Origin of the sequence: Hespellia stercorisuis DSM 15480, from assembly GCF_900142165.1 — a bacterium.
Classification (GTDB): Bacteria; Bacillota; Clostridia; order Lachnospirales; family Lachnospiraceae; genus Hespellia; species Hespellia stercorisuis.
Genome location: NZ_FQZY01000011.1, coordinates 57,672 through 105,686 on the forward strand (window position 1 = coordinate 57,672; position 48,015 = coordinate 105,686).

The 48,015-nt window shown below is 46.8% G+C and carries 41 protein-coding genes, 3 pseudogenes and 1 riboswitch (1 of these 45 cut by a window edge); of the genes and pseudogenes, 29 read left to right on the top strand and 15 right to left on the bottom strand.

Going from position 1 to position 48,015, the window contains the following annotated elements; genetic code table 11:
- Nucleotides 1-536: the 3' portion of a carbohydrate ABC transporter permease gene (locus BUB85_RS04240; protein ID WP_073105706.1), read on the top strand. The gene continues 304 nt to the left of window position 1, outside the view; only the last 536 of its 840 coding nucleotides appear in the window; the start codon falls outside the window, past its left edge; its stop codon occupies nt 534-536.
- Nucleotides 537-682: 146 nt separating this feature from the next.
- Here the strand turns inward: BUB85_RS04240 and BUB85_RS04245 are convergent, their stop codons facing one another.
- Entirely contained in the window at nt 683-1,537 is an 855-nt protein-coding gene (locus BUB85_RS04245; RefSeq protein ID WP_073105709.1) for a MurR/RpiR family transcriptional regulator, read from the bottom strand.
- 335 nt (nt 1,538-1,872) lie between these two features.
- Here BUB85_RS04245 and BUB85_RS04250 point away from each other — a divergent pair, with 335 nt between their 5' ends.
- From BUB85_RS04250 to nagA, 9 genes are all read left to right on the top strand, one after another.
- Complete coding sequence (locus BUB85_RS04250) at nt 1,873-3,177, top strand: sugar ABC transporter substrate-binding protein (protein ID WP_073105714.1); 1,305 nt, start codon at nt 1,873-1,875, stop codon at nt 3,175-3,177.
- A 33-nt stretch (nt 3,178-3,210) separates the two neighbouring features.
- Entirely contained in the window at nt 3,211-4,158 is a 948-nt protein-coding gene (locus tag BUB85_RS04255; RefSeq protein WP_073105718.1) for a carbohydrate ABC transporter permease, read from the top strand.
- Nucleotides 4,158-5,033, top strand: coding sequence for a carbohydrate ABC transporter permease (locus BUB85_RS04260; protein WP_073105722.1), 876 nt, complete (start codon nt 4,158-4,160; stop codon nt 5,031-5,033). The genes BUB85_RS04255 and BUB85_RS04260 overlap by 1 nt, the downstream gene beginning before the upstream one ends.
- A gap of 24 nt (nt 5,034-5,057) precedes the next feature.
- Nucleotides 5,058-5,687 (top strand): SGNH/GDSL hydrolase family protein, encoded by a 630-nt coding sequence (locus tag BUB85_RS04265; protein WP_073105725.1) that lies wholly within the window; start codon nt 5,058-5,060, stop codon nt 5,685-5,687.
- Between the two features lies 1 nt (nt 5,688).
- A complete protein-coding gene (locus BUB85_RS04270; protein WP_073105728.1) occupies nt 5,689-6,375 on the top strand; it encodes an N-acetylmannosamine-6-phosphate 2-epimerase in 687 nt (228 codons plus the stop codon).
- A 195-nt stretch (nt 6,376-6,570) separates the two neighbouring features.
- Nucleotides 6,571-7,029 (top strand): YhcH/YjgK/YiaL family protein, encoded by a 459-nt coding sequence (locus BUB85_RS04280; protein WP_073105738.1) that lies wholly within the window; start codon nt 6,571-6,573, stop codon nt 7,027-7,029.
- 91 nt (nt 7,030-7,120) lie between these two features.
- Nucleotides 7,121-8,020, top strand: a complete 900-nt coding sequence (locus BUB85_RS04285) for an ROK family protein (protein ID WP_073105742.1) — start codon at nt 7,121-7,123, stop codon at nt 8,018-8,020.
- Nucleotides 8,021-8,070: 50 nt separating this feature from the next.
- The gene (gene nagB / locus BUB85_RS04290; protein ID WP_073105745.1) at nt 8,071-8,802 is read left to right on the top strand and encodes a glucosamine-6-phosphate deaminase; all 732 of its coding nucleotides are present in this window, start codon (nt 8,071-8,073) and stop codon (nt 8,800-8,802) included.
- A gap of 16 nt (nt 8,803-8,818) precedes the next feature.
- Nucleotides 8,819-10,012, top strand: coding sequence for an N-acetylglucosamine-6-phosphate deacetylase (gene nagA, locus BUB85_RS04295; protein WP_073105748.1), 1,194 nt, complete (start codon nt 8,819-8,821; stop codon nt 10,010-10,012).
- Nucleotides 10,013-10,358: 346 nt separating this feature from the next.
- Here nagA and recQ read toward each other — a convergent pair whose 3' ends face one another.
- The gene (gene recQ, locus BUB85_RS04300) at nt 10,359-12,179 is read right to left on the bottom strand and encodes a DNA helicase RecQ (protein ID WP_073105751.1); all 1,821 of its coding nucleotides are present in this window, start codon (nt 12,177-12,179) and stop codon (nt 10,359-10,361) included.
- Between the two features lie 319 nt (nt 12,180-12,498).
- Between recQ and BUB85_RS04305 the strand changes: the two genes are divergently transcribed.
- Nucleotides 12,499-13,203 (top strand): MgtC/SapB family protein, encoded by a 705-nt coding sequence (locus BUB85_RS04305; RefSeq protein ID WP_073105753.1) that lies wholly within the window; start codon nt 12,499-12,501, stop codon nt 13,201-13,203.
- A 162-nt stretch (nt 13,204-13,365) separates the two neighbouring features.
- Here the strand turns inward: BUB85_RS04305 and BUB85_RS04310 are convergent, their stop codons facing one another.
- Nucleotides 13,366-14,355 (bottom strand): aldo/keto reductase, encoded by a 990-nt coding sequence (locus tag BUB85_RS04310; RefSeq protein ID WP_073105755.1) that lies wholly within the window; start codon nt 14,353-14,355, stop codon nt 13,366-13,368.
- Nucleotides 14,356-14,539: 184 nt separating this feature from the next.
- Nucleotides 14,540-15,109, bottom strand: a complete 570-nt coding sequence (locus tag BUB85_RS04315) for a TetR/AcrR family transcriptional regulator C-terminal domain-containing protein (RefSeq protein ID WP_073105759.1) — start codon at nt 15,107-15,109, stop codon at nt 14,540-14,542.
- 166 nt (nt 15,110-15,275) lie between these two features.
- Here BUB85_RS04315 and BUB85_RS04320 point away from each other — a divergent pair, with 166 nt between their 5' ends.
- Genes BUB85_RS04320 through BUB85_RS04330 form a run of 3 tightly spaced genes read left to right on the top strand, consistent with a single transcriptional unit; the run spans nt 15,276 to nt 18,523 of the window.
- Nucleotides 15,276-16,604: an SPFH domain-containing protein gene (locus BUB85_RS04320; protein ID WP_073105762.1), complete on the top strand. Its 1,329-nt coding sequence runs from the start codon at nt 15,276-15,278 to the stop codon at nt 16,602-16,604.
- A 26-nt stretch (nt 16,605-16,630) separates the two neighbouring features.
- Nucleotides 16,631-17,707: a hypothetical protein gene (locus BUB85_RS04325; RefSeq protein WP_073105766.1), complete on the top strand. Its 1,077-nt coding sequence runs from the start codon at nt 16,631-16,633 to the stop codon at nt 17,705-17,707.
- Between the two features lie 12 nt (nt 17,708-17,719).
- The gene (locus BUB85_RS04330; protein WP_073105768.1) at nt 17,720-18,523 is read left to right on the top strand and encodes a TPM domain-containing protein; all 804 of its coding nucleotides are present in this window, start codon (nt 17,720-17,722) and stop codon (nt 18,521-18,523) included.
- 109 nt (nt 18,524-18,632) lie between these two features.
- On the opposite strand, the gene BUB85_RS04335 is transcribed toward BUB85_RS04330, so the two are convergent.
- Nucleotides 18,633-20,522, bottom strand: a complete 1,890-nt coding sequence (locus BUB85_RS04335) for a PfkB family carbohydrate kinase (RefSeq protein WP_073105772.1) — start codon at nt 20,520-20,522, stop codon at nt 18,633-18,635.
- Between the two features lie 404 nt (nt 20,523-20,926).
- Between BUB85_RS04335 and BUB85_RS04340 the strand changes: the two genes are divergently transcribed.
- Genes BUB85_RS04340 through BUB85_RS04360 form a run of 5 tightly spaced genes read left to right on the top strand, consistent with a single transcriptional unit; the run spans nt 20,927 to nt 26,049 of the window.
- The gene (locus tag BUB85_RS04340) at nt 20,927-21,988 is read left to right on the top strand and encodes a DSD1 family PLP-dependent enzyme (RefSeq protein ID WP_073105775.1); all 1,062 of its coding nucleotides are present in this window, start codon (nt 20,927-20,929) and stop codon (nt 21,986-21,988) included.
- A gap of 26 nt (nt 21,989-22,014) precedes the next feature.
- Complete coding sequence (locus tag BUB85_RS04345; RefSeq protein WP_073105778.1) at nt 22,015-23,085, top strand: glutamate cyclase domain-containing protein; 1,071 nt, start codon at nt 22,015-22,017, stop codon at nt 23,083-23,085.
- Nucleotides 23,086-23,107: 22 nt separating this feature from the next.
- Entirely contained in the window at nt 23,108-24,160 is a 1,053-nt protein-coding gene (locus tag BUB85_RS04350; RefSeq protein WP_073105781.1) for a TRAP transporter substrate-binding protein, read from the top strand.
- Between the two features lie 33 nt (nt 24,161-24,193).
- Complete coding sequence (locus BUB85_RS04355) at nt 24,194-24,745, top strand: TRAP transporter small permease (protein WP_073105783.1); 552 nt, start codon at nt 24,194-24,196, stop codon at nt 24,743-24,745.
- Complete coding sequence (locus tag BUB85_RS04360; RefSeq protein ID WP_073105786.1) at nt 24,742-26,049, top strand: TRAP transporter large permease; 1,308 nt, start codon at nt 24,742-24,744, stop codon at nt 26,047-26,049. The genes BUB85_RS04355 and BUB85_RS04360 overlap by 4 nt, the downstream gene beginning before the upstream one ends.
- Nucleotides 26,050-26,057: 8 nt before the next feature.
- On the opposite strand, the gene BUB85_RS04365 is transcribed toward BUB85_RS04360, so the two are convergent.
- Nucleotides 26,058-26,942, bottom strand: coding sequence for a LysR family transcriptional regulator (locus BUB85_RS04365; protein ID WP_073105789.1), 885 nt, complete (start codon nt 26,940-26,942; stop codon nt 26,058-26,060).
- Nucleotides 26,943-27,061: 119 nt separating this feature from the next.
- Here BUB85_RS04365 and BUB85_RS04370 point away from each other — a divergent pair, with 119 nt between their 5' ends.
- The 8 genes and pseudogenes from BUB85_RS04370 to BUB85_RS21965 form a co-directional block, all read left to right on the top strand.
- Nucleotides 27,062-27,958 carry a sugar phosphate isomerase/epimerase family protein gene (locus tag BUB85_RS04370; protein ID WP_073105792.1) on the top strand — a complete coding sequence of 299 codons (897 nt, stop codon included), beginning with the start codon at nt 27,062-27,064 and terminating at the stop codon, nt 27,956-27,958.
- Nucleotides 27,959-27,983: 25 nt separating this feature from the next.
- Nucleotides 27,984-28,949 (top strand): D-2-hydroxyacid dehydrogenase, encoded by a 966-nt coding sequence (locus tag BUB85_RS04375; RefSeq protein ID WP_073105794.1) that lies wholly within the window; start codon nt 27,984-27,986, stop codon nt 28,947-28,949.
- A gap of 445 nt (nt 28,950-29,394) precedes the next feature.
- On the top strand, nt 29,395-30,354 hold the full coding sequence (locus BUB85_RS04380) for a nucleoside hydrolase (protein ID WP_073105797.1): 960 nt from the start codon (nt 29,395-29,397) through the stop codon (nt 30,352-30,354).
- Nucleotides 30,355-30,427: 73 nt separating this feature from the next.
- The gene (locus BUB85_RS04385) at nt 30,428-31,036 is read left to right on the top strand and encodes an ECF transporter S component (protein WP_073105799.1); all 609 of its coding nucleotides are present in this window, start codon (nt 30,428-30,430) and stop codon (nt 31,034-31,036) included.
- 84 nt (nt 31,037-31,120) lie between these two features.
- Entirely contained in the window at nt 31,121-31,918 is a 798-nt protein-coding gene (locus BUB85_RS04390) for an energy-coupling factor transporter transmembrane component T family protein (protein ID WP_073105802.1), read from the top strand.
- 12 nt (nt 31,919-31,930) lie between these two features.
- Nucleotides 31,931-32,800, top strand: a complete 870-nt coding sequence (locus BUB85_RS04395) for an energy-coupling factor ABC transporter ATP-binding protein (protein WP_073105804.1) — start codon at nt 31,931-31,933, stop codon at nt 32,798-32,800.
- The gene (locus BUB85_RS04400) at nt 32,785-33,579 is read left to right on the top strand and encodes an energy-coupling factor ABC transporter ATP-binding protein (protein ID WP_073105808.1); all 795 of its coding nucleotides are present in this window, start codon (nt 32,785-32,787) and stop codon (nt 33,577-33,579) included. The genes BUB85_RS04395 and BUB85_RS04400 overlap by 16 nt, the downstream gene beginning before the upstream one ends.
- Before the next feature lie 237 nt (nt 33,580-33,816).
- A pseudogene (locus tag BUB85_RS21965) lies at nt 33,817-34,146 on the top strand (aminotransferase class I/II-fold pyridoxal phosphate-dependent enzyme); the annotation flags it as partial.
- Between the two features lie 11 nt (nt 34,147-34,157).
- Here BUB85_RS21965 and BUB85_RS04410 read toward each other — a convergent pair.
- Together BUB85_RS04410 and thiC are read right to left on the bottom strand one after the other, a co-directional pair.
- Nucleotides 34,158-34,691, bottom strand: a pseudogene (locus tag BUB85_RS04410) (ABC transporter ATP-binding protein); the annotation flags it as partial.
- A 408-nt stretch (nt 34,692-35,099) separates the two neighbouring features.
- The gene (gene thiC / locus BUB85_RS04415) at nt 35,100-36,404 is read right to left on the bottom strand and encodes a phosphomethylpyrimidine synthase ThiC (protein WP_073105815.1); all 1,305 of its coding nucleotides are present in this window, start codon (nt 36,402-36,404) and stop codon (nt 35,100-35,102) included.
- A gap of 150 nt (nt 36,405-36,554) precedes the next feature.
- Nucleotides 36,555-36,662, bottom strand: a riboswitch (TPP riboswitch).
- Between the two features lie 307 nt (nt 36,663-36,969).
- Between thiC and BUB85_RS04420 the strand changes: the two genes are divergently transcribed.
- Nucleotides 36,970-37,797, top strand: coding sequence for a hypothetical protein (locus BUB85_RS04420; protein ID WP_073105818.1), 828 nt, complete (start codon nt 36,970-36,972; stop codon nt 37,795-37,797).
- Nucleotides 37,798-37,861: 64 nt separating this feature from the next.
- On the opposite strand, the gene BUB85_RS04425 is transcribed toward BUB85_RS04420, so the two are convergent.
- The 7 genes from BUB85_RS04425 to BUB85_RS04455 form a co-directional block, all read right to left on the bottom strand.
- Entirely contained in the window at nt 37,862-38,065 is a 204-nt protein-coding gene (locus BUB85_RS04425; protein WP_073105820.1) for a (2Fe-2S)-binding protein, read from the bottom strand.
- Between the two features lie 139 nt (nt 38,066-38,204).
- Nucleotides 38,205-39,857, bottom strand: coding sequence for a Na/Pi cotransporter family protein (locus BUB85_RS21105; protein ID WP_073105823.1), 1,653 nt, complete (start codon nt 39,855-39,857; stop codon nt 38,205-38,207).
- Between the two features lie 60 nt (nt 39,858-39,917).
- Entirely contained in the window at nt 39,918-42,086 is a 2,169-nt protein-coding gene (locus BUB85_RS21110; RefSeq protein WP_073105825.1) for a protein translocase subunit SecDF, read from the bottom strand.
- A gap of 89 nt (nt 42,087-42,175) precedes the next feature.
- Complete coding sequence (locus BUB85_RS04440; protein ID WP_073105827.1) at nt 42,176-42,613, bottom strand: hypothetical protein; 438 nt, start codon at nt 42,611-42,613, stop codon at nt 42,176-42,178.
- Nucleotides 42,614-42,727: 114 nt separating this feature from the next.
- On the bottom strand, nt 42,728-44,017 hold the full coding sequence (locus tag BUB85_RS04445; protein WP_073105829.1) for an MATE family efflux transporter: 1,290 nt from the start codon (nt 44,015-44,017) through the stop codon (nt 42,728-42,730).
- 313 nt (nt 44,018-44,330) lie between these two features.
- Nucleotides 44,331-45,167: a PRD domain-containing protein gene (locus tag BUB85_RS04450; RefSeq protein ID WP_073105831.1), complete on the bottom strand. Its 837-nt coding sequence runs from the start codon at nt 45,165-45,167 to the stop codon at nt 44,331-44,333.
- A gap of 19 nt (nt 45,168-45,186) precedes the next feature.
- The gene (locus BUB85_RS04455) at nt 45,187-47,397 is read right to left on the bottom strand and encodes a PTS transporter subunit IIABC (RefSeq protein WP_073105833.1); all 2,211 of its coding nucleotides are present in this window, start codon (nt 47,395-47,397) and stop codon (nt 45,187-45,189) included.
- Nucleotides 47,398-47,797: 400 nt separating this feature from the next.
- On the opposite strand from BUB85_RS04455, the pseudogene BUB85_RS04460 reads away from it, so the two are divergent.
- Nucleotides 47,798-48,015: pseudogene (locus tag BUB85_RS04460) on the top strand (ISNCY family transposase); the annotation flags it as partial.

The window sequence follows — 48,015 nt, forward strand, 5'->3', positions numbered from 1 at the left end:
AGTTCAAGGGGAGAAACCTCATAAAAAATCTGCTGCTCATCACCATGGTGATTCCGGTGATGGCAACGATCATTCCACTGTACAGAATGTTCGCAGCAGGGGAAATGCTGGATAACATATTCTGGCTGAGTATCGTGTATGTAAGTTCTTATCTTCCGATGGCGGTCTGGCTGATATCCAACTATTTCGCGACGATTCCCAGAGAACTAGATGAGGCGGCCCGGATCGACGGATGCGGGGAGGCGAAAACGTTTTTTTATGTCATGCTGCCGTTGTCTTATCCGATTCTGATATCTGTTGTGCTGATCATGTTTTTGAATACCTGGAGCCAGTTTCAGATTCCGCTGATACTTGCATCGTCCATGGAAACAAAGCCGATGGCGATTATCGTCTCAGAATTTATGACGAAAGATTCGGTCCAGTATGGCCTGATTGCAGCGGCAGGAATGCTGGCACTGATTCCGCCGGCTGCTGCGACACTGTTTTTCCGCAAATATCTGGTCGCGGGAATGATGAAAGGATCTGTGAAGGGATAGAAGAGATATAGTGAGTATGAAAAACCGCGCAGTATTTTGCCAATGGCATTTTGCTGCGCGGTTTTTGTTGTGAAAATTACAAAAGGCAGGTTGTCTGCCGTGCTCTGTTGTGCGGTTGCTGTTTCGCTTTATCCTGCTTAAAAATATCACATCATTTTCTCGGTGATGACTTGTGAGGTGATTTTCTTGCGGTGCAGCGCATCTGCGCCGAGACGCTTGAACACTTCGGCGTAAAGAATGTCGATTAGAAAAAGCTGCGAGGTTTTCGCGGCGATGGATCCGCCTTCCATAGGTCCTTCGTTTGCACCGCATGGAAGGATGATGTCGCAGTACTGTGCGGCAGGCGTCTTCAGAAACATGGTGACAAACACGACAGAAGCCTTCCCGGTATGGCAGATGCGGGCAATCTCAATGCAGTCTTTTGTGATGCCGGAGTTGCAGAAGATGATGGCCAGATCGCCCTCGCCCAGCAGCGCGGCCTGGGTCAGCTGAATGTGACTGTCTGAATTATAAATGATATTTGGTAAAATCTTTAAAAACTTATTCTTTGCCTCGTTGGCACTGGTCCCGGAACCGCCGAACCCGAAGAGGTTTACACTCTTGGAGCTTAAAATCAGACCAGCGGCCTTTGAGATGGCTTTAAAGTTGAATGCAAGAAAAGCGTGATCCAGTGCGGCAGTGTAGGTGCGCAGAACGCTTTCGGCAATTCCTTTGCAGTCATCGGAATCCAGAATGTCAATCTCGTCCTTGGGGAATGAGGGGGTGTTGGCGGTACTGAGCGCAAGTGAAAGCTTGAAATCCTGGTATCCGTTCAGCGACAGGGTCCTGCAAAAACGGAAGACGCTTGTCTCACCGATGCCGCACAGCTTTGCCAGATCGCTGATCGTAGAAGCGAGAGCCTGCTGTGGTGAGGACAGTACGTAGTCTGCCACCTTTTTCTCAGCCTTCGTCATCTTAGAGTATCGTTTGGTTATTTCTGTCATCAGGTTTGTAGTTGCCATAAATCTCCTCCTCATATTATCTGACTTTATTTTAACATGAAAAAAAACTCTGTCAATCTTAAAAAATATAGATTCCAATAAAAAAGAAAAAATTTTTATTTTATTTCGGAACGCTGATTTGGCACTGAATAATTGCGAAATAGTACAAAAAATCAGAGAAAAGGCAAGGATATGACGAAATTAAGGTTGACATATGCAGCGGTAGAATGGTAATATAATTTCAGAAAAGGAAAATATATCCGACTACGATTGTTGGAAAATAAAAAAAGAACTGAAAATAAAAAAATATTCTTTCAATCAAATGAGCGGATACAAAAGAAAAAGGAGGAAGTTTTATGAAAAAGAAACTGGTAAGTATTCTTTTGTGCGTAACAATGGTTGCAGCGATGGCAGCAGGATGCGGAAGTAAGAAGGAAAGTGGTGGCAGCACAGCTTCGGGAGACAAGCCTTATTCCGGAGAAACATTGACCGTATTGTACATGTCGGGGGTGTATGCGGATGCAGCGAACAGCATCGTGGATCAGTTTGAGGAAGAGACTGGAGCTAAGGTGGAGGTCGTAGATTTCCCATATACTACATTGCATGAAAAAGCATTGCTTGACCTGACAAGTGGAACAGGATCTTATGATGTGATTGATGTGGCAAGTCAATGGGATGGTGAGTTTGCACCGTACATGACAGATCTGAAGGATTATATAGAAAAAGATAAGTATGACATGACAGAATATATTGACAAGGTTCTTGAGAACTGCGGAACATGGCAGGGCGTGACGACCGGTATTCCGAATGCGAGCACACCACAGTTATTTGCATATCGGACAGATCTTCTGCCAGACGGAATCCCGGACACATGGGAAGAGTACCGCGAAATGGCAAAAGAGCAGACGAATGCGGCAGAAGGAAAATATGGAATTTCTGTTTCTGCAACGACCGGACAGCTTGGCGGCGTATTTGACTATGTACTATGGTCAATGGGCGGCTCATGGGCAGACGAAGACTGGAATGTGACAATCGACTCTCAGGAGACAAGAGATGCGCTGGAGCATTTGAAGGAAATTCAGGATTACGCAGATCCATCGATTTTATCATGGGGAACAGAAGAGTCTATCCAGGCATTCCTGGACGGCAATGCTGCAGTATGCGAAACATGGCCTACACTCGGACTGGTACAGGCGGCAGATGATGAATCACAGTCAAAGGTGGCTGGAAAATGGGGACTGGATACCATCCCTCATGATAAAACAGGAACTACTCTGCTGAGTGCGTGGGATGTTTCTATTCCGTCAAGTTCAAAGAATCAGGATCTTGCATGGGAATGGTTAAAAATGTATACAAGTGCTGAAAACCAGAACAAATTCTACGAAGACAGTGGTATTTTATCTCCAAGAAAAGCATTCTGGGAGCAGGATGGAATCAAAGGTACCTATATGGACACTGTAAGAGAAGCACTCGATACCGCAAACCTGTGGTGGAGAATCCCGGCGTCTACAGAGGTTGACACGATGCTGAACACGGTTGTCAGTCAATACATGTCAGGTCAGAGCGACCTGGAGAAGGCAGTGAGTGACATGCAGAAAGGCATCGAGGATGCACTGAAAGCAGCTCCGCCGGAAGAGGGAACAAAAAACTATAACCTGTAAATATAAAACCGAGGGTATCTTGGACATCCCAAGATGCCCTCCTTTAAAGAAAGTGAGGTGGGCAATGTGGCCAAGGTGAAAAATGTACAGCCCAAAATCAGGAAGAGCAGAGGAGACGTATTTGCCTCGTGGATGTTTTTAGTCCCTACAATGATATTTCTTGGAATCACAGCACTTCTGCCGCTCCTGTATTCATTGTATCTCAGCTTTTTTGATCTGAAGCTGAATCTGCCGAATGCTGTGCCGCAATTTGTAGGACTGGGAAATTATATCAAGATGTTTACGGATGCATCATTGGGAATCAGCACCTGGAATACGTTCCTGTTCGCAGTGGTATCGGTAGCATTGGAAGTTGTAGTTGGATTAGTGCTCGCGATGGCGCTCTGTTCGGATAAAATGTGGGCGAGGATCGCGACATCGATTTTTCTGATTCCAATGATCATGGCACCCGTTGCAGTAGGTACACTTTGGAGAATGATGCTGGACTCAACAACGGGAATTATCAACTATTTTCTCAGCTTTGTGGGCGTGCCGAGCATTACCTGGCTGAGCAGCACACATACGGCAATGCTTGCGGTAATTCTGGTCAATGTGTGGCAGCTGGTACCGTGGGTGACCATTATCTGCGCAGCGGGTCTGAAAGCACTGCCGGCGGATTGTCTTGAGGCGGCCTGCGTGGACGGAGCGACGAACGGACAGATTTTCAGGAAGATCGTACTGCCGATGATGAGTCCGATTCTCACGGTTGTCATCATGCTTCGTTTCGTGGATGCGTTTAAAGTGTTTGATACCGTTTATGTTATGACGAATGGAGGACCGGGAACGGCAACGGAAATGCTGCCGAATTACATTTACAAACAGGGGTTACGGTTCTTTAACGCGGGATATTCGGCATCATTGGCAATTGTGTTTGTTGTGGTGATGACAGTCATAACTTTCGGATTTTTGAAATTAAGAGATAGATTGGAGGCGGAGGTGTAATGAAAAGAAAGAAAAAGAACAGGGTACCTTCGGTGGATAACATCATAGGAAATTTTGCCGGGCGCCCGGTGCGAGTTGTCTTACTGGCTGTGAGTCTGATCGCGATTGCGTTTCCGCTGTACTGGCTTTTTACCAGCTCGGTCAAGACCCCGGGAGAATGTCTGTCTAATCCACCGGTATTGTTTCCGAGTGTTTTCTCGTCCGAGAGTTTTAATGAAATTTTTAATAAAGATGGACTGGCCCTGAATTTCGTCAATACATTTGTCGTTGCGGCCTGCTCGACTGTGATTTCTGTATTTTTTGGAAGCATGGCGGCCTATGCGGTAGCTCGGGGTTCGATCGGGAAGAAGGCAAAAAAGTACTTTGGACTCTGGTTCATGATCCAGAAGATGTACCCTGCGATTGCAACGGCAATTCCGGTATATCTGGTAATGCGGACACTTCATCTGATCGATACAAGAACTGCGTTGATTATCATGAATACCAGCTTCAATCTTCCGCTGGTAATCTGGCTGATGATGGGATTCTTTGAACAGCTGCCGCATGAGCTGGAAGAATCTGCGATGCTGGACGGATGCGGGTTTACAAAACGTTTTCTCCTTATTATTCTGCCAATAACGAAGCCGGGAATTATTGCTTCTGGAATTCTCGCATTTGTGGGAGCCTGGAATGAATTTTTGTTTGCGGTCATCCTGAGCATTAACAAATCAAAAACACTGCCGGTAGTCATCGCCGGATTCATAACCGACAGAGGACTGGACTGGGGACCGATGGCGGCGACGGCAGTTCTGACGCTTCTTCCGGTGCTGATCATCGTGTGGGCTGCACAGAAGGACTTCGTACAGGGACTTGCGATGGGCGCGGTAAAAGGCTAAGAATACAGAATGGAGCAAAAAAAGATGGGAAAAAGAATCGTATGTTTCGGAGATTCCAATACATGGGGATATGATGCGGTTACAAATGGAAGGTTTCCGGATGATGTAAGATGGACTGGGATTCTGAAAAAACTGCTGGGTGAGAATTACACAATTATTGAGGAAGGGCTGTGCGGAAGGACTACCGTGCTTGAGGATCCTTTGAACGAGGGAATGAACGGATTGAAGTATCTGAATCCCTGTCTGATGTCTCACTCAGAAATTGATTATCTTGTAATCATGCTTGGAACGAATGATTGTAAGCAGCGGTATGCCCTGACCGCAAAAAACATTGCGGATGGATTGAAAAGATTGATTATAAAGGCGAAGGAAACACCGGCGTGGGCAAAAAAACCGCAGATACTCGTGGTAGCGCCTGCACCGATAGAACCGGAATGTGAGCAGTCCCCGGTCGCCGGTGAGATGGGAATCTGCAGCGAAAAATCAAGAGCACTGGCAAAAGAGATGAAGCTCTGCGCAAAAGAGCTGGGCTGCGATTTCTTTGACGCAGAACAGATTGGAACAATGAATCAAATCGACCACATGCATTTGGACAAAGAAAGTCATGCAAGGCTGGCTGAGGCACTTGCATCAATGATTAGAGAGAGGGTATGACATGAACAAAAAGATAGAAGAAATCAGGGGAAAGTTAGTTGTGTCCTGTCAGGCACTGCCGGAGGAACCACTTCATTCATCCTTCATCATGGGGAGAATGGCGAAGGCAGCTGCAATCGGGGGCGCAAAAGGAATCCGTGCCAATACGACCGAGGATATCCGGGAGATAAAAAGAACGGTGGATCTGCCGGTCATCGGAATCATAAAGAAGGTGTACGAGGACAGCGAAGTATATATTACACCGACAATGAAAGAGGTGGAGGAACTGATGGAGGTTCAGCCTGAGATCATTGCGATTGATGCGACGGGAAGAGAACGCCCGGGTGGACTGAAACTGGAGGATCTTTACCGTCAGATCCGGGAAAAATATCCGGAACAGCTGTTGATGGCGGATTGTGCTACCGTCGAGGAGGCATACCATGCGGATGAGCTCGGATTCGATTTTATCGGAACTACGCTGGTCGGCTATACAAAAGACAGTATGAACCTTCAGATTGAAGATGACGATTTTGCGATTATAAAACAAATAGTGGAGCATGTGAAGCACGATGTCATTGCGGAGGGGAATATCGATTCTCCGGAAAAAGTGAAGCGGGTGATAGAGCTTGGCGCGTACAGTGTTGTTGTGGGTTCGTCCATCACGCGTCCGCAGCTGATCACAAAAAAATTTGCAGCAGCTTTGGAATAGATGGAAAATGTGCCGGTCTGGCGGCGAAGGTATTCCGATCGATGGAAAAATATTTCATCGATCGGAATACAGTGCGTGTGAGACCAGGCACGTGAATATGCTTGCGAGTGCATTTCGGGGACCCGGGACGAGCAGGCCGGATACCAAAAGTGAGACGATAAAACGAATAATTTCCAGGAAGCAGGAGGCGAAGCGATGATTTATGGAAATACCGGTCAGTTAATGACGTATGAATTTCTTGACAGCCAGATTCAGGAGTGCTTTGAATATGCAAAGACCCATGATATTACAACGTTTGAGAAGGGATGCCATGCGATCGATGGAGAGCGTCTTTTTGTCAATGTAGTGGAGTATACGACAACCACGGCGGAGGAACGTTTCTGGGAGGCACATAAAAATTATCTGGACGTTCATGTGATGCTCCGCGGCGCAGAGCAGATCGACGTAAACTTTATTGAAAATATGGAACTGAAGGAGTTTGTGGAGAAGGATGATTTTCTGCCTATGGAGGGAGAAAAGAGTGGCTCTGTGATTCTGAAATCAGGGGACTTTCTGATCTGCTATCCGCCGGATGCACACCGTACTGCCGTGGCGGTACAGGCGCCGGAGGCGGTGAAAAAGGCAATTTTTAAAGTGCGGATAGATCGGAAGTAGATTTAGTTTAAAAAGGGAAAGCAAAGCTTTGCCTTTTTGAACTGTACACCTTATAATAAGAATAGAAAACCGAATGGTTAGAGGAAAAGGTATGAAAAAATACGTGAGTATTGATATCGGCGGGACGGCAATCAAGTACGGAATCATTGGGGAATCCGGCGAGATTCTGGTGAAGCAGGAGATGGCGACGGAGGCGCAGAAAGGAGGTCCGTCCATTCTGCAGAAGGCGCTGGATATCGTGGAAGGTTTTCAGAGAGAATATGAGTTAGAAGGAGTCTGCATCTCGACAGCGGGGATGGTGGATGTGGAAGAGGGTATGATTTTTTATGCGGGACCGCTGATGCCGGATTATACCGGGACGAAGTTTAAGAAGACGATTGAAGAAAAGACCGGTCTTCCATGTGAAGTGGAAAATGATGTGAACTGCGCAGGTCTTGCGGAGAGCGTATCCGGTGCGGCAAAGGGCAGCAGAGTGACCTTGTGCCTGACCATCGGAACAGGAATTGGCGGCTGTATACTAATTGATGGGGAAGTGTTCCATGGTTACAGTGGAAGTGCCTGCGAAGTGGGACATATGCTCATGGATGGTGACGAGTTCCAGGCTTTCGGAGCGACAAGCGTTCTGTGCACAAAGGTCGCGGAGATGAAGCGTCAGCCGGTACAGGACTGGGATGGAAGAAGGATATTTGCAGAGGCGCAGAACGGTGATGCAGCCTGCATACAGGCAATCGATGAGATGGCGGATACACTGGGAAAGGGAATCGCGAATACCTGCTACGTGGTCAATCCGCAGACGGTGGTACTCGGCGGCGGCATCATGGCGCAGGAGGCATATCTGAAACCCAGAATCCAGAGCGCCATCGAGAAATATCTGATGACAGATGTGGCGAAGCACACGGAACTGAAGATGGCAGAGCATAAGAACGATGCCGGAATGCTGGGAGCGTTTTATCATTTCCGGGGGAGACGGCAGATTCAAAACGCCAGATAGAAAAGAAACGTTACACGATGACACATTAAAAGCGTTAAAGGAGAAAGATGATGAGAATTTATAAGGCAAAGGATTACAAAGACATGAGCAGAAAAGCAGCAAATATCATTTCCGCGCAGGTGACGATGAAACCGGACTGCACGCTGGGTCTTGCAACCGGATCGACTCCAATCGGAACCTACGACCAGCTGGTAGAGTGGTATGAAAAGGGCGATATTGATTTTTCGGAAGTGACGACGGTGAATCTGGATGAATACAAGGGGCTGCCGAGAGAGAACGACCAGAGTTATTATTATTTCATGCATGAACATTTCTTTGACCGCGTGAATATCGATGTGAGCCACACGAATCTTCCGGATGGAACCAATCCGGATGAGGATGCGGAGTGTGCGCGTTATGAGGAACTGATTCATTCGCTTGGCGGTGTGGATCTGCAGCTTCTCGGGCTGGGGCACAACGGACATATCGGTTTTAATGAGCCGGGAGAGTTCTTCGAGAAAGAGACGCACTGCGTACAGCTTCAGGAGAGTACGATCGAGGCAAACAAACGGTTCTTCGCATCGGCGGATGAGGTGCCGAAAAAGGCATATACGATGGGAATCAAGACCATCATGCAGGCGAAGAAGATCCTTCTGCTCGTGAGTGGTGCCGACAAGGCGGAGATCGTAAAAACCGCATTTTTCGGACCGGTTACACCGGCAGTTCCTGCGTCTATTCTGCAGATGCACAGTGATGTGACGCTGGTAGTGGATGAGGCAGCTTACTCAAAGATTGCAGAGTAAGCAGAAAAGAGGCAGTATGATTATCAGAAATGTGCGGGTATTCCGGGAGAATCAGACGTTTGTTCCGGGAACCATTGTGATAAAGGACGGTTTGTTTCAGGCGATTACGCTGGAGGGGATGACAGGGCGTGCCGGAAGGGCTGTGGATCTGACAGATGAAACGGTGCTGGACGGTGAGGGCTGCTATGCAATCCCGGGAATGATCGATCTGCATTTTCATGGCTGCAAGGGCTATGATTTTTGTGATGGAACGCGGCAGGCGATAGAAGAGATCGCACGATACGAGGCCTCTATCGGGGTGACGGCCATCGCTCCGGCGACTATGACACTTCCGGTGGAAAAACTGGAGTCCATTCTGGCCTGCGGTGCGGCATTTGCAGCGGAGCAGAGAGGTGCTGGCAGTACAGATAGCATCAGGCGCGGAGCAGATCTGATCGGTGTAAATATGGAAGGCCCCTTCATCAGTGCGGTAAAAAAAGGGGCACAGGATGCCCGACACATCATTCCATGTGATGTGGATGTTTACCGGAGATTTCAACGGGCGGCGGATGGACTGGTAAAATTCATCGGGATCGCGCCGGAGGAGGGGGATGCAGTCTCCTTTATCCAGGCGGTGAAGGATGAGGTGTCCGTGGCACTGGCGCATACCAATGCGGATTATGACACGGCCAAAGCAGCTTTTGATGCGGGGGCGGATCATGCGGTCCATCTCTACAATGCGATGCCGCCGTTTACCCACCGCGCACCGGGGGTGGTTGGTGCGGTGGCGGACAGCAGGCATGTGATGTCAGAGTTGATCTGCGATGGCGTGCACATCCATCCGTCGGTGGTGCGGACTACATTTCACATGATGGGTGCGGAGCGGATGATCCTCATCAGCGACAGCATGCGGGCGACCGGAATGCCGGACGGGCAGTATACGCTGGGTGGTCTGGATGTCAACGTGACCGGGAACCGTGCGACACTGGTGTCCGATGGATCGCTGGCTGGCTCAGCGACGACACTTCCGGACTGTGTGCGTGTGGCGGTGAGGGAGATGCAGCTGCCACTGGAAACGGCGGTGGCGTGTGCCACGGCGAATCCGGCGAAGAGCCTTGGCGTGTACGATCAGTATGGCTCGATCAGCGCTGGAAAGAGAGCGGATGTCGTGCTGTGGGATTCGGAACTGAAGTTGAAAGCGGTTGTGAAGGACGGAGTGCTCTTGAAATAAGGGAGGCTTTGGAAAACAGAGAATGCCATGAGAAGCAGAGAAGGTTCTGGTTTCTGCTGAAGATATAGCCTCCGGCGGATTGCAGAGCGGCTCAGATGCATTATGTCAGCAGAGAGGACAGCCGCCCGCAGCAATTATGCTGGAGCATAATCGAATATGGAACGGACAGAAAAGATAATAAAACAGCTGCCTGCGGTATGGTCGTATGAACCTGACTGCAGGCAGCTGCTTTTTATGTGGAAGGAAATTCCTAGGGATTTCACGGCCGCCCTGCTGTTTACTGACAGAGGGCGGTAAGCGGTCATGAACAGAAACCAGTAATCACCGGGGAACAAAAAATCGGCGATCAGGCATTAATAGCAGTGAGAAAAGCGTCTCCGTACCGATCGTATTTTACTTCTCCGACGCCGGATACAAGGAGCATCTCCTCCCGGGTGGCTGGCTTCAGTGCGCACATCTGGTGCAGCGTTTTGTCGGAAAAAATCAGATAAGGCGCCACCTTGTTTTCTTTTGCCAGATTCATGCGCAGCTCACGCAGCTTCTCGAAAAGTTCGGGATCCACGTTGGCCGGAATGGTTCTGGCTTTTTTCTTTTTGGATGCTCTCTCTTTTTTCTCCGGGATGTATTCCTCGGCCAGCTTCATGGTCAGCGTTTCGTCTCCGTTCAGGATGGAATCAGAGAGTGCCGTCAGGCGGAGGACCGCATATTTGGAATTAGTCAGTTCCAGAAATCCGGTCAGGACCAGATGGTTGACGATCTGGCGGAGCCTCGGGATTGTGACCTCCGGGAGGCTGTTGTAGTAAGGATTTTCATCCATGTGGTACTGCTGGATCTTGGCAGACTTGCTGCCGTGTACGGTGTCCAGGATGACGGTGATTCCGTAGCGTTCGTGGCAGTCTCTCACGCAGCCCATGATTGCGGATGCCATGGGGGTGATGTCGATGGTGTCAAATTTGGTCTGGCAGTTGGAACAGTTGCCGCAGTAGTTGTCCGGATATTCACCGAAATAGTTCAGGATGTAAGTGCGCAGACATTCATTTGTAAAACAGTAGAACGTCATTTTCCGCAGACGCTCCCGGTCACGCTCCTGCACCAGTTCCAGTTCGGCGTCGGAGAGCTCGTCGTTGTCCCTGTTATTTTCGATAAAAAGCTGGTTGGTAATCACATCCTGCCCGCCATAGAGCAGGATACACCGCGCCGGTTCTCCGTCCCGTCCCGCACGGCCGGCTTCCTGATAATAGCTCTCGATATTCTTCGGCATGTTGTAGTGAATGACGAAGCGGACATTGGATTTATCGATTCCCATACCGAAAGCGTTGGTTGCAACCATGATGGGTTTCACGTCGTAGATGAAATCCTCCTGATTCTGCTGCCGCTCCCGGTCGGTCAGCCCGGCGTGGTAGCGGGTGGCAGGATACCCCTCCTGCTCCAGCCGGAGGCAGACCTCCTCCACATTTTTTCGTGTCAGACAGTAGATGATGCCGCTCTGTCCGGCACAGTCCTCCAGATGATGAAGAAGTGCGGTAAACCTGTCCCGGGGCTGTTCCACCCCGAAGTAGAGGTTTGGCCGGTCAAATCCGGTTGATACAACGGTCGGCTGTACAAGCTCCAGTATGGCGATGATATCCTCGCGCACCGTGGTGGTGGCGGTCGCAGTGAAGGCACTCACGACCGGGCGTTTGGGCAGCAGATTGACAAATTCCACAATTTTTAAGTAGCTCGGTCTGAAGTCCTGTCCCCACTGGGAGACGCAGTGAGCCTCATCTACACTGACCATCGCGATGTCAGCCTCCATGGCAAAATTCATGAACTCCTGTGTTACCAGCCGCTCCGGAGCAACGTAGATGATCTTGTACTGCCCGCTTCGGGCACATTGCAGTGCCTTGCAGTACTGGGCATAAGAGAGCGAACTGTTCAGGTAAGCGGCGTGGACCCCGGCCTGATTGAGGGCAGTCACCTGATCCTTCATCAGTGAGATCAGCGGTGAGATGACCAGTGTGATACCATCCATCATAAGAGCGGGAATCTGGTAACAAAGAGATTTGCCGGCTCCGGTCGGCATGATGCCGACGGTGTCCTTCCCGTCTAAGATGCTGTCGATTAAAGTTTCCTGGCCGTCGCGGAATGCGTCGTAGCCAAAATATTGTTTGAGTAATTTATATTTCAATTGATAGGAATCCTTTCTTGCGTGAATGAATTAATTTGTGTGAACGTTCACTTTATTTGTCTGTAAATGTATGTATTAGAAATAAATTCAACCGGTCCCTTGGGAACAAGGCCTTTTCTCGTTATAGTTTAGCACATTATGGGAAAACGGCGAAGTAAATTTGAAAATCTGCGAATAAAGGATAGAAGATTCTGGAATCAGAGACTATAATGAGTGTAACAGGACTGGGTCGAAAAAAGCAGACCCCCTAAAAATCGGACCCACAAAATCGGATAGAACGTGACGGCTGAATAAATAATGGGGCAGGAGAAGGGAGACAATGAGTATGATGGAGTGGATCAACACAGTATCAATCAGTTTTGTGGGCGCAGCGGTCATAAAACTGCTAATGGCATCGGTCTGTGGGGCACTGGTCGGAATCGAGCGTGAGATCAAGGGCAGACCGGCCGGGATGAAGACATTTTCCCTGGTCTGTGTGGGCGCAACGCTGGCGATGATCACCAACGAATACATTTATACATACATGTCAAATTCCACGGGGGATATGTCGCGGATGGCGGCGCAGGTAATCAGTGGAATCGGATTTCTTGGTGCCGGAACAATCATTGTAACTGGAAATTCCCGGATCAAGGGTCTTACAACCGCCGCCGCACTGTGGGTGACGGCTTCTATCGGAATTGCTATTGGAACCGGGTTTTATGCCGGAGCAATCATCGGAGTAATCGTGGTTGTCCTGTCCGCGCGGATTTATCAGTATGTGGATGACCGCATTCTGAACCGTGTGAACCTCATGGAACTGTTTGTGGAGGGGACGGACGAAAAAGTACTTCTGACTGTGCTGAATTATTTTGAAGATGAAAATGTAAAGGTGACCAGTCTTCAGCGGACGAAAGATCACAAATGGGTAAAAGATGACACGGCGGCAATCATCGAAATTATAATTCCAAAAGGGAAAACTCATGATGACGTGCTGGAGGAACTCAAAAAACTTCCGGATATGCGCACCGTGTTTGAACATCTGTAAGCATTCCCCGCTTCAAGTGCGTAGAGCACTAAGTGGTGGGTAAGGGGGATGCTTGTTTCAGCAGGGGATTAAAAGCCCCTGCTGAAAGGCAGCGTAGCTGCAGGATGTTCATGAGCAAGTAGCAGAGTGGATTGCGAATGTCCGCTTTACCGGTCATAGATTTTATCTGGCATTCTGCGCCATCACACCGACCAGAGCATGAGGAACGTATGCATTTTCCAGATAATCAATCTCATCGTCAGTCAGTTTCAGGTCTACAGCGTTGACGGCACCGTCAATGTGGTGGAACTTTGTGGCGCCGGCAACTGGTGCTGTAACCTTGGTCAGAAGCCATGCGAGGGAGACCTCAGTCATGGAAACGCCGCGTTTTTCAGCAATCTCTGCTACCCTCTGGATGATGATGCGATCCTGCTCTTCCGTCTTCTGGTATTTCAGCTTTGCGAAGGCATCCTCCGCCAGCCGTTTGGACTGTTCACCGGGATGCTTTGCGAGGCGACCGCCGGCGAGTGCACTGTATGGAGTCATGGCAATGTTTTCTTCCCGACAGTATGGTGCCATTTCCCGTTCTTCCTCGCGGAAGATCAGATTGTAGTGTCCCTGGATCGAAGAAAATCTGGCAAATCCGTTCTGTTCGGCAAGCGCATTTGCCTTGGCAAGCTGCCATGCGAAGCAGTTGGAAATTCCAATTGCACGTGCTTTTCCAGATTTTATAACCTGATTCAATCCGTCCATAATTTCAAAAAGCGGCGTATGATAATCCCACATATGGTAAATGTATAAATCCACATAATCCATGCCGAGATTGCTGAGACTTGCATCGATCATATGCGCGATATGCTGCTGACCGCTGACTTTGTTTTCAATCTCCTCGGCTGTGCGTGGGAGAAACTTGGTGGCGAGAACAATCTCGTCGCGTTTGGCAAAATCGCGCAGTGCCCGTCCGACAAACTGCTCGGAGGTACCGTTCTGGTAACCGATGGCCGTGTCATAAAAATTGATGCCCAGCGCCAGGCCGTGCCGGATGATTTCCCGGGAGTGTTCCTCATCGAGTGTCCAGGAGTGCTGCCCACTGTCCGCGCTGCCAAATCCCATACATCCCATGCAGATGCGCGAAACATTCAGATCACTGTTTCCAAGTTTAATGTATTCCATTTAAATACCGCCTTTCTTGAACCTGTTCTACTTGTTCGTTTTACTCATTCTGGTTTTTATCTCATTGCTGTTAAGCACAGTTTATCCAGTATAAAAGAAAAAAACAATTTATGAATAGCGTGTCGGTGTCAATAAATTGACTTTTGGGGCAAAATGTCAATGGAAATCTGAATCGCATGGCTTGTTACTGGTATGGGTTTCCTTTGATCTTCCCGTTTTCGAACAGCTTTTCCATGCCGACACTCCGAAGTCCGGTGATCAGATCAGCCATTTCCTCGCAGGATGCGGGCATGTCTGACAATATCCAGGAGAGTACCATACTGCTGGAGGCGTTGGCGTGATACTCCGTTGCAAAACGGAGTGTCTCCGGCATGGGTTCGTTTCCGTAGCGTTCCTGGTGCCATTTTAAATCAAAATCATGGCAGTGCTGAAAGATAAAATCTTTGAGACAGTTCTGCCCATCCATGAGACATGCCTGTTTCAGAAACCCCTGATATTTCTGCATCTGATAAAAGGAGTCCAGCAGGGAGTCGTGAAAATTCAGATCTGCATCGGAGCCGGAAAAACCGGGGATGATTTTGCGAAGATAAATGTACTGGATCAGATCATTTTTGTCCAGAAAGTGGTTGTAAAAGGTCTGCCGGCTGACTCCAGTGTGTTCCAGGAGCTGTTTGACGGTGACGCTTTCCAACGGAACGGTCTCTGACAGAGCGATAAGACCGTTCGCCAGAATTTCTTTGATATCAATTGCCATAATAAATATTCCCTCCTGTTCTGCTTCTCATTATAACAGTAAGAAAAGATTGTGACAAAAGAATTTACAAAAACTACCCACAGGTATAGTTTTGTTTCTTGCATGGATATGCTAAAATAAAAATAATGTAGTTTTTATCCAAGGGAAAAGAAAGCGAGGTACGATTATGGGATTATTGAAAGCCGGCGGTGGTGCTATAGGTGGAGTTTTAGCTGATCAATGGAAAGAATATTTTTACTGTGAAGCGATGGAGGCAGACGTGCTTGTATCAAAAGGGGAAAAGAGAATCTCCGGCAAGAGAAGCAGTAATACAAAGGCGGAGGATAACATTATCTCCAATGGGTCTGTGATTGCGGTGAATGAAGGACAGTGCATGATCATTGTGGAGCAGGGCAAGGTGGTCGAGGTGTGTGCGGAACCGGGTGAATTTACTTATGATACATCCACAGAACCGAGTATATTTGCAGGAAGTCTGGGCCAGAACATCAAAGCGGCTTTTTCTACAATGGGCAAACGTGTCGGCTTCGGAGGCGACACTGCAAAGGATCAGCGGATCTATTTCTTTAATACAAAGGAAATCGTCGGCAACAAATACGGAACACCGAATCCGGTACCGTTCAGAGTTGTGGACCGCAACATCGGACTCGACATTGACATCTCAATTCGATGCAACGGGGAGTATTCCTATAAGATTATGAATCCGATTCTTTTTTATACAAATGTCTGCGGTAATGTTGAGGAAGAGTATTACAGAGACGAGATTGACAGTATGCTGAAGACGGAGCTTCTGACGGCACTCCAGCCGGCATTTGCCAAGATTTCGGATATGGGAATCCGTTACAGTGCACTGCCGGGACACACGATGGAGCTGGCGGATGCACTGAATGAGGTGCTCTCGAAGAAATGGACCGAGCTCAGAGGTCTTGCGGTGGCATCCTTCGGGGTAAATTCGGTTACGGCATCCAAGGAAGATGAAGATATGATTAAGCAGCTGCAGAAGAGTGCAGTTATGCGTGATCCTACCATGGCGGCGGCAACACTTGTCGGTGCACAGAGCGATGCCATGAGAACGGCGGCAGGCAATGAAAATGGTGCGATGATGGGATTTATGGGTATGGGCATGGCACAGCAGGCCGGCGGTATGAATGCGCAGAACCTGTTTGCGATGGGCCAGCAGATGAATGGTCAGCAGATGCCAAACCAGCAGATGAACGGTCAGCAGATGCCAAACCAGCAGATGAACGGTCAGCAGATGCCAAACCAGCAGATGAATGTTCAGCAGGCAGCTGCCGCACCAGCAGCGGATGGCTGGACTTGCAGCTGTGGAGTGGTAAACAAGGGAAAATTCTGTATGGAGTGCGGGCAGCCGAAACCGGCAGGTGCTCCGCTGTACAAATGTGATAAATGCGGATGGGAACCGGCAGATCCGATGAATCCACCGAAGTTCTGCCCGGAATGTGGAGATCCATTTGACACCAACGATATCAAGCGGTAATCATGTTTTAGGGAGAGGAGATTTCTATGGATAGTGCGGTAAGTTATAAGTGTCCCTGCTGCGGAGGCACGCTGGTGTGGAACAGTAAAAAACAGCAGATGGCCTGCGAATATTGTGACAACACATTTACGGAGGAACAGTTAAAAGAAATTCTGGATCTGGAGAGCAGCGAGACGACTGAATCTGAGATGAACTGGAACGTAACGGATGAGACGGCCGTTGAAAATCAGATGGAGCACATGAAGGTTCACATCTGTCAGTCGTGTGGCGGAGAGATCGTCGGGGATGAAAATTCGGTGGCGACAGAATGTGTTTACTGTGGAAGTCCGTCGATTATGACGGAGAATGTTTCCGGAGTGAATCGTCCCAATTATATCATTCCGTTCAAACTGGACAAGAAAAAGGCGAAAGAAGCGCTGAAAGGATTTTATCAGGGGAAACGTCTGCTGCCGAATGCATTTTCAAGCCAGAATCATATCGAAAAGATCACGGGAGTTTATGTTCCATTCTGGTTGTTCGACTGTGATGCACAGGCAAGTGTTACATATGATGCCACAAAGGTGAAGCTGTGGAGTGATTCAAATTATGATTATACCAGAACCGATTACTATAAGGCAGTCCGAGAGGGCAAGATCGGTTTTGAGAAGATTCCGGTGGATGGCTCGAGCAAGATGGACGACAATTATATGGACGCCCTGGAGCCATATGACTATAAACAGATGACGGAATTTTCACCGAATTATCTCGCGGGATATTTTGCAGATAAGTATGATGTGGATGCAAAAGAGAGTATTCCGCGTGCGAACAAGCGCGTGAAGAACAGTGCGGAGAAAAAGTTTAAGGAAACGGTAAAGGGATATGATTCCGTGGTGGCGAAAAACAGTCGTGTAAATGTCCAAAACGGAGATGCAAATTATACGATGTTCCCGGTGTGGATGCTGAACACAAAGTACGAGGGGAAAACCTATACATTTGCAATGAACGGACAGAGTGGAAAGATGGTAGGAGAACTCCCAACAGACAAAGGCAAGTTCTGGAAGTATCTGATCGGAATTTCCGCGGCGGTATTTGCGGTGGCACAAATAGCAGTGTTTATTATTTAGGAGGTGTGGCGTATGAAAAGAAAAATCAGGGTTTTGGTGCTGATTCTGGCAATGGCACTGGGAATGATGATGGTGTGGAATGTCAGCGCTGCATCGGAGGAATATTACCAGGTGTTTGATGATGCGGATTTATTGTCTGACAGCGAGGAAGAATCATTGAATGCCGGAATCAATAACATTATCAGCAGTTATGATTTTGATGTTGTGATTGTGACGACCAACAGTCTGGACGGAAAGAGCGTGTCGGAGTATGCGGACGATTACTATGATGAGAATGGATTTGGTGTCGGGGATGAGGGGACCGGATTACTGTTTCTCATCAGCATGGAAGACAGAGATTACTATGTTTCCACTCACGGGGAGGCGATCGATGCATTTACGGATTATGGAATTGAGCGGATGAAGGAGGAAGTCGCGTCCAGTCTGTCGGATGGAGATTACGCCGGCGGGTGTGAGAAGTTTCTGAATGTGACCGAGGATTATATCACTGCATATAACGAGGGAACGCCGTATGATTCGGATCATCCGTATCAGGAAAGCAAGAATTATTTTCTGAGAGAACTGATTGCACTGGTGGCTGCAGTTGCGGTTGGACTTGTCAGTGTACTCATGATGAAGAGCAAGATGAACAATGCAAAACCACAGGAGTATGCGGGAAACTATGTGAAGAAGGATTCATTCAAACTGACGAAGGAAAAAGATTTGTTTATGTATTCCAGAGTCACTAAGGTAAAGAAAGAAAAAGAAGAAAAAGGAAGTTCAACGCACACGAGCAGTTCAGGCGAAACCCACGGCGGTGGCGGCGGAAAGTTCTAGCAGTGTATCGGGGACAGGTTAAAATGCAATTGGGGACGTAGCAAAGTGACACTTTGCTACGTCCCCAATTGCATTTTAACCTGTCCCTAATTGACCGCCCGATACATTACTATTTTAACAGTTCCGGTTCTTTCTGATACAGATAGGTCTCCAGTGTTGTCTTGCTCACCAGCGACGGAACCACACCTTCGCGGGTGATGGAAAATGCGGCGGCAATAGAACCGATCTGAATGGCGGAGTCCATGTCATAGCCCTGCATGAGGTAGGCGGCCAGAGCACTGATGAAGGCGTCACTTGCGCCGGTTGCATCCACAACAGAGAAGAGAACCGCGTCATAATATTGAGCACCGTTACGATCCAGGCGGTAGATCCCGTGGGAGCCGAGGGTGACAATGACACAGCTGATTCCCTTACCGAGCAGAAACTTACTCTTTTCCTCAATGGTCTGCCCTTCCGGGCAGATAGTGGAAAGCTCGTCAACATTTGGTACGATGATGTCGACATCGGCCAGTATATCGTCCGGGAGCTCGCCGCATGCGGAAGGCTTGAGTATGGTTTTGGCACCGTGAAGGCGTGCAAGCTTCAGGGCGGTGTGCACGGTATCCAGAGGAATCTCCGTTTGGACGAGACAATACTCTGTGTTGTAGAACACTCGCTCGTTTTTCACGATGTCCTCCGGGAGGAGATTCGCGTTCGCGCCCTCCAGAATCGTAATCATGGAATTTCCATCGTGTCCGGTAATAATGTATGCATGTCCGGTGCTGGAATTTCCAATCCGTGCAATCCCCTCCGTTGAGATATCATAATGATTCAGCGACGAGAAAATAAGATCCGAGTGCACATCGCTGCCAACGCTGCCGAGGACTGCGACCGGCATCCCGAGTTTGGCGACTCCGACAGCCTGATTGATTGCCTTTCCGCCTGGATAGGAGGATGAGACAGAGGTCTTGATCGTCTGTCGGACGGAAGGGAGCTGATCGACATTCAGGTAGGTGTCCACGTTGACACTTCCGACAACCAGAATCTGTCGTTTGGAACGTTCATACGGTCCGCTGATGGAATTTTCCGTGCTCAGTGTGGTGTCAAATTCAAAGGGCTCAGGCGGGCAGTCCTTCTGCTCGATTTTGTTAATAAAATTGCGGCAGAGACAGACACCATACCTGCGCTTGGGAATGGTAAATGTAGAGAGCTCCGGCAGGAAAATCTCATCCCGGATATCCGAGCGCATGGAGATGATGGAAACATCCTCCGGGATATGGTAACCGAGAGAAGTGAGTACACGGAAAAATTCGATGGCAAGGCTGAAATGGCTGCAGATAATTCCGGTAATTGTATGATTCTTGATCTTATAGAGCAGTGATTTCCCAACCTCCGTGAAAATATTGTTCTCATCGTAGTTTAACTGGTGATCAAAAAGACAATTTTTGTAACCTTTGATGATGGCAGCCGTGCGGCGCCCGTCCATGACGAGACACCCGATGCGTGCGTGCTGATTCTGGATAAGCTTCTCGCAGGCATTGTAGCTTAGACGGCTGTAATTTGGGCAAAAACTGCCTTCTATTTCGACATTTGCAATCTCAAATGGAATACCGGCTCTTTCTAACTGAGCTTTTTCCTTCAGACTTTCCTCGCCAAGTGTTTCCCAGATGACACCGTCAAAATGTTTTGTGCAGCACGCCGCAATATTTTTACGCTCAGTCTCTGGATCATTCTGGCTGTCGAACAAGTTGATGGAATAGCCATTCTTCTGGGCTTCTTCAAGGATTCCGCTAAGCGCCATGTCAATGGAGTTGACAGACTGCATCACAATACCGATGATCCAGGTCTTGGTGGTCGTTGACTGCATGGCTGCGGCATAGGGTGTGTAATGGTATTCTTTCGCAATCTTCAGAACACGCTCCCGCGTCTCGGCGCTGATGCTGCTGTCCTTATGGTTCATGATTTTTGAGACTGTTGAAACAGAAACATTTGCAATCTGTGCGATTTCTTTAATTGTCAATAATATCCCCCCCTCCGTTTGAATGGATTCTTGTTTCATTATATTCTATAATCCGGATTTGAGAAAGTGGTTTCGGAATATTCTTTCGGAAATGTATTTTGTAAATCGGCGTCGTTGCCTTGAGGATAATAAAGAAAATTGAGGGGAAATTAGAATATAGAACCTGAAATAATCACGCTTAACCATAAAAAGGAAAATATTAACAGTTATATAGGTCTGTTGTGATTAAAAGTGCATAAAAATATGGGCATATACATAAATATATTGACATTTCATAAAACATGGTGTATATAAATATATATACACTTAAATATCTATAAAATAGATAATGAAAAGATAAACACTATCAGAACGGTAAAAGATTCAGATAGTATTTATAAAAAAATTACAGGAGGAAAAAGATTATGTTAGTAAGCCAAGTGGAGACTCCAGCGTTGATTGTTGATCTTGACAGTTTGGAGGAAAATTTATGTCTGTTTAAGGAGCAGGCCGAAAAAACGGGAATTGCAATGCGCCCACATTTCAAATCAAATAAGTGTCCGGCAATTGTGCATAAGCAGATTGAATATGGTGCAAAGGGCATTACCTGTTCAAAGGTGGAAGAAGCAGAGGATTTGATTGATTGTGGTATCAAGGATGTTCTGATAGCAAATCAGATTGTTGATAAGGGAAAGATTGCAAGTGTTGCTACGTTGGCGGGGCGATGCCATCTCGGAGTTTGTGTTGACAATGCCAAGAATATTGATGATTTAGAAGCAGCCGCAGCCGTACAAGACAATATAATTTACTGTCTTGTAGAATTTGAAATTGGAATGAACCGTTGTGGTGTAACTACGAAGGAAGAACTTTATGATCTTGCGGCGAAGATAACAGCGTATCCGCATCTGAGATTTGAAGGTATTCAGGCATACGCAGGGCACTTATCTCATGAGGAAGATTTTGAGAAGAGACAGTCTGCCTCTGACGAGGTTGAAAAAAAGCTTACAGAAGCTAAAGAATATGTTGAATCTAAAGGGATCAAGGTAAAAGAAGTAAGCGGATCTAGTACAGGGACAGTTTTTTTCAGACCTAAAGGAAGTGTTTATACAGAACTCCAGGCAGGGAGTTATGTATTTATGGATGTGGCATATGGAAAACTAAAACTTCCGTTTAAGCATTCGTTATTTGTTTTGAGCACAGTAATTAGTACTGAGAATAATAAAATAATTGTAGATGCGGGAAGAAAATCTGCTGCATCAGATCAGGCGTTGCCAATATTCTTAGAGTATCCGGATATTCCAGCAAAAGTAAGTGAAGAGCATACTGCGATTCCGAAAGAAAATCGAGATGTTTTAGTTGGAGATAGGCTTCATTTGATCCCCGGTCATTGCTGCACAACGGTGAATATTCATGACAGCTTATATCTCGTACGAAAAGGAGAAATAGTGGATCGAGTAGCGATTTCTTCAAGAGGAAAAAGTCGTTAATTAAATAAGTGAGGAGGATATTAAATATGCTTTCATTCGAAGAACAACGTATTTTGAATCTAGGACAGGCATTGGACGCGTTGATGACGGCAGATATACATTCAAGAGGAATTATTAAACCGATTTATGACAATATGTTTGAAAGGGTGGGAGAGCCCTTATCAACAAATGCAGCAAAGAAACTTCTTAACGCAATGCTTCGACCGAATCCTATAGTTTTGATTGGGACAGGTTTTTTAGTAAAACCAACGTTTCGTCCGGAAACGGATGGACCGATTTCTTCGGCACTTTTGGCGCGTGCAATATCGTTGTTGGGAGGGATTCCAATTATTGTTTCAGAACAAAATAGTATGGATGTCTTAAAGGCTGCTTGTACAGAAGCAGAATTGATAGTTACGAATACGATTGAGGATGCAATAGAACGCCCTCATTCGGTTGCCCTTGTGATAATGCCTCCGGCAAAACAGGAAGAAGAGACAAGGAAAGTGATTGAGCAGCTATTGTCATTATCTCCAGTTGGTATGGTTTCAATTGAGCATCCGGGAAAGGCTGATGATGGAAAATATTATAGTCTACTAGGGTATGAACTGAAAGATTGGCCGGGTGCCATTGATGATTTAATGGAGAGGGTCTCTGAACAGGGAGGATGTACCATTGGGATCGGTGATGGCGGCAATGAGGCAGGTATGGGATATTGCAAGCCCGAATTAGATGAGATTGTTCCATACGGAGCCGTTATTGGTACGACTGGCAGCTGTGATGCGCCAATTATTGCTTCTATTTCAGAATATGGTGCCTATGCATTAATTGCAGCGTTGGAATTTGTTTCCGGGAAGAAGGTTCTGCAGAGTCCAGATCTTGAAGAACGTGTCTTGCGTGCCGCAATCAGAGCTGGATCCGTATGCGGGTGTTCGGGAAGACCAACAGCGGCAATTGACATGATCGATGTGGAGTATATTCGTTCTTATGTAAATATGCTCCAATGCGTGGTGACATCGACAGTGAAATTCAGCCCGACACGTCCTTTTTTTATTGACTTCTGCCGTGGTGCAGAAGTAGGTGAACCAGGAACTTATAGCGGAGGACATGGAAAATAAAGTATCAGGAGGAGAAAGAAGTATGAAAAAAAATAAGAAAATTGTAGCGGCAACTTTAATGGTATGTATGGTTTTGTCACTTGTTGCCTGTGCTGGTAAAACGGAAAAACAATCGAAAAATTCCTCGGATAATGGTGCAGCGAATGAAACGTATAATTGGGACTTTTTTCTGAGTCTTCCTCAAACTTATGTTAGAAATGAAGGTTTGTTAGAGTTCGTGGATAATATTAAAGATCAGACAGAAAATCATGTAAACATTTCTGTCTATTCGGCAGGTGAACTTCCGTATACAGGAACGGAAGCAATTGATATATGCTCTACAGGAACTGTTCAGATGTCTGATGCGAATACAGCGAATATTGCGGGCACATCAAAGACGGGGGCTATTTGTACTTATCCATTTTTGTGTTCTGATTGGGAGTCATTCCATACAATGATGGATACGATTACGCCTTATTTTACAAAGGAAATGGAAGAACAGGGGATTCATGTTCTATTCTTTATGCCAGATTCTCTTCAGTACATGTTTGGAAAGGGAAGTCCGTTGACAAGTTGGTCAGAAATGAAAGGACGCAGTATGCGCGGACAAAATTCATATATGCAGCAGTTTGCAAGCCTGGTTGATGCGAATTCTGTTGCTATTACCAGCAATGAAATCGCAACTGCAATTTCAAAGGGGGTCATTGACAGTTTTGTCACCTCATCCATGACAACAGAATCCAGTGCTTACTATGAATTTATTGACTGGGCAAACAAAACACCATTTAGTGCGAATGGTTCTTTTATTATGGTGAATCAGTCGGCTTGGGACAGTATTCCGGAAGAGTATCAGAAGATAATAGAGGATGAAGGCAGCAAGCTTACCGAAAAATATTGGAATACGTTTATACCAGAAGAAGATAAAAAAGCTCTTGATATCATTGAAGAGAATAATACTAAAGTTACAGATATAGACGAGAATCTTTCGGCAGAGGGAAGGAAAATCGTTGAAGGGTACTATACAAAATGGGCAGATGAGGCTGGTGGGCAGGCACCTGAGACCTTGAAAGCAGTCTATGAAGCACTTGGTTATTAGAGGGATAGGATTGGCTGAAAGGAATGAATAAAAATGAACATTTTGAAAAAAATCTGGTATTATTACCAGAAAATAATGGATTGTCTGACTAGATATGTGGCATTGTTAAGCGGAATCATTTTATTTGCAATGATGGTTCTTGTTACTGTGTATATTGTATTAAGAAAAACCATGGGGCCAGGAAACTTAGATGCAGTCGAAATTAGTGGCTACATGATGGTGTTCATTGTTTTTGGATCCCTTGCAAAAACTTTTAGAGAAGGCGGATTGCTCAGAGTTGAATTACTATATGATAAATATCCGATAAGGATAAAAAAGATTATGGATGTGATTCTTGGAATCGTTGCTCTTATATACTGTTCGATACTGACAAAGTACAGCTGGCAGTTGATGATGAAGTCATATGTAAATGGCACGCGTTCAGTTAGCACATACAGGGTGTTACTTTATATTCCACAGGCGATATTGGTATTTGGCGGGATTCTTTTATTTCTAACGCTTATTGAATATGAAATTGATAAAATAATTAAATTGTTTTCAAAGAAGACTTCCACAGAAAATGGGAAAGGAGAAGAAAAAGAATGAATATAGACTGGCAGATATTATTTATCTTAATGTTAATAATCTTATTCGCACTCCTTTTTGCAGGAGAATGGATTGCATTTACCCTTATGTTAGTTGGCACAATAGGAATACTGATCATAGGTAAGTCTTATGTTTTGAATTCAATTGGACAGATGGCATGGAATACGGTGTGCAGCTTTGATATGACGGCGATTCCATTATTCATACTTATGGGAGAACTTATGGTGCATGGCGGGCTTAGCAAAGGATTTTATCGGAGTGCGGCGATGTGGCTCAGGAGATTACCGGGAGGGCTTTTACAGACGAATATTGTATCCTGTGCGATTTTTGCAGCAATTAGTGGTTCGAGTCCTGCAACAGCAGCCGCAATTGGCTCAGTTTCTTATCCAGAATTGGAAGAGAAAGGGTATGACCGTCAGATGATAGTAGGATCGTTGGCAGGTGGCGGTGCACTCGGAGTACTGATTCCTCCCAGTATCAACATGCTGATTTATGCATCTATCGCTGAGTGCTCCGTTACAAAATTATTTGTAGCGGGCATTGTGCCAGGGGGGCTATGCGCACTGTGCTTTATGTGCTATATAGGTATTCGCAGTGTATTACATCCAGAATTGGCACCAAGAGAGACTGAGAGATATACATTTAAGGAAAAAATAAAGGAATCAGGAGGTTTGTTCTCTTTTATCTTTTTGATTTTTATCGTATTGGGAAGTATATATACAGGGTGGGCAACAACAACTGAAGCAGCAGCACTCGGAGCATTTGTGGCATTTCTTATGACGGTAGTTACCCGTAATTTGACATTGGATGCTTTAAAGGAGTCGTTATTGGCATCTGTGCGCCTAAGTTCTATGATTTTAGCAATTATTTTTGGAGCAAAAGTATTATCCTATTTTATTGCACTTTCAGGAATTAGCAAGGGGGTCACGAACTGGATTGTATCACTGAATCCTTCTATTGTTCTATTGTTTGCCTGTATTATTGTAATGTATTTGGTTTTGGGATGTATCTTGGAAGGGACATCCATGATATATCTTACGATTCCGGTATTACTTCCGATTTTAGTTGCTCTGAACATTGATTTGATCTGGTTTGGAGTTATCCTTACTCTTTTAACAGAAATAGGAATGATTACACCGCCAGTTGGTATTAACTTATATGTTATTCACAGTATAGCTGATAAGAATTGCTCTTTTAGCGATGTAATCAAAGGTGCGCTGCCGTATTGCGCGATGTATTTGTTTGTTACAATTGCGATTATAGCGATTCCGGCATTAGCGCTCTGGTTACCTGGAACCATGTGAAAAATATGTTAGTTTGATAGCTTTGACAGCACGTCTTTAACATAAAGAAGAAAATAATCTATCTTCTTTTGCAACAGAGAACTATTTTGTTTATTTGTAATTACACAGCAGGCACGTGGTGGTGGTGCAGAACAAAGACTGGCAACATATAAGCCAAAGTCTTTTTGGAAAACCCGGGCATTAGAAGCAGGCAGAATACACCAAAAATCACCAAGAGGAAAGAAACTTGAAAGAAGCGAGTTGCTGTTAAGATAAATTCTTTCCTGCCCGGGGGTCCACCATTCATTATGCCATTGCTCAAGTTGAGGAGTCCAGGAATGCACAATCTCTAATTTGGGCTCGAGGTCGAGCGGAGATATTTGTACTTTGTCTTTCAGGCGATCCATGTTATGAAGAATCATGTAATCTTCATTTAAAAGAAGCTCTGAGGATATATCAGGATGAAAAGAATTGGTGTTGACAAAACCGATATCAATATCCTTGGTGTATAGCAAGTCATAAAGTTCCCATGAATGGTGAGTCAAAATACGTAGGGAATAATTAGGGTTTTCTTTTAAAAAACCAGAAAAAACTTGTGGAAAGAGATAAGTGTTAATACTTTCTACACCACCGATGCATAACTGCTCGGTATAAATATTCTGCTTAAGCATTTGAATCTCACGCTCTAAGTCAACCCAGCGAATTGCGTAATCGAGAAAATGTTCGCCTTGTGGTGAAAGCTGAATACCTGCCTGACCACGATTGCGTTCCAGAAGTGGAAAACCGAGTTCATTTTCCAAAAGTTGTAAGCGATGACTTATGGTTGATTGAGAAACACCGAGATTTTGGGCAGCTGGACTTAACCCATTTGCCCGTACTATATTTATAAAGGTTTTTGCTAAAGTGATATCCATGGCTGCTCCTTTTCAGAAAATAATATAAATATATTATAGCAAAAAGATTAAAGTTTATCAATGAAAATGCCTGAGAGAAAGCAATCAGGGAAGGTATATAAAAAGAGGAGAGATATCTTATGAAAGATTCAATACATAAATATTTTCAAATAGGAACTATAAGGTGGATGAGTCATCCGCAAAAAGACGTAGTGGAGTCTGTTCACGAAATTGCATGTGATGATTTTTTCGATGCGATAGAAATATGCCAATTCACAGATGATGAGGTACGAGAAAAGGTAAGGAAGATGCTAAATCAAAGTCATATGCAGGTATGTTATGGTGCGCAGCCGAGACTTTTAGGACCAAAGCTGAATCCGAATGCAATAGATGAAAATGAACGACAAAAAGCAGAGAAAACATTAAAAGAGGCAATTGATGAGGCGAATTACCTGGGAGCAGAAAATGTTGCTTTTCTTGCGGGAAAGTGGGAGGAGAAGACAAAAGAAGAGGCATATAATCAATTACTTAAGACCACTAAAAACATATGCTCTTATGCGGGCAAAAAAGGGATGGGGGTTAATTTAGAAGTTTTTGATTATGATATGGACAAAGCTGTACTGATTGGACCGGCACCGTTGGCGGCACGTTTTGCAGCGGACATGCGCAGCTACTGCAATAACTTTGGACTTCTGGTGGATTTGAGCCATTTTCCAACCACCTATGAGACAAGTCGTTTCGTTATCCAGACGCTTCGGCCCTACATTCGTCATTTTCATATTGGGAATGCTGTAGTTGAACCAGGCGTGGAAGCATATGGAGATCAACATCCACGATTTGGGTTTCCTCATAGTGCAAATGATGTTCCGGAGTTGTTGGACTTCTTTCATGTATTGAAGAATGAAGGATTTTTTTGTTCAGAGAAACCATATGTATTGTCATTTGAAGTGAAGCCGTGGGCTGATGAAGATGCGGATATTGTTCTTGCGAATACAAAGAGAGTAATTAACAGAGCATGGGCTTTATTGGAAGATTAACATCTTTTAAGGAGGAATTTGAATAATGAATATAGTTATTTTGGATGGGTATACAGAAAATCCGGGGGATTTAAGTTGGGAGAAAATTGAAGAATTAGGAAATCTGACGGTGTATGATCGTACGCCGTCGGATGATGAGGAAGAGATTATCCGCCGTATTGGTATGGCAGAAATCGTAGTTACAAATAAAACACCTATTTCAAAAAAAATAATGGATTCATGTACGAATATAAAGCAGATTACAGTGCTGGCAACAGGATATAATGTAGTAGATTATATTTATGCAAAAGAAAAAGGAATCCCGGTTACTAATGTTCCGATTTATGGAACTGCGTCTGTCAGTCAATTTGTCATGGCGCTGTTACTTGAAATTTGTCATCATGTGTCACATCATAGTAGGGCAGTGCATGAGGGGCGTTGGTCATCTAATCCGGATTGGTGTTTTTGGGATTATCCGTTAATCGAATTAAGTGGTAAGACTATGGGGATTATTGGATTTGGACGAATTGGGAAGGCAACTGGAAAAATTGCAAAAGCTATGGGCATGAAGATAATTGCCTATGATAATCACCCAAACAGAACAGGTGAGGAGATCGCAAAGTATGTTGACCTTGATACTTTGCTGGCTGAATCCGATGTGGTTGCGCTTCATTGTCCGCTGTTTCCGGAGACGGAAGGTATTATTAATAAAAAAACTATTGCAAAAATGAAAGACGGTGTCATTATTTTAAACAATAGCAGGGGGCAGCTGATTGTTGAACAAGATCTGGCTGATGCATTAAATTCGGGGAAAATCTATGCGGCAGGTATAGATGTTGTGTCCACAGAGCCAATTCGCGAAACTAATCCGCTGCTTAATGCCCCGAATTGTATTATTACTCCACATATCAGTTGGGCACCAAGAGAGAGCCGGCAACGTATCATCGACTGCACTGTTGATAATATCAAAGCCTGTATAGCAGGAGAACCGATCAATGTAGTTAATAAGTAGAATGATACTTTTCTCTGTTTCTATGTAATAGTGAGAAAAATCTTTTTTGACTTTATCAGGAGGTGACGAATCATTTAGGAAATTGGTTTACAGTAAATTGATTTTAGTATGAGTCAGAAAGGTTTGAGATTGTGTAGCTGTTAAACAAAGTGCACAGTTTTAAGCCTTTATTTTTGGTGAATATATCAGGATATAATTGTTGACGTCATAAACAAAGAGTGCTAAAATTCAAATCAAGAAAAAGGTTTCCGAAAATGCTTTCCCCCCAGAGAGATGAGGAAATGGATTTCTTAACATGGCAGAAAAAGAGGACAGGATCTATTTTAGACACGCACGAACATAGCGGTAGCCGATGATATATTCGATCTCTTTTCTGCCTTTTTAAAAGACGGAAATCTGGAACGGTACAAGTGGGTAGAGGAGAAAAAATAAAGGAGAGAATGAGATGGAAAAAACACCAGTAATAATTGACTGCGATCCGGGACATGACGATGCCATGGCGATTCTGTGGACGCTCGCCAGTCCGGAGCTGGAACTGAAAGCAGTCACGACAGTCGCGGGAAATACCTCGCTGGAAAAAGTAACCGACAACGCGGTCAAAGTCCTGACGAAGGCAAAAGTGTACGACATTCCTGTAGCCAAGGGGGCACCGGAGCCACTGGTCAGAAACTTGATCGTGGAGAACGGCGGAACCATTTTCCATGGCGAGAGCGGACTGGGGGGACCAGAGCTCCCGGAAAATGGATTTGATCTCCAGCCCATGCATGCGGTGGATCTGATGACCCGCATCCTGGAGGAGAGCGACCGCCCGGTGACGATCATTGCAATTGGACCCCTGACGAATCTGGCATTACTGTTTCGACTTCGCCCGGATCTGAAGGAAAAGATTGCGGTCATTTCCATGATGGGCGGCGGGGCAGCCAGAGGAAACTGGACTCCGGCGGCGGAATATAACATATACGCGGATGTGGAGGCGGCCTATGTGGTGTTCCATTCCGGTGTAAAGATTATCATGTCCGGACTGGATGTGACACAGAAGGCTTATATCACCAAGGCGGAAAATGAGATCCTGCGAGCAAAAAACCGTGAGATTGCTGTGTTTGTGGCCGAGCTGATTGACTTCTTTGGAGTGGGGCATTACGAGATTGAAAAGTTTCCGGGCTGCACGCTTCATGATCCGACAGCGGTGGCTGTGCTGACGCACCCGGAGTGGTTTCATATGGTGGAGTGTAATGTGGAGATTGAGATGGACGGGCAGTTCACGAAGGGCATGACGGTCGTGGACGACAAGAACTATCAGGAGAATATTCTCGGAGAAAATGTGAAAAAGAATGCGAAGGTTGTCTTTGATGTGGATCGTGAAAAGTACGTGGAAGATTTCATCGAAGCCATGGGGCGGTTATAGAAGACGACGGGAGCAGGGGCACAGATTCACCGGATTATTATAACCTTAAGGAAAGTGACAAAGGAGGAGAAAAATGAATGTAAAAAAATTAGGGAAACTGACACTGTTTCTGATTCCAATAGGAGTGGGTATCAACTTTGTAGGTTATCAATTGTTCTATGTAATTTTGAAGACACCATTTGCGTGTGATGCAATCGGTACAGTTCTGGTGGGGGCCCTCTGCGGACCACTCGCAGGAGGAATCACGGGTCTGGTCACGAACATGATCAATGCGATCACGAATCCGACCTCCATGTTTTTCGCAGTACTCAGCATACTGTTCGGTGTGGCCGCTGGATTTCTTGCCAAGGCCGGATGGTTCAGCAAGTTGTGGAAGGTTGTCGTCGGATCGTTGGTTTTCGCTGTCATCGGTGGAATCGGAAGTATGCTGATCTGCTGGCCGTTGTACGGATTTGATTTTTACGGATCCACCTCGCAGCTTCTGATTGCGATTCCGCTGTACGAGGCAACACACATCTCCAAGTTCCTGTGTGCAACGATCGCCAGCTTTACCATGGATATTCCGGATAAGATCATCGTGTGTATCGCAGTGTTTGCAATCCTGAAAGCGCTGCCGGTACGGTATCTTGTGAAACTGCCGAACGGAAATGCATTTATCAAGGATAAGGATCTGGACGATTAATAAAATAAACAGCGGCAATGCAGCACACGCCCATGCAGCATTGCCGCTTTCTCTCCATATAAGAGGCAGAGAGAAAGGAGAACTATGGATAACGAAAAATTTATAGACAGTTTCAGAGGCTATCAGACGACAGGAAATTGGCTGATGGATCTGAATCCGCTGACCAAGCTGAACATCGCGCTGGCGACCGGATTTATATCCATGCTGGTCAGGGACTGGAAATTCGGAATTGTTGTCTGCGTCATCTATTTTCTGATTGCAGCTTATGTAAAAAAATTAAAAGGATTTACCAAATCATTTATGGCAGCGTTCGTGGTGCTCGGGCTGTTCACCGTGTTTGTCCGGCTGATTTCCAACCGCGGGGAGGGCAATGTAGTCTTCTCGATTTTGGGGTGGAACTGGACAGATGTGGCCCTGCAGAAGGGATTTGACATGGCATTCTTCATCGTGGGATTTGCCGGTCCAATCATTTTATTTTTCCTGACGACACCGATGAAAGACCTGACCTATGCATGTGAGAAGAAGGGGGTATCGGCGACGGTTTCTTATGTCATTCTGGTATCCTTCAAGACCATCACAGAACTGGGAAAAAGTGCAAGCACGATTCTCGACAGTCAGAAGTCCAGAGGAATCGAGACTGATGGAAATGTGTTTGTGCGGATCAAGGCGCTTCTGCCGATCATAAGTCCGCTGGCACTGAGTGCCATCTCCTATACGGAGGAAAAGACCATCGCCATGGATGCACGCGCATTTTCAGTGACGACGCCACACACCCATCTGCGGGAGCTGAAGCCCTCGGCAGGATATGAGAAATGGCTGGGGCTGTTTTTTGATCTGCTGCTGGTCGGAACGGTTGTCATCAAAATCATGGGAATCATATAAGGAGGAGAACCTATGTCTGAATATATTGAGTTGAAAAATGTTACATACAATTATCCTCTGACCAAAAGGCCATCGCTGGACAGCGTGAACTGCCATTTTGAGGAGGGGAAAGTCTATGGGATCATCGGTGAGAACGCGAGCGGGAAGACTACGCTGTGCAACCTGGTGCGTGGACTGATTCCATTTTTCTATAATGGAGAGCTGGAGGGAGAAGTCCTGATTGACGGAAAGGATGTGCGGGAGTGGGATGAGGCGGAGCTGTCTGTGAAGATCGGCTACGTGTTTCAGAACCCATTTACACAGATCAGTGGAGTGAAGGACACCGTGTTTGAGGAGGTCGGAATCGGCATTGAGAATCTGGGCATGCCAAAAGAGGAAATGATTCAGAAGATCATCGAGGTCTGCAGGCTGCTGAAAATCGAAGAGCTGATCCAGAAAAATCCGCTGGAGCTTTCCGGCGGGCAGTGCCAGAGAGTGTCGTTTGCATCGATCATCGCGATGGATTCCAAAATCATTGTCATTGATGAACCTACATCGCAGTTGGATCCGGAAGGAACCAAGGACGTATTCGAGATCATCCAGTTGCTGAAGGAGGCTCATAAGACAATCATTCTGGTGGAGCATAAGGTGGATCTGATTGCAAAGTACTGTGATGAGGTTGTTGTAATGAGCAAAGGGACGGTCGTAATGCAGGGATCGACGCATGAGGTTTTATCCAGCGACCGGCTGTTTGAATATGGCGCTCCGATTCCGCAGGCAGCTATTCTCGGGCACCGCATGACGGAAGCGGGGAAGAGACTGGACCGGATTCCGATTACCAATGAAGAAGCGGTGGAACTGATTCGGAAGAGAGGAGGAAATGAAGTATGGCAATCGAATTAAAGGATGTTTCTTTTTCTTATCCAAACGGGTATCTTGCGAATGAACACCTGAACCTGACCATCAATCAGGGGGAGAAGGTGGGCATCATCGGTCAGAACGGTGCGGGAAAGACTACCGCGGTGAAGCTGATGAACCGTCTGAATAAACCGACGGAGGGAGATGTCATTATTGACGGCATTAACACGAAGGACAAGACGACGGCACAGATTGCAAAGTACGTGGGCTATGTGTTTCAGAACCCGGATGACCAGATCTTCAACCAGACGGTGAAGGACGAGGTACGCTACATGCTCAAAAAATCCAGGATGGACCCAAAGCTGATCAAGGAGAAGAGTGATCGTGCTCTGGAGCTGACCGGGCTGATCGACAGCAAGCGGAAAAATCCGTTTGATCTGCCGCTGCCGACCAGAAAGTTCTTAACTATTGCCGCGGTCATCGCGACGGATCCGAAATATATCATACTGGACGAGCCGACGGCGGGCCTTGACATCAGGGGAATTGAAGTGCTGGAAAAGTTGATGGATACTCTGACAGCCGAGGGGATGGGGGTCATCACGATCACGCATGATATGGAATTTGTGGCGCGTAATTTTGACCGGATCGTGGTTATGGCGCACAAAAATATTATCATGGATTCCACAGCGCAGGAGGTGTTTGCGCGCAACGATATCATCGAGGACGCGCGGATCAAGAAGCCGGAGATTGCATTGATCGCGGAGGTGCTTGGAATCAGGGAGGAGATTTTGTTTGTGGATGAACTGGTGGATCTGCTGCCGTAGTGGAAGGCTTACGCTGCTGCGGTGTCGGAAGAGATTATGTAGGAAAGAGTGAATAAGATGAAATATGATTTCGATAAAGTAATTGACAGGAGACATAGTCCTTACAGCTATAGTATGAAGTGGGGGACGAGCAAGCTGGTATCAGAGATGGTGGAAATGCAGAGCATCCCGGATGATTCTATCGCAGTCTACACGGCGGATATGGATTTCCGGTGTGCCGACCCCATTATAAAGGCCATGCATGCGGTGGCGGACCATGGAATATTCGGTTATTCCATCCAGGATGAAGCGCCGCGATATTATGAGGCAATCTGTGGCTGGTTCGCGAGAAGAAGGAACTGGAAGATCAAAAAGGAAGAAATTGTCTATATTAACGGAACGGTCGAGGCCATGCGGCAGGTGATCTGCGCGGTGACGAACCCAGGGGACGGCGTAATTATCCAGAAGCCTGTTTACGGCCCTTTTTCCGGGGCGATTGAATATACGAAGAGAACACTTGTGAACAATTCGCTGGTGGAGAAGGCGGACGGGTATTACGAGATGGACTTTGAGGATCTGGAACAGAAATGTAAGGATCCGCGTAACAAGCTGATGTTTTTATGCAGCCCGCACAATCCCGTCGGCTCATCGCAGAGCAGAATATCCGGGTTTTTGATCAGTGCCCGGCCGATCGCCGTCCGCTGCTGCTGTCCGCCCGACAACTGGTTGGGCAGCTTGTGCTGGTGCTCGTAAAGCCCGAGCGTCTGCAGCATATCTTTGATATCCAGCGGCTTCTCACTCAGATATGCCCCCACCTCGATATTCTCCCGGATGGTCAGATTGGGGATCAGATTATACATCTGGAAAATGTACCCCAGGTGTCTGCGCCGGTACAGCGTCAGCTTCTTCTCCTTCATCTCTCCCGTCTTCTCTCCGTCTATGGAGATGTATCCCGCATCCGGACTGTCGATTCCACCAATGATGTTGAGCAGCGTGGACTTTCCGGAGCCGGACGGGCCAAGGAGTACACAGAATTCCCCACGCTCGATGTCCAGATTTATCCCCTTTAGTACCTCAATCCGGTTCTCCGATTCCCCAAACGATTTTCTTATATTATTGATTTCCAAAAACATAGTGTGCCCCCATCTCATTCTGTATTAGCGTTTTCTATCTATTGTTAGTAGTCACTATCGTTAGTTTTAACTAACAATATAGCACTTTTCAGATTTTTGTCAATAGAATCCCCGCAAGTGAACGCCTACAAGATAGATACCATTGTAAAACTCCTTTAGAAGTAAGGGCCGAAGCGCGGTCACCTCAGTGACCATATTCCATTTGTGCGTAGTGCGCATCCCCCGGAGGGTTTTTATGTAATAGAGGAAAGTTCAGAGAACTTTCCTCTATTACATAAAAAAACGACCACACCAATTTGTATGATCGTTCCTCTACACTTTGTTTTAGATATTTGACCTGTCTGCTTGACAGAGGATCCGTTTGCAGTGGGATCCGTTTATAGTGGGTCCATTTACAGGGGATCCGGCTTACAGAATATCAATATATTCCCCTGCTAGCGCCTTATTCATACTCCGCACCGCACAGAATTTTCCGCACATAGAACAGGTATCATCATGCTCTGGCTTGCGGTCATCCCGGATTGCTTTTGCAGTCTCCGGATCGATGGCGCACTCCCATTGCGCCTCCCAGTCCAGCTTCTGGCGGGCATCCGCCATCTTGTCATCCATCTCTCTGGCCCCGCGGACGCCCTTGGCGATGTCTGCCGCATGGGCTGCGATCTTGGACGCGATGATTCCCTGCTTTACATCCTCCACATTTGGCAGGGCAAGGTGCTCTGCCGGAGTCACATAGCAAAGAAATGCCGCTCCCGCCGACGCTGCCACTGCTCCACCGATGGCTGATGTAATGTGGTCATATCCCGGTGCGATATCGGTCACCAGCGGGCCCAATACATAGAACGGCGCCCCCTGACAGATCGTCTGCTGAATCTTCATGTTGGCCGCAATCTGGTCCAGCGGCATGTGCCCCGGTCCTTCCACCATCACCTGTACATCCTTTGCCCACGCACGTTTCGTCAATTCGCCCAGGCGCACCAGTTCCTCGATCTGACACACATCGGATGCATCCGCAAGACATCCCGGTCTGCACGCATCTCCCAGAGAGATTGTCACATCATACTCCCGACAGATTTCCAGAATCTCGTCATAATATTCATAAAACGGATTCTCCTCGCCTGTCATACACATCCACGCAAACACGAGTGAGCCGCCTCTGGATACAATGTTCATCTTCCGCTTATGGTTTTTGATCTGGTCAATAGTCTTTCTGGTGATTCCACAGTGCAGCGTCACAAAGTCGACACCATCCTCCGCATGGAGCCTTACCACATCAATAAAATCCTTCGCCGTCAAAGTTGCCAGATCTTTCTGATAATGAATCACTGAATCATAGACCGGCACGGTCCCGATCATTGCCGGACACTCCGATGTCAGTTTTTTTCGAAACGGAATCGTATTGCCGTGAGAGGACAGATCCATGATCGCATGGGCACCCATTTTCACGGCCTCCATCACCTTTTCCATCTCAACATCGTAATTCTTGCAGTCTCTTGAAACTCCCAGATTCACGTTGATCTTCGTCTGCAGCATAGAGCCCACGCCCTGCGGGTCAATGCACTTGTGGTTTTTGTTGGCGCAGATTGCCACCTTGCCTGCTGCCACGAGCGGCATCAGCTCCTCGATTGTCATCCGCTCCTTTGCCGCCACCGACTCCAGTTCCTTTGTCACGATTCCTTTTCTTGCTGCTTCCATCTGTGTTGCGTACTGTTCCATCTTTCATCCTCCTTGTGAAATCTGCGGGAAGAGAGTCCAACTTGTTTTGGATAATGCGCATCCCCCGGAGGGGTTTTTATGTAATAGGAAAGTTCAGAGAACTTTCCTATTACATAAAAAAACGATGAGTCCGCAAAAGAGTCTCATCGCCAAAATCATCAACTATCTCCCTACGTTAGCATTACCTAAATCAGGTTAAAGGTCTAAGCAGTATCAGCTTACTCTCAGCCCACTACTGTGAGCTCCCTGTTATTATTGTCTGCAGTTTTAGAAAAACTGCATTTACTTTTTTATTATAACAGAGCCTGGAATAATTGCAACTGTCGTGTACGATTTGTTTTGTTTTTTGTATCCTATTCGTCGTTGTGTTTCATGCATCTGTATGCTAAAATAAAAACAAGCATTAATTTTCTATTTTCTTAAACGTGAAAACGTTCTATTTAATTTGCCAATCGGCAATTCTTGGAAATTTTCGATGCTTATTACCAATTCACAGGCAGAGAGGATTTTCCAGGGTAAAAAGAACCGGAATTTCTCCTGCACAATTAATTTCAGGAGGAATTTTATGACAGAAAAAAGAACAGAAGATGAAACCCAGAAAAGAAACAGCGGAATTGCAAGTGTGCAGGGATATTCTGCAGAGAGTACAGGCGATATCTCCATACCGCAGAGAACATACAATCCAAACCTTCCACTACGAGATTTATTCTATGTAGCCAAAGTCTATCAAGGGATGACAAAAGATAACAACCTTTACGGCCGCCTTATCGTAGAGATTCCTGCGCCAAAATTTATTGTCTTTTACAATGGTGTTGAAAAGCAGCCGGAACGGCAGGAACTGAGACTGTCCGATTCCTTTCAGAAAACGGGCAACGAGGTCTGTCTGGAGCTGAAGGTTCTGATGCTTAATATCAATCCCGGATACAATGAAGATCTCATGGAAAGTTGCAGAACGCTGCGGGAATACATGCTGTATGTAGAAAAAGTCCGGAAATATGAAAAATCTATGGAACTAAAAAGTGCAGTAGAACGGGCAGTCAATGAGAGTGTCAAAGAGGGCATATTGGCAGAGTTTCTGACGAAATACAGAGCGGAGGCGACGAGTGTGAGTATATTTGAATATGATGAAGAAAAGCATATGCAGCAGGAACGGGAGCAATGGGAGCAGATCGGGGAGCAGAAGGGCGAAAAGGGCGGCGCCGCCAAAAAAGTTATTGCTCTGATCATAAAGAAAAAAGCAAAGGGCTACGATACGTCCACCATTGCAGACCATCTGGAAGAACCGGAAGAATCTGTAAAAGCTGTCTGCGAAATGATCGATGAAAATCCTTCCATCAGTGTGGAGGACATTTGGAAACAGCTCCGCCCGGGAGCGGAGGGACATCTTTTATAAGGTTATATGGCGGTCTATCGTGGGATAGGCCGCCATACTTCTGCTGTGCTTTTATATGCACTCATTATTTATTTCTGTAGTCTTCCATAATTTGCATGATTACCGGTGCACAGCACTTCCCGGTGGGACTTAATTCTTTGCAGTTTCCTTTTGTACAGGCACCTGTCATTTCCCGAATGTCTGCCAAAGTAGCTGCCCCTTTATCCATTGCTTCTTCGATCTGTCTTCTTGTTACATTCGAGCAGTAACATACCATTTGATCATCCATAAGTTTTCTCCTTTGATCCGATTTATTGTTGAAAATATTATAACACCATCCTGTGATTTTTTCCACAGTGCCAGACCGGCAGCCAGATTCGGTGCCTTTTAGTAAAAGAGAAAACTATCCGCAATATCGAAACTGCTTCTTACTCCTTCTGCTGCAGTATATGAATCTTTGCCAGCTCCTGCGAGATATTCAGCGCATGATCGCCGATCCGCTCAAAATCTGTCAGCATCTCTGAGTACAGAATGCATCCTTCCTCCGAGCAGGTGCCGCGGCGCATCCGCTCCAGCATGTGGTTGCGGTAGCGCTCGGTCATATCATCGATGCGCTGTTCCATCGCCGAGATCCTGGTCAGGTCATCCAGCCGCTCTGTACCGCAGATGAGCAGTTCACTCAGCATGGCTTCACTGACTCTCTGTATCTCCTTCTGCTCCTGTTTTTCCTCTTTGGAAAACTTCACGGCCTTCTCATCCAGCATCCTTGCATATCCACAAATATTCATGGCGTGGTCGCCGATCCGCTCAATATTTCCCGTGATCTTAAAAAATCCACTCAGCGTCCGGCTCTCCCGGATTTCCAGCTCCTTGGCAAGTGCCCGTGAAATGTAGTTCGAGATTTCTTTATTCAAATAATCGATCAGATCTTCCCGCTGCTCTACCGCCTCAATCATGGCAACGTCTTTTTTCCGGAACGCCTCGAAGCCCTCCCGTACATTTTCTCTTGCAAGCTCCATCATCCGGCCGCTTTCCTGCCGGATCTGCTCCGTGTATATGGCGAGGGACCCAATCTGTCTGCCCACTGCCTCCATATTCAGATACTGCAGCTTCTGCTCCTGCACCGGCTGGACCGCCGCCTCTTCCCTGTCCGGCAGCAAATGTTCTGCCAAGTCTGCCAGATAATTGCCAAAGGGCAGCAGCATCGCTGTCGTCACAATGTTGAACAGCGTGTGCATGTTCGCGATCTGTGCCGGCGGATTGCCCGGGGTCAGCTGTGCGACAAATTCGGTGAGTGGCAGCACCATGGTCGCCACTGTAAAGATGACCGTTCCTATGATGTTAAAGCTCAGATGGATGATCGTGGTCCGCTTCGCGCTCCGGCTCGTTCCAATGGACGCCAACAGCGCAGTGATACACGTTCCGATATTTTGTCCGAACAGCACGTACACCGCACTGGAAAATGGAATGATCCCACTTCGCGCAAGCGCCTGCAGGATTCCCACCGATGCAGAGGATGACTGGATTACTGCAGTAAAGGCCGCTCCGGCCAGAATCCCGAGAAGCGGATTGCTAAAGCTCGTCATCATGTGAATAAATGTCTGGGATTCCCGCAGCGGCATCATGGCCGTGCTCATCATGTCCATTCCGATAAACAAAATTCCCAGTCCCGCCAGAATGCTGCCGATGTGATGGTACTTTGGCTTTTTCATAAATGCCACCATTACTACACCCACAAATGCGATGAGCGGGGCGATTGCCCCCACATCCAGCGCGATCAGCTGTCCCGTGATCGTCGTTCCGATGTTCGCTCCCATAATGATCCACACCGCCTGCCGCAGCGTCATCATCCCTGAGTTTACGAATCCAACCACCATAACCGTCGTCGCCGAAGACGACTGAATGACTGCCGTGATCCCGGCTCCCACCGCCACGCCCAGAAAACGGTTCGCGGTCAGCTTCTCCAGAATCTGCTTCATACGGTTTCCAGCTGCAGCCTCCATCCCTGCACTCATCATCTGCATGCCATACAAAAACAGCGCCAGTCCCCCCAGCAGCCCGAATATATCTGTAATGTTCATAAACCTTCTCCATTTCTATTTTTTCCTGATTTGTAGTTGTTTGAAAGACGAACCGTGATATTACCGCTTTCCATCTTTCCTGCGCTCCCACATTGCCCACAGAATACTCGCTATGCAGACCGAAGAATAGCAGCCACTGATCAGCCCAAAGAACATAGGCAGCGAAAAATCTCTGATGGAATCAATCTGAAAAATAATCGATGCCGCAAGGATTGTCAGCACGCAGATTCCGGTCGTGACGGAAGTGTTCACCGACCGCGCCAGTACCTGCGTGACGCTGATATCCGTGAGCTCTGCCACATCGATCCCCATCGTCTCTCTCCGGTTCTCGCGGATTCGGTCATACACCACAATGGTGTCATTGATGGAGTATCCGATAATGGTGAGCACAACCGCCACAAACGCATCATTCAACGGAATTTTAAACAATACAAACACAAAGAACACCACCAGAACGTCATGGAGCAATGCAATGAGCGCCGTCACCCCTGCCGGAAGACCTGAGAGCGCGGAGAACCGGATCCATACGTAGAGCACGATAAACAGGAAGGAAAGCGCGATTGCAATTCCCGCATTTTTTAACGCCTTGGCACCGATATATGGTTCCACCGCATACGTCTTTGACAGTTGAATGGAATCGTCCCCTGCCAGTTTCTCCAGTGATACCGTGATCTTCTTCTGCATATCCGGCGTGATGCCACCATGTCCGGCCAGCGTGATTTCCAGGCTTTCGGAATTGTTCACATGACTCTTTGTCTCCTGCACGGTAACCTCCCGGCCTGTGATGTCTGCCACACGGCTCTCTACATCCTTGTTATTCACCGCCGAATCTACAGTGTAGTTCATCACCACACCACCTGTAAACTGCGTATCCAGACTGACGCCATTCATTCCAATTCCCACGATTCCCAATACAAAGATGGTTCCGGAAACAATCAGGCATATCCCTTTCTTCTGATAGAAGTTCCGCTTACAAAGCACTTTTTTTGCCCGGAACCATTTTTTGTCGTTCCACCGATGCAGCATTGTCAGGGACAGCTGCAGCATTCTCGAGACGGTGACTCCGATTACCACATTTACGATCATTCCGATCAGCAGCGTGTATCCGAAACTCAGCATGGAACCCGAGCCGAATATCATCAGGATCACCGCCACGATCGCGGTGGTCACATTGCCGTCCAACACAGAAGTAAATCCTGACTTATATCCATTTTTCACCGCCAGATGCACGGAACGCCCACGCTGCAGTTCCTCGGATATCCGCTCCGAAATGATGATATTTGCATCCACCGCCATGCCCAGCGAGAGAATAATTCCTGCGATTCCGGGCAGAGTCAGCGTGTACTGCGGCACAGAGATTGCAAGAAGCTGGAGCGTCATCTGCAGAACCAGTGTAAGGCATGCAACCACTCCCGGGAGCTTATAGTAGGCCACCATAAACAAGCACACCAGAACAAATGCCAGCAATCCCGCCCAGATCATGATATGTAATGCATTGTTTCCAAGGATTGGGCTGATTGTGGAGAAGCTGGTCGTCTCCAGGGAAAACGGCAGCGCACCGGAATTGATTTTGTCTGACAGTGCCTTCGCCTCATCATATCCGCTCATCCCGTTGATGACCGCCTGCCCGCCTGATATTCTGCTCTCCACCACCGGATTGGAAATCTGCTGGTCATCCATATAGATACCGAGCTTCTGCCCGATCATGTCTCCAGTCACCTTTTCAAACTTTTTTGCGCCCTCCTTATCAAAAGTCAGGCTGACAACATACTCTTTCTTAACACCCGAAGTTTGCTTTTCCGGTGATGCGCTTTTCACATCGGATCCCTCAATCATGACGTTGCCGTCCGCGTCCCGGAAAGAAAGCTGTGCCATCTCCCCCAGCTCCGCGATGGCATCCTCCGGGTTAAAATTCTTTTCATCAGACTTCCAGGGAAAACGGACAATAATATAGCCGCCCTCCTTATCCACCGTCACCTCCCGGTCTGTAATATTCAGCGCATCCAGACGCATCTCAATGACCTCACGGGCCGTATCCAATTCCTTTTCCGTGGCACTCCGGTCCAGATCCTGAGGCTCAAAAACAGCCTCCACACCACCCCGGATGTCAATTCCATAACGCATGTCACGCACGCCCTTCACATCGTCCCCGATACCAAAAGCTGCAACACAAATAAAAGCTGCAATCACACAAAGAATTACAGCAAGCATATTCTTGCCAGGTTTCATATTATACCTCTTTTCACTTTTTTATTCTGCCGTATGTTCCCGCTAAAGTGTACATTCTCTGTCCCCTTACAGGCACTCACGACTGCTGTTTACTTCGTTAAAATGAAAAGATATTTTTTTCTTCCGTCCTTGCTCTGTATATAATTCAGAATAAGCTGCTGCATCAGGGTCTGACAGCGCATGCCAATTTCCATCACAGCAAAAATCAAACTTGGGATAACTGCTATTTTGAATAAAACAGCATAGATAAGACTTGTAATACTTCTGGTTTCCGCCCGCAGCGGCGCACGAAATACAGCTCCCCCCTGAGAAGCCGCACTGATAAGACGCGCTGCAGTCTGGATATCCTCCACGAACCCCTGACTGACTGTCTTTAATGTGTCCGAAGATGCCTGCGCAGCAGAAATCGGACCATCCTTGGAGTCCATGGCGTGAGCGCTCTCCAGTGAGGTATTGCAAAAAGAAAAGCAAATAGCCATGCAAATAAGAAGACTGATAATAAAATGGTACTTTTTGTTGATTTTCATGACATTCACCTGCCTTCTATTTCTAAATATAATTTGGGGCGTATTTTACCTTTTACACTATTCACAACTATAGCTCACACCATTTATGATGTCAATGCTTTTTATGGTGACTTTTCACCGCGACTTTCTCACTGCCAGCACCGCAACAACCGCCGTCACCATCTCCGCAGCCGGGAATGCAAGCCACACCCCGTTCAGCCCCAGCGTCGCAGACAGCACCAGCGCACACAGAATGATTGCCACAACACCCCGCATAATAGAAGTTGTAAATGCCCAGCGCACAGATTCCACCGCGCTCAGGTACCCTGTCACCACAATATTGAAGCCGGCAAATAAAAATCCCATAAAGTAAAGCTTCAATCCATTCACCGCATAAGATGCCATCACTTCGTCCCGCTCGCTGTTGAAGACCGCGACAATCGACTCTGCCCCCACACGGGACAGAACAACCATAATCACTGCCAGGACCAGTGCCGTTAAGACACCCATTCGCAGCACTCTGCGCACCGCGCCCCGCTCCCCTTTTCCGTAAAGGTCACTGAATAACGGCTGCGCCCCCTGAGCCACACCATTGAACACGGATATTGCAACCAGCGAGGTATTCGCAATGACGCCATATGCCGCCACGCCGATATTCCCGGCAAGTCTGAGAATCAGCATATTGAATACAATGGTCGTCACTCCTGAAGAAATCTCTCCGATAAACGCAGAGATTCCGAGCTGGCAGGACTGCAGCAGCAGCTTTGGCGACGGCACAGTCCACCGGAACCGGATGGTATTCTTTTTGGAAAGAAAATGAATGCTGCAGATGGCAATTCCAATGATTGGTGAGACCGCAGTCGCCAGAGCTGCCCCGGCCATCCCCATTCCCAGTGGAAACATCAGAACGTAGTCCATCACAATGTTGAACAGGCTGCTGCCAAGCGTCGCCGCCATCGCCACAGTGGGATTTCCGTCATTTCGCACGAATGCATTGCAGATGTGATTCCACATAAAAAACGGTGTAAACAACATGAAAATCCTGGTGTAGGAGGTTCCCACTGCAACAATCTGCGCATCTCCACCCATCAGCGCAACAATCTGTCCCGGGAACAAGCCGCCCAGAACCACAAACACCATTCCCAAAGCCAGTGCACACAATACGGCATTGGAAAAATAGCGGTCCGCATGCGCATCATCCCTGGCACGCAGAATCTTGAAACGGATGGCCGAGCCCACTCCAATCATTGCCCCGACAGCAAAAATCAGACTGTAAATCGGCAGAACCAGATTCAGTGCTGTAATTCCCATGGCCCCCTCTGCCAGAGAGATAAAAAAAGTATCCGCCAGAATATAGAGGGACATCCCTATCATCCCCATGATGTTCTGTGATACGTATTTTGCAAATTGTTTTCTGATTGACATGTCTTCTATTCCTTTTCTCCAATTCTTATTTTATCGCCGTTGACTCACCAAGTCGTCATTAATCACCTGTCATTTTTTCGGCATGATCGCTTTTTTAACCTGTGGCTTTTCACGGACACTTTTAATCCATAGCATTCATTCTACTACACAGAGATAAAAAAAGACAGTCATAGTTTTGTTAACAAGAAGCAAAAAGAGTATAAAAAGTGCTCCCGCCGCAGCACTGCTGCCGACAGGAGCATTCTCACACTTGAAGCAAGGGACTTTTCATACTTTTTACATTCAGAACGGGGGCCTGCTTGATGAGGTTACTCTACGACTCCCGCTCATCATCCGCTACCCGCTCGATGTGCATTGCCAGATACCCGATCTCAATTTCGTCCAGCGGACGCTTCAGGCTGCTGCTGATTCCATCACAGATCCTCGTCGCTGTCTCGAACGCCAGTGGAAATTTCTGTTCCATATAATCGTTCATGCTCACTTTCAGCTTTTCACCTTTCAGGACGCGCGCCACCATGTAGCGCACATGGTTCATAAGCCGGTTGTAAGCCAGCGAGTTGACGGCGATGATTTTCTCTGTCTCCTGCTCCACCAGCGTAATACAGTCGCGGACAGCCTGGGCTGTCTGCATGGACTGTTCCACTCTCTCAGAGTCGATAGCCGAGTGGATATGTAGCGCGATGTAGCCGGTCTCATGCTCATTGATCTTGACATTTAACTTCTCCAGGATCAATGGTTCAAGACACTGTGCCACCTTATACTCATTATGAAAGATCACGCGAATGTCATTCGTCAGCGGGTTGCTGATCTGTTCGTTCTTCTGAATCCGCCCGATTGCAAACTCCAGGTGGTCTGCCAGAGGAAAGAGCGCGGACCGGTCAGTCCTGCCAAAGCATTTCTCCGCCTCATTCAGGGCAATGTCCGCCAGCTCCAGACAGATTGGCGAGATGGATTTGACCAGATTCTTTGCCTCACCACGCGTTGTGATTTCCTGCAGTGAATACAGGCTGTCCTCCGGTCTCTTTTCAATTCGTTCGCTTACTTTCCTGCCAAAACCAACGCCTTTTCCCATCATCAGGTACTCCTGGCTGCTGTCCGCTTTAATTACAATCACTGTGTTGTGATTCAATACTCTCTCAACTCTGTACATGCCTCTTCTCCACTCACCTTTACTCGTAGATATCTATCGCGAAAAGTGCTTCACCGGCTCCGATCTCTCCTTCTTTTAAAAGACGGATCTTCTGGTTATCCTCCAACTCCGTACACAGAATCGGTGTTGCAACAGACGGCGCATGCTCTTTCAGGTAATCCAGATCTAGTTCCAGCATCGGATCGCCCTTCTTCACCTTCTGTCCGTTTTCAACCATCACCTTAAAGCCTTCTCCGTTCAGTTTCACTGTATCGATACCGACGTGAATCAGAAGGCTGACCCCTGAATCCGTCATAAATCCGACTGCGTGCTTTGTCTCGAATACAAATGCTACCTCGCCATCCTCCGGTGCTCTCACAACCGTATCCTCCGGAGTCACAACCGCACCGTCACCCATCATCTTCCCTGCAAATGCTTCGTCAGGCGTTGTGGACAGGTCTGCCGCCACACCCTTGAACGGACTTGAGATTATGATAGATTTTACGACCTCTGCTTCTCGCTCCTGTTTTGTTCCGCTTTTTCCATCTTCTCCGTCGTCAGATGCGTCTGTACCTGCTGCTTTCTGTGCATTTTCAGTCTCTCCTGTGTACTCCACATCCGGTGCTGTCTCCAGATAATCCTCCAGATTTGATTTTACAACGGTTACGTTCGGTCCATAGATAACCTGCACGCCATTTCCCTTGTGCACCACACCTGACGCTCCTGTGGATTTCAGCAGCGCATCGTTCACCAGTTCAGCCTTGTTGACCGTGCAGCGCAGTCTCGTCGCACAGCAGTCCACATCGCTGATGTTGCGTTTGCCGCCAAGTCCACGTGTGATTGCTGCGCTCAGTGGGTCCGCTTCTTCGGAAACCGCCGCTCCGCCTTCACCGCCCTGCTCTGCCTTGCGGGCATTGACATCGGCTTTTGTATAAAGCTTTGTCTCCGTATCATCATCTTCACGACCAGGTGTCTTGAAATTAAACTTCTTGATCATGAATTTGAAAATGAAGTAATATAAGAAGAAATAGATAATTCCCACAGGAATCACTTTCAGCCAGCTTGTCTTCGCATCTCCCTGCAGGATGCCGAACAGGAAGAAATCCAGAAAACCGCCGGAAAATGTCAGTCCTACCGCAATATTTAACATATGGGCGATCATGTAGCAGGAACCTGCCAAAATCACCTGTACCACGAACAATGCCGGTGCCACGAACAGGAATGAAAATTCCAGAGGCTCTGTGATACCTGTCAGCATACATGCAAGCGCTGCGGACAACAACAGACCGCCGGCCGCTTTTTTCTTCTCCGGTTTTGCACACTGATACATTGCCAGCGCTGCACCCGGAAGTCCAAAGATCATAAAGATAAATTCTCCTGAAAAATATCTGGTTGCATCTGCACTAAAATGTGCAATATTTCCTGCATCCGCTAACTGTGCAAAGAAAATATTCTGTCCTCCTGCCACCATTTTACCGGCAACTTCCATCGTACCACCGACTGCCGTCTGCCAGAATGGCATATAAAATACGTGGTGCAGTCCGAACGGAATCAGTGCTCTCTTCACCAGTCCGAAAATAAGTGTTCCCACATATCCGCTTCCTGTCACAAGTCCGCCCAAAGCGTAAATACCATTCTGAACCGGCGGCCATACAAAGTACAGTGCAATTCCGACGAACATATAAACCACCGTAGAAATTATCGGAACAAATCTTGTGCCACCAAAAAATGACAGTGCGTTCGGAAGGGAAATCTTATAAAAACGGTTGTGCAATGCCGCAACTCCCAGCCCCACAATAATACCACCAAACACGCCCAGCTGCAATGTCTGGATACCGCAGGATGTTGTAATTGTTCCCTCCAATACGTTCTTTGCGATCTCTCCACCTACGATTTTACCGTTGAGGATCAACATCGCATTAATTGCCGTATTCATGACAAAGTAGGCAACCATAGCTGCTAGCGCGGCAACCGATTTTTCCTTTTTCGCCATACCAATTGCAACTCCCACCGCAAAAATCAGCGGCAGATTGTCAAATACAACACTTCCCACCTGGTTCATAATCACCAGAAGTGCGTGAAGAATTGTGCCATCCCCCAGAACCCGGGTTAATCCGTATGTTGCAATTGTAGTCTCGTTCGTAAATGAACTACCGATTCCCAGCAGCAGCCCAGCTACCGGAAGAATTGCGATCGGCAGCATAAAGCTTCGGCCGACACGCTGCAAAACACCAAAAATTTTGTCTTTCATCTCATTCTCTCCTTTTGATTCACTCAATCCTTGTACTAAATGGTTTCAGTTTCAGGAGGAATGTGTATTCATATCTCTTCGCGCGCATATGCATATACAGGAAACTACCGACGAAACTACGGCTAATCCGTATATGCAAAAAAGGAAGACACCAATACACATAACCATCCCTTCATGTTATGTATAGTGAATGCCTTCCGAAAAGTTACATACTATGTATATTAAATTAGCACTGCCATTGTTGTTTGTCAAGCCCTTTTTGTTTTAGTTTTCCGGATTATGAACCATTTATGATAATGTCCTTATATACCACAAGGGGAAATGTCCCAAGTATGGTATACTGACTCCTGCTTATAATTTAGAACAGGAGGAATTCATTATCAGAAAGGTTATATTAGATATGGACGAACAAAAGAAATATGAAGTGATTAAAGGGCTTGCTGACCATCCAAGTCCAAACAAAGAACGAGCTGCTCTTACACTTGGCTGCACAGTACGCCACATCAACCGCATGCTTGCTGGTTACACAAAATCAGGGAAAGAATACTTTGTACACGGTAACAAAGGCCGTAAGCCCGCCAATACCATCCCTGAGGCAACAAAGGTTATTGTTATAGA

Bases quoted from the DNA above. Each gene is read 5' to 3' on its own strand.
- thiC (WP_073105815.1), bottom strand. From the start codon at position 36,404: ATGGAACAGTACGCAACACAGATGGAAGCAGCAAGAAAAGGAATCGTG.
- BUB85_RS04455 (WP_073105833.1), bottom strand. From the start codon at position 47,397: ATGAAAGACAAAATTTTTGGTGTTTTGCAGCGTGTCGGCCGAAGCTTT.
- BUB85_RS04355 (WP_073105783.1), top strand. From the start codon at position 24,194: ATGAACATTTTGAAAAAAATCTGGTATTATTACCAGAAAATAATGGAT.
- BUB85_RS04330 (WP_073105768.1), top strand. From the start codon at position 17,720: ATGAAAAGAAAAATCAGGGTTTTGGTGCTGATTCTGGCAATGGCACTG.
- BUB85_RS04370 (WP_073105792.1), top strand. From the start codon at position 27,062: ATGAAAGATTCAATACATAAATATTTTCAAATAGGAACTATAAGGTGG.
- BUB85_RS21105 (WP_073105823.1), bottom strand. From the start codon at position 39,857: ATGAACATTACAGATATATTCGGGCTGCTGGGGGGACTGGCGCTGTTT.
- BUB85_RS04345 (WP_073105778.1), top strand. From the start codon at position 22,015: ATGCTTTCATTCGAAGAACAACGTATTTTGAATCTAGGACAGGCATTG.
- BUB85_RS04380 (WP_073105797.1), top strand. From the start codon at position 29,395: ATGGAAAAAACACCAGTAATAATTGACTGCGATCCGGGACATGACGAT.
- nagB (WP_073105745.1), top strand. From the start codon at position 8,071: ATGAGAATTTATAAGGCAAAGGATTACAAAGACATGAGCAGAAAAGCA.
- BUB85_RS04285 (WP_073105742.1), top strand. From the start codon at position 7,121: ATGAAAAAATACGTGAGTATTGATATCGGCGGGACGGCAATCAAGTAC.
- BUB85_RS04310 (WP_073105755.1), bottom strand. From the start codon at position 14,355: ATGGAATACATTAAACTTGGAAACAGTGATCTGAATGTTTCGCGCATC.
- BUB85_RS04350 (WP_073105781.1), top strand. From the start codon at position 23,108: ATGAAAAAAAATAAGAAAATTGTAGCGGCAACTTTAATGGTATGTATG.
- BUB85_RS04340 (WP_073105775.1), top strand. From the start codon at position 20,927: ATGTTAGTAAGCCAAGTGGAGACTCCAGCGTTGATTGTTGATCTTGAC.
- BUB85_RS04365 (WP_073105789.1), bottom strand. From the start codon at position 26,942: ATGGATATCACTTTAGCAAAAACCTTTATAAATATAGTACGGGCAAAT.
- BUB85_RS04450 (WP_073105831.1), bottom strand. From the start codon at position 45,167: ATGTACAGAGTTGAGAGAGTATTGAATCACAACACAGTGATTGTAATT.
- BUB85_RS04400 (WP_073105808.1), top strand. From the start codon at position 32,785: ATGGCAATCGAATTAAAGGATGTTTCTTTTTCTTATCCAAACGGGTAT.
- BUB85_RS04390 (WP_073105802.1), top strand. From the start codon at position 31,121: ATGGATAACGAAAAATTTATAGACAGTTTCAGAGGCTATCAGACGACA.
- BUB85_RS04250 (WP_073105714.1), top strand. From the start codon at position 1,873: ATGAAAAAGAAACTGGTAAGTATTCTTTTGTGCGTAACAATGGTTGCA.
- nagA (WP_073105748.1), top strand. From the start codon at position 8,819: ATGATTATCAGAAATGTGCGGGTATTCCGGGAGAATCAGACGTTTGTT.
- BUB85_RS04265 (WP_073105725.1), top strand. From the start codon at position 5,058: ATGGGAAAAAGAATCGTATGTTTCGGAGATTCCAATACATGGGGATAT.
- BUB85_RS04425 (WP_073105820.1), bottom strand. From the start codon at position 38,065: ATGGATGATCAAATGGTATGTTACTGCTCGAATGTAACAAGAAGACAG.
- BUB85_RS04315 (WP_073105759.1), bottom strand. From the start codon at position 15,109: ATGGCAATTGATATCAAAGAAATTCTGGCGAACGGTCTTATCGCTCTG.
- BUB85_RS04385 (WP_073105799.1), top strand. From the start codon at position 30,428: ATGAATGTAAAAAAATTAGGGAAACTGACACTGTTTCTGATTCCAATA.
- BUB85_RS04305 (WP_073105753.1), top strand. From the start codon at position 12,499: ATGAGTATGATGGAGTGGATCAACACAGTATCAATCAGTTTTGTGGGC.
- BUB85_RS04375 (WP_073105794.1), top strand. From the start codon at position 27,984: ATGAATATAGTTATTTTGGATGGGTATACAGAAAATCCGGGGGATTTA.
- BUB85_RS04280 (WP_073105738.1), top strand. From the start codon at position 6,571: ATGATTTATGGAAATACCGGTCAGTTAATGACGTATGAATTTCTTGAC.
- BUB85_RS04325 (WP_073105766.1), top strand. From the start codon at position 16,631: ATGGATAGTGCGGTAAGTTATAAGTGTCCCTGCTGCGGAGGCACGCTG.
- BUB85_RS04320 (WP_073105762.1), top strand. From the start codon at position 15,276: ATGGGATTATTGAAAGCCGGCGGTGGTGCTATAGGTGGAGTTTTAGCT.
- BUB85_RS04445 (WP_073105829.1), bottom strand. From the start codon at position 44,017: ATGTCAATCAGAAAACAATTTGCAAAATACGTATCACAGAACATCATG.
- BUB85_RS04440 (WP_073105827.1), bottom strand. From the start codon at position 42,613: ATGAAAATCAACAAAAAGTACCATTTTATTATCAGTCTTCTTATTTGC.
- BUB85_RS04270 (WP_073105728.1), top strand. From the start codon at position 5,689: ATGAACAAAAAGATAGAAGAAATCAGGGGAAAGTTAGTTGTGTCCTGT.
- BUB85_RS04420 (WP_073105818.1), top strand. From the start codon at position 36,970: ATGACAGAAAAAAGAACAGAAGATGAAACCCAGAAAAGAAACAGCGGA.
- BUB85_RS04360 (WP_073105786.1), top strand. From the start codon at position 24,742: ATGAATATAGACTGGCAGATATTATTTATCTTAATGTTAATAATCTTA.
- BUB85_RS04260 (WP_073105722.1), top strand. From the start codon at position 4,158: ATGAAAAGAAAGAAAAAGAACAGGGTACCTTCGGTGGATAACATCATA.
- BUB85_RS21110 (WP_073105825.1), bottom strand. From the start codon at position 42,086: ATGAAACCTGGCAAGAATATGCTTGCTGTAATTCTTTGTGTGATTGCA.
- BUB85_RS04395 (WP_073105804.1), top strand. From the start codon at position 31,931: ATGTCTGAATATATTGAGTTGAAAAATGTTACATACAATTATCCTCTG.
- BUB85_RS04245 (WP_073105709.1), bottom strand. From the start codon at position 1,537: ATGGCAACTACAAACCTGATGACAGAAATAACCAAACGATACTCTAAG.
- BUB85_RS04255 (WP_073105718.1), top strand. From the start codon at position 3,211: ATGCCCTCCTTTAAAGAAAGTGAGGTGGGCAATGTGGCCAAGGTGAAA.